The 57256-nt window shown below is 70.2% G+C and carries 47 protein-coding genes, 2 tRNA genes, 3 rRNA genes, 2 pseudogenes and 1 riboswitch (2 of these 55 cut by a window edge); of the genes and pseudogenes, 22 read left to right on the forward strand and 32 right to left on the reverse strand.

Annotated elements, in window-relative coordinates:
• Positions 1 to 968: the 3' end of a DEAD/DEAH box helicase gene (locus ACTWJ9_RS17335; RefSeq protein ID WP_443294395.1), read on the forward strand. It extends 1252 nt beyond the left edge of the window; 968 of the gene's 2220 nt are visible here — the last part of the coding sequence; its start codon lies beyond the left edge, outside the window; it ends in the stop codon at positions 966 to 968.
• Positions 969 to 1121: 153 nt separating this feature from the next.
• A tRNA-Lys gene (locus ACTWJ9_RS17340) sits at positions 1122 to 1194 on the forward strand.
• 142 nt (positions 1195 to 1336) lie between these two features.
• On the opposite strand, the gene ACTWJ9_RS17345 is transcribed toward ACTWJ9_RS17340, so the two are convergent.
• From ACTWJ9_RS17345 to ACTWJ9_RS17365, 5 genes are all read right to left on the reverse strand, one after another.
• Positions 1337 to 1702: a hypothetical protein gene (locus ACTWJ9_RS17345; protein WP_279335144.1), complete on the reverse strand. Its 366-nt coding sequence runs from the start codon at positions 1700 to 1702 to the stop codon at positions 1337 to 1339.
• Between the two features lies 1 nt (position 1703).
• A complete protein-coding gene (locus ACTWJ9_RS17350; RefSeq protein ID WP_279335145.1) occupies positions 1704 to 2192 on the reverse strand; it encodes a TetR/AcrR family transcriptional regulator in 489 nt (162 codons plus the stop codon).
• An 86-nt stretch (positions 2193 to 2278) separates the two neighbouring features.
• Positions 2279 to 2704, reverse strand: coding sequence for a hypothetical protein (locus ACTWJ9_RS17355; RefSeq protein WP_443294396.1), 426 nt, complete (start codon positions 2702 to 2704; stop codon positions 2279 to 2281).
• A 140-nt stretch (positions 2705 to 2844) separates the two neighbouring features.
• Positions 2845 to 4062 carry a cation:proton antiporter gene (locus ACTWJ9_RS17360; protein ID WP_279335146.1) on the reverse strand — a complete coding sequence of 406 codons (1218 nt, stop codon included), beginning with the start codon at positions 4060 to 4062 and terminating at the stop codon, positions 2845 to 2847.
• 623 nt (positions 4063 to 4685) lie between these two features.
• Positions 4686 to 4976, reverse strand: a complete 291-nt coding sequence (locus ACTWJ9_RS17365; protein ID WP_279335147.1) for a DUF3040 domain-containing protein — start codon at positions 4974 to 4976, stop codon at positions 4686 to 4688.
• Between the two features lie 498 nt (positions 4977 to 5474).
• Between ACTWJ9_RS17365 and ACTWJ9_RS17370 the strand changes: the two genes are divergently transcribed.
• On the forward strand, positions 5475 to 6476 hold the full coding sequence (locus tag ACTWJ9_RS17370) for a HAMP domain-containing sensor histidine kinase (protein WP_279335148.1): 1002 nt from the start codon (positions 5475 to 5477) through the stop codon (positions 6474 to 6476).
• A 2-nt stretch (positions 6477 to 6478) separates the two neighbouring features.
• Positions 6479 to 7177: a response regulator transcription factor gene (locus tag ACTWJ9_RS17375; protein WP_279335149.1), complete on the forward strand. Its 699-nt coding sequence runs from the start codon at positions 6479 to 6481 to the stop codon at positions 7175 to 7177.
• 257 nt (positions 7178 to 7434) lie between these two features.
• Here the strand turns inward: ACTWJ9_RS17375 and ACTWJ9_RS17380 are convergent.
• Positions 7435 to 7603 (reverse strand): annotated as a pseudogene (locus ACTWJ9_RS17380) (cation:proton antiporter); the annotation flags it as partial.
• 286 nt (positions 7604 to 7889) lie between these two features.
• Between ACTWJ9_RS17380 and ACTWJ9_RS17385 the strand changes: the two are divergent.
• The 3 genes from ACTWJ9_RS17385 to ACTWJ9_RS17395 all read left to right on the forward strand — a co-directional run bounded on the left by ACTWJ9_RS17385 (position 7890) and on the right by ACTWJ9_RS17395 (position 10696).
• Positions 7890 to 9023, forward strand: coding sequence for a dihydrofolate reductase family protein (locus tag ACTWJ9_RS17385; protein ID WP_279335150.1), 1134 nt, complete (start codon positions 7890 to 7892; stop codon positions 9021 to 9023).
• A gap of 65 nt (positions 9024 to 9088) precedes the next feature.
• Positions 9089 to 9162, forward strand: a tRNA-Met gene (locus ACTWJ9_RS17390).
• Between the two features lie 327 nt (positions 9163 to 9489).
• A riboswitch (cyclic di-AMP (ydaO/yuaA leader) is annotated at positions 9490 to 9647 on the forward strand.
• Positions 9648 to 9658: 11 nt separating this feature from the next.
• A complete protein-coding gene (locus ACTWJ9_RS17395; protein WP_279335151.1) occupies positions 9659 to 10696 on the forward strand; it encodes a M23 family metallopeptidase in 1038 nt (345 codons plus the stop codon).
• An 80-nt stretch (positions 10697 to 10776) separates the two neighbouring features.
• Here the strand turns inward: ACTWJ9_RS17395 and ACTWJ9_RS17400 are convergent, their stop codons facing one another.
• The 4 genes from ACTWJ9_RS17400 to ACTWJ9_RS17415 all read right to left on the reverse strand — a co-directional run bounded on the left by ACTWJ9_RS17400 (position 10777) and on the right by ACTWJ9_RS17415 (position 15909).
• Complete coding sequence (locus tag ACTWJ9_RS17400; protein WP_388708686.1) at positions 10777 to 12165, reverse strand: PrsW family intramembrane metalloprotease; 1389 nt, start codon at positions 12163 to 12165, stop codon at positions 10777 to 10779.
• 52 nt (positions 12166 to 12217) lie between these two features.
• Complete coding sequence (trmB, locus tag ACTWJ9_RS17405; protein ID WP_279335152.1) at positions 12218 to 13075, reverse strand: tRNA (guanosine(46)-N7)-methyltransferase TrmB; 858 nt, start codon at positions 13073 to 13075, stop codon at positions 12218 to 12220.
• A 37-nt stretch (positions 13076 to 13112) separates the two neighbouring features.
• A complete protein-coding gene (gene lhgO / locus ACTWJ9_RS17410; RefSeq protein ID WP_443294397.1) occupies positions 13113 to 14396 on the reverse strand; it encodes an L-2-hydroxyglutarate oxidase in 1284 nt (427 codons plus the stop codon).
• Positions 14397 to 14484: 88 nt separating this feature from the next.
• Positions 14485 to 15909: an MFS transporter gene (locus tag ACTWJ9_RS17415; protein WP_279335153.1), complete on the reverse strand. Its 1425-nt coding sequence runs from the start codon at positions 15907 to 15909 to the stop codon at positions 14485 to 14487.
• Positions 15910 to 16624: 715 nt separating this feature from the next.
• Here ACTWJ9_RS17415 and ACTWJ9_RS17420 point away from each other — a divergent pair.
• Positions 16625 to 18748 carry an asparagine synthase-related protein gene (locus ACTWJ9_RS17420; protein WP_388708682.1) on the forward strand — a complete coding sequence of 708 codons (2124 nt, stop codon included), beginning with the start codon at positions 16625 to 16627 and terminating at the stop codon, positions 18746 to 18748.
• A gap of 376 nt (positions 18749 to 19124) precedes the next feature.
• On the opposite strand, the gene ACTWJ9_RS17425 is transcribed toward ACTWJ9_RS17420, so the two are convergent.
• Positions 19125 to 19883: a TetR/AcrR family transcriptional regulator gene (locus tag ACTWJ9_RS17425; RefSeq protein WP_279335155.1), complete on the reverse strand. Its 759-nt coding sequence runs from the start codon at positions 19881 to 19883 to the stop codon at positions 19125 to 19127.
• A gap of 376 nt (positions 19884 to 20259) precedes the next feature.
• Between ACTWJ9_RS17425 and ACTWJ9_RS17430 the strand changes: the two genes are divergently transcribed.
• A complete protein-coding gene (locus ACTWJ9_RS17430) occupies positions 20260 to 21639 on the forward strand; it encodes an NAD(P)/FAD-dependent oxidoreductase (protein ID WP_443294398.1) in 1380 nt (459 codons plus the stop codon).
• A gap of 173 nt (positions 21640 to 21812) precedes the next feature.
• A complete protein-coding gene (locus tag ACTWJ9_RS17435; RefSeq protein WP_279335157.1) occupies positions 21813 to 23504 on the forward strand; it encodes an ATP-binding SpoIIE family protein phosphatase in 1692 nt (563 codons plus the stop codon).
• 52 nt (positions 23505 to 23556) lie between these two features.
• Here ACTWJ9_RS17435 and ACTWJ9_RS17440 read toward each other — a convergent pair whose 3' ends face one another.
• The gene (locus ACTWJ9_RS17440) at positions 23557 to 24834 is read right to left on the reverse strand and encodes an MFS transporter (RefSeq protein ID WP_279338001.1); all 1278 of its coding nucleotides are present in this window, start codon (positions 24832 to 24834) and stop codon (positions 23557 to 23559) included.
• Positions 24835 to 24969: 135 nt separating this feature from the next.
• Between ACTWJ9_RS17440 and ACTWJ9_RS17445 the strand changes: the two genes are divergently transcribed.
• The 4 genes from ACTWJ9_RS17445 to rrf all read left to right on the forward strand — a co-directional run bounded on the left by ACTWJ9_RS17445 (position 24970) and on the right by rrf (position 31361).
• Positions 24970 to 25527, forward strand: coding sequence for a MarR family winged helix-turn-helix transcriptional regulator (locus ACTWJ9_RS17445; protein ID WP_279335158.1), 558 nt, complete (start codon positions 24970 to 24972; stop codon positions 25525 to 25527).
• A gap of 663 nt (positions 25528 to 26190) precedes the next feature.
• Positions 26191 to 27719, forward strand: a 16S ribosomal RNA gene (locus ACTWJ9_RS17450).
• 314 nt (positions 27720 to 28033) lie between these two features.
• A 23S ribosomal RNA gene (locus tag ACTWJ9_RS17455) occupies positions 28034 to 31156 on the forward strand.
• An 88-nt stretch (positions 31157 to 31244) separates the two neighbouring features.
• Positions 31245 to 31361 (forward strand): 5S ribosomal RNA (gene rrf, locus ACTWJ9_RS17460).
• Together the 16S, 23S and 5S rRNA genes form the textbook arrangement of a ribosomal RNA operon.
• Positions 31362 to 31420: 59 nt before the next feature.
• On the opposite strand, the gene ACTWJ9_RS17465 is transcribed toward rrf, so the two are convergent.
• The 4 genes and pseudogenes from ACTWJ9_RS17465 to ACTWJ9_RS17480 all read right to left on the reverse strand — a co-directional run.
• A complete protein-coding gene (locus ACTWJ9_RS17465) occupies positions 31421 to 32104 on the reverse strand; it encodes a response regulator transcription factor (RefSeq protein WP_279335159.1) in 684 nt (227 codons plus the stop codon).
• Entirely contained in the window at positions 32101 to 33399 is a 1299-nt protein-coding gene (locus ACTWJ9_RS17470; protein WP_279335160.1) for a sensor histidine kinase, read from the reverse strand. Before ACTWJ9_RS17470 ends, ACTWJ9_RS17465 begins: the two co-directional genes overlap by 4 nt.
• Positions 33400 to 33446: 47 nt before the next feature.
• The gene (locus tag ACTWJ9_RS17475; RefSeq protein ID WP_279335161.1) at positions 33447 to 33656 is read right to left on the reverse strand and encodes a hypothetical protein; all 210 of its coding nucleotides are present in this window, start codon (positions 33654 to 33656) and stop codon (positions 33447 to 33449) included.
• 14 nt (positions 33657 to 33670) lie between these two features.
• A pseudogene (locus ACTWJ9_RS17480) lies at positions 33671 to 33883 on the reverse strand (ATP-binding cassette domain-containing protein); the annotation flags it as partial.
• A gap of 94 nt (positions 33884 to 33977) precedes the next feature.
• On the opposite strand from ACTWJ9_RS17480, the gene ACTWJ9_RS17485 reads away from it, so the two are divergent.
• Positions 33978 to 34562: a GNAT family N-acetyltransferase gene (locus tag ACTWJ9_RS17485; RefSeq protein WP_443294399.1), complete on the forward strand. Its 585-nt coding sequence runs from the start codon at positions 33978 to 33980 to the stop codon at positions 34560 to 34562.
• A gap of 10 nt (positions 34563 to 34572) precedes the next feature.
• On the opposite strand, the gene ACTWJ9_RS17490 is transcribed toward ACTWJ9_RS17485, so the two are convergent.
• From ACTWJ9_RS17490 to ACTWJ9_RS17525, 8 genes are all read right to left on the reverse strand, one after another.
• A complete protein-coding gene (locus ACTWJ9_RS17490) occupies positions 34573 to 36069 on the reverse strand; it encodes a type VI secretion protein (RefSeq protein WP_443294400.1) in 1497 nt (498 codons plus the stop codon).
• Positions 36070 to 36125: 56 nt separating this feature from the next.
• Entirely contained in the window at positions 36126 to 37535 is a 1410-nt protein-coding gene (locus tag ACTWJ9_RS17495) for an ATP-binding protein (RefSeq protein ID WP_279335163.1), read from the reverse strand.
• 12 nt (positions 37536 to 37547) lie between these two features.
• Positions 37548 to 39107, reverse strand: a complete 1560-nt coding sequence (locus tag ACTWJ9_RS17500; protein ID WP_387035831.1) for an SCO6880 family protein — start codon at positions 39105 to 39107, stop codon at positions 37548 to 37550.
• Positions 39104 to 40456 carry a hypothetical protein gene (locus ACTWJ9_RS17505; RefSeq protein WP_443294401.1) on the reverse strand — a complete coding sequence of 451 codons (1353 nt, stop codon included), beginning with the start codon at positions 40454 to 40456 and terminating at the stop codon, positions 39104 to 39106. The genes ACTWJ9_RS17500 and ACTWJ9_RS17505 overlap by 4 nt, the downstream gene beginning before the upstream one ends.
• Complete coding sequence (locus ACTWJ9_RS17510) at positions 40446 to 41273, reverse strand: hypothetical protein (RefSeq protein WP_443294402.1); 828 nt, start codon at positions 41271 to 41273, stop codon at positions 40446 to 40448. Before ACTWJ9_RS17510 ends, ACTWJ9_RS17505 begins: the two co-directional genes overlap by 11 nt.
• 200 nt (positions 41274 to 41473) lie before the next feature.
• Positions 41474 to 41782: a hypothetical protein gene (locus tag ACTWJ9_RS17515; protein WP_042174769.1), complete on the reverse strand. Its 309-nt coding sequence runs from the start codon at positions 41780 to 41782 to the stop codon at positions 41474 to 41476.
• A gap of 208 nt (positions 41783 to 41990) precedes the next feature.
• Positions 41991 to 42347 carry a DUF397 domain-containing protein gene (locus ACTWJ9_RS17520; RefSeq protein WP_387035825.1) on the reverse strand — a complete coding sequence of 119 codons (357 nt, stop codon included), beginning with the start codon at positions 42345 to 42347 and terminating at the stop codon, positions 41991 to 41993.
• Between the two features lie 15 nt (positions 42348 to 42362).
• Positions 42363 to 43214, reverse strand: a complete 852-nt coding sequence (locus ACTWJ9_RS17525; RefSeq protein ID WP_279335168.1) for a helix-turn-helix domain-containing protein — start codon at positions 43212 to 43214, stop codon at positions 42363 to 42365.
• Between the two features lie 203 nt (positions 43215 to 43417).
• Between ACTWJ9_RS17525 and ACTWJ9_RS17530 the strand changes: the two genes are divergently transcribed.
• The 5 genes from ACTWJ9_RS17530 to ACTWJ9_RS17550 all read left to right on the forward strand — a co-directional run bounded on the left by ACTWJ9_RS17530 (position 43418) and on the right by ACTWJ9_RS17550 (position 47370).
• The gene (locus ACTWJ9_RS17530; RefSeq protein ID WP_387035822.1) at positions 43418 to 43825 is read left to right on the forward strand and encodes an ATP-binding protein; all 408 of its coding nucleotides are present in this window, start codon (positions 43418 to 43420) and stop codon (positions 43823 to 43825) included.
• Between the two features lie 129 nt (positions 43826 to 43954).
• Positions 43955 to 44965, forward strand: a complete 1011-nt coding sequence (locus ACTWJ9_RS17535; protein ID WP_279338002.1) for a C40 family peptidase — start codon at positions 43955 to 43957, stop codon at positions 44963 to 44965.
• A gap of 212 nt (positions 44966 to 45177) precedes the next feature.
• Positions 45178 to 45870 (forward strand): phosphatase PAP2 family protein, encoded by a 693-nt coding sequence (locus tag ACTWJ9_RS17540; protein WP_443294403.1) that lies wholly within the window; start codon positions 45178 to 45180, stop codon positions 45868 to 45870.
• Between the two features lie 339 nt (positions 45871 to 46209).
• Positions 46210 to 47064, forward strand: coding sequence for a hypothetical protein (locus ACTWJ9_RS17545; protein ID WP_279335171.1), 855 nt, complete (start codon positions 46210 to 46212; stop codon positions 47062 to 47064).
• A 90-nt stretch (positions 47065 to 47154) separates the two neighbouring features.
• Positions 47155 to 47370: a hypothetical protein gene (locus ACTWJ9_RS17550; protein ID WP_443295895.1), complete on the forward strand. Its 216-nt coding sequence runs from the start codon at positions 47155 to 47157 to the stop codon at positions 47368 to 47370.
• On the opposite strand, the gene ACTWJ9_RS17555 is transcribed toward ACTWJ9_RS17550, so the two are convergent.
• Positions 47359 to 47808: a metal-sensitive transcriptional regulator gene (locus ACTWJ9_RS17555; RefSeq protein WP_443294404.1), complete on the reverse strand. Its 450-nt coding sequence runs from the start codon at positions 47806 to 47808 to the stop codon at positions 47359 to 47361. The genes ACTWJ9_RS17550 and ACTWJ9_RS17555 overlap by 12 nt on opposite strands.
• A gap of 242 nt (positions 47809 to 48050) precedes the next feature.
• On the opposite strand from ACTWJ9_RS17555, the gene ACTWJ9_RS17560 reads away from it, so the two are divergent.
• Both ACTWJ9_RS17560 and ACTWJ9_RS17565 read left to right on the forward strand, forming a co-directional pair.
• The gene (locus tag ACTWJ9_RS17560) at positions 48051 to 48671 is read left to right on the forward strand and encodes a DUF47 domain-containing protein (RefSeq protein WP_279335173.1); all 621 of its coding nucleotides are present in this window, start codon (positions 48051 to 48053) and stop codon (positions 48669 to 48671) included.
• 8 nt (positions 48672 to 48679) lie between these two features.
• Positions 48680 to 49681 carry an inorganic phosphate transporter gene (locus tag ACTWJ9_RS17565; protein WP_279335174.1) on the forward strand — a complete coding sequence of 334 codons (1002 nt, stop codon included), beginning with the start codon at positions 48680 to 48682 and terminating at the stop codon, positions 49679 to 49681.
• 96 nt (positions 49682 to 49777) lie between these two features.
• On the opposite strand, the gene pstB is transcribed toward ACTWJ9_RS17565, so the two are convergent.
• From pstB to ACTWJ9_RS17600, 7 genes are all read right to left on the reverse strand, one after another.
• Positions 49778 to 50554, reverse strand: a complete 777-nt coding sequence (pstB, locus tag ACTWJ9_RS17570; RefSeq protein WP_384203996.1) for a phosphate ABC transporter ATP-binding protein PstB — start codon at positions 50552 to 50554, stop codon at positions 49778 to 49780.
• Between the two features lie 43 nt (positions 50555 to 50597).
• Positions 50598 to 51656: a phosphate ABC transporter permease PstA gene (gene pstA / locus ACTWJ9_RS17575; RefSeq protein WP_279335176.1), complete on the reverse strand. Its 1059-nt coding sequence runs from the start codon at positions 51654 to 51656 to the stop codon at positions 50598 to 50600.
• Positions 51653 to 52651: a phosphate ABC transporter permease subunit PstC gene (gene pstC, locus ACTWJ9_RS17580; protein ID WP_388708391.1), complete on the reverse strand. Its 999-nt coding sequence runs from the start codon at positions 52649 to 52651 to the stop codon at positions 51653 to 51655. The genes pstA and pstC overlap by 4 nt, the downstream gene beginning before the upstream one ends.
• 106 nt (positions 52652 to 52757) lie before the next feature.
• Positions 52758 to 53891: a phosphate ABC transporter substrate-binding protein PstS gene (gene pstS, locus ACTWJ9_RS17585; RefSeq protein ID WP_443294405.1), complete on the reverse strand. Its 1134-nt coding sequence runs from the start codon at positions 53889 to 53891 to the stop codon at positions 52758 to 52760.
• Positions 53892 to 54310: 419 nt separating this feature from the next.
• Positions 54311 to 54691 (reverse strand): NUDIX hydrolase, encoded by a 381-nt coding sequence (locus ACTWJ9_RS17590; RefSeq protein WP_443295896.1) that lies wholly within the window; start codon positions 54689 to 54691, stop codon positions 54311 to 54313.
• 119 nt (positions 54692 to 54810) lie between these two features.
• Positions 54811 to 56061, reverse strand: a complete 1251-nt coding sequence (locus ACTWJ9_RS17595) for a CHAD domain-containing protein (protein WP_387035817.1) — start codon at positions 56059 to 56061, stop codon at positions 54811 to 54813.
• Positions 56042 to 57256, reverse strand: partial view of an RNA degradosome polyphosphate kinase gene (locus tag ACTWJ9_RS17600; protein ID WP_279335181.1) — the 3' portion only. Its footprint extends 1023 nt past the window's final position; 1215 of the gene's 2238 nt are visible here — the last part of the coding sequence; the start codon falls outside the window, past its right edge; it ends in the stop codon at positions 56042 to 56044. Before ACTWJ9_RS17600 ends, ACTWJ9_RS17595 begins: the two co-directional genes overlap by 20 nt.

Raw genomic sequence — 57256 nt, forward strand, 5'->3', positions numbered from 1 at the left:
GCGTGGACGCCACGCGCCACATCATCCAGGGCGGCGCGGCCTTCGACCCGGAGCTCGCCGAGATCACCGGTGCCCGGTCGATGACCGAGGTCCAGGCGGAGTCGGCGGGCAAGGCGGCGCAGCAGGCCGAGCGCGAGGCCGCCCAGCTCACCAAGGAACTGGAGCGGGCGCAGCGCCGGGCCTCCGAACTGCGGGAGGAGGCGGACCGGCTGGTCGCCAGGGCCGCCCGCGAGCGGGGCGAGGACCCGGAGACGGCGGTGGCCGAGGCGGCCACCGAGACGGCGGTCCAGGCCCAGACCGAGGTCTCGCTGCCGGAGCAGCCGACCGCGCGTGACACGGAGCGCTTCGAGCGCCCCGAGCGCCGGGACGGTTTCCGCCGTGACGACCGGGGTGACCGCGGCGGCCGTTCCTTCGAACGCCGTGACGACCGCGGCGGGTTCAACCGTGACCGCGACAGGGACCGTGACCGCGATCGTGGCGGTTTCCGCCGTGACGACCGGGGTGACCGCGGCGACCGCGGCGAGCGCGGCGGCCGTTCCTTCGAACGCCGTGACGGCGACCGTGGCGGCTTCCGCCGTGACGACCGCGGTGACCGCAACGGTTTCCGTCGCGACGACCGGGGCGACCGCGGTGAGCGCGGTGACCGTGGCGGCTTCCGCCGTGACGACCGGGGCGAGCGCGGCGACCGTTCCTTCGACCGTGACCGCGGTGGCCGTTCCTTCGAACGCCGCGACGACCGTGGCGGGTTCAACCGCGACGGCGACCGTGACCGTGGCGGCTTCCGCCGTGACGAGCGTGGCGGCCACCGCGGCAGCGACCGTCCGTTCAACCGTGACCGCCAGGGCGACCGCCCCGGCTTCCGTTCCGGCGCCTCCCACGACCGCCCCTACGGCCGCCGTGACGACCACCGCGGCGGCGGCTCCGTCGGCCGTCGCGAGGACAAGCCGCGCTGGAAGCGCAACGGCTGACCCCGGCGCACCGGACCACCCGGGAGGGCCCGCACGACACCCGTCGTGCGGGCCCTCCCGCGTTTTCTCCGGGACACGTCCGGGTCCTCCTCACCGATACCCGATCAAAGACGCGCCCACATCCCGCTATGCTCGTGGGGGCAACATCGCCGAGGGCCCTTAGCTCAATTGGCAGAGCAGTGGACTTTTAATCCATTGGTTGTGGGTTCGAGTCCCACAGGGCCTACCGGTTGCAGGGGAGGGACCGCCCTCTTCGACCTGCTCTTCGGCGTCCGGGTCGGCTTCGGCCGACCCGGACGCCGTTTCGTTGTCCCGTGGCCGGGCCCCCTGCGCCCGCATCAGTGCGTCGTGGCGTGGTGCGGGTTCGTTCAGGCGCGGGAGATGGACTGTTCGATGAGGTCCACGGTGGCGCGGGGGTTCTCGACCTCGAGGACGAGCCGGTCGTAGTGCTCGGCGTCGGCGAGTTCGATGACGACTGCCTTCTCCGGGTTCTTCACGTCCCAGAACAGGCGTTCACCGTTGCGGCGGAAGCGGCCCGCGGTGATCAGTCCGGGGAAGTAGGAGCCGCCGACGCGGACGCCCTTGGGTTCGCGGGCCATACCGGGGTCGTGGGTGGCGCCGCGTACGTGGGCGAGGGGGATCTCCAGGCGGCTCTTGAGGGTCCAGAGCTTGTCGAGGCCCTGGAACTCGGCGGTCAGTATGCCGCGTTCGCGGTCGATGGAGATCAGGGCCATGTCAGTACTCCTTGGGAGTGGTGGTCGGCAGGGCGCGCAGGCGCAGGCGGGAACCGAGGACGGTGGAGGCGAGTTGGGGGGCGGCGTCACCGTGGGAGGGGCGCAGGGCCTCCTCCAGTGCCGTGATCCCCTCCGCCACCAGTGCGGCGACCTCCGGGTCGTGGGGGGCGCGTTCGGCGGCGGCGAGGAGGAGGAGCCCGGCGGCCGGACCGTTGTCGTACGAGGCGGTGGCGGTGGTCAGTGCCTGCGCCGGGTCGGTGAGGGTGGCGATGGCCGCGGTGACCGGGTGGATCTCGTGGTCGAGGTGCCGGCGGAGCGCGGTCAGGTGCAGGCTCCGTTTCGAGCCGAAGACCTTGTAGAGGCTGCCCCGGTGGATGCCGGTGGCGGTGACCAGGTCGTCCACCGAGGTGCCCTCGAAGCCGTGGGTGGCGAAGAGGGCGGCTGCGGTGCTGACGGCCTGGTCGGTGTCGAAGGCGCGTGGTCGTCCCATGGCCAAGACGGTACGGGGTATGAGAACGATCGGTCAAGAACAAGCGTTCTTGAATCGGTTCGCCTTGACCCGCAAGGCGCGGGCGGTCAGGCCGGGCGGCCGTCCTCGGGATCCGTCCGGAGGGTGAGGCGGTGGTAGGCCGCGCGGGCGTGGGTCAGCCGGGACGCGGTCGTGCCGACGAGGGCGGCGGTGAGCAGGCAGCCGAGCAAGAACGTGTCCCTGGGTCCGGCCCAGGTGAGGGTGCCGGTGGGCGGTGTCGCGAAGCCGTTGAGGAACAGCCAGCACAGGACGGCGGTACCGGGGGCCGCGGTGAACCGTGCGCACCCGCCGAGGACGGCGGCGAGCAGGGACAGGGCCGCCAGGAAGAGCCCGGGACGGTGCGGGCCCACGACCGTGTGGAGGAGGGCCATCAGGGCCAGTGCACCGCCGAAGGCGCCCGCCCATATCAGCGGAGTGGTGACGGGCCGGGGGACCGGCCGCGGGCCGGTGCCGACGGTGACCCACTCGATCATGCCGGAGCCTTGGTGGTCATGTTGCCGCTTCCGTGGAGTGCATCCCGAGCTTGCCGGGCTGATTTTCGCACCTCTGACGTCGCGAACGGGCCGTCCGTATCGGCCGCTGATCGTGACCCCGTCCGTACCGTCGTGTGTGGTCAGCCGCTCGCATGGGCCGGTTCCGTCTGGTCGACCGGCGCGGCGGTGCTCTGCCGCTCGTCCGGCTTGCGGCGGGTGAGGCGGCCGGCCAGCGGTTCGGTCCAGCGGGCGGTGAGGGGGCCGAGGACGACCAGGATCAGGACGTACGCCGTGGCCAGCGGGCCGATCCGCGGTTCCGTGCCGACGGCGAGACCGGCGATGACGATCGAGAACTCGCCGCGCGCCACCAACGTGCCCCCGGCCCGCCAGCGGCCCTTGGCCGGGATGCCCGCCCGCCGGGCGGCGAACCAGCCGGTGGCGATCTTCGTCAGCATGGTGACGACGGCCAGCGCGAGCGCCGGGAGCAGCACCGGCGGGATGTCCGCCGGGTCGGTGTGCAGCCCGAAGAAGACGAAGAACACCGCCGCGAACAGGTCCCGCAGCGGGGACAGCAGACCGTGCGCGCCCTCGGCGACCTCCTTGGACAGCGCGATGCCGACCAGGAACGCGCCCACCGCCGCCGACACCTGGAGGTGCTGGGCGACGCCCGCGACCAGCAGGGTCAGCCCCAGTACCACCAGCAGCAGCATCTCGGCGTTGTCGGAGGAGACCGCGCGGCTGACGACGCGTCCGTGACGCAGGGCGATGTAGAGGACGGCGCCGACGGTGCCCAGGGAGATCAGCAGCGTGACGCTGCCGCCCGCGAGGCTCACCCCGGCCAGCAGGGCGGTGAGGATCGGCAGGTAGACGGCCATGGCGAGGTCCTCCAGGACCAGTACGCCGAGCACGACCGGTGTTTCGCGGTTGCCCAGCCGCCCGAGGTCGCCGAGCACTTTGGCGATGACCCCGGAGGAGGAGATCCAGGTGACGCCGGCGAGGGCGACGGCGGCGACCGGGCCCCAGCCCAGCATCAGCGCGGCGACGGCGCCGGGGGCGGCGTTGAGGACGAAGTCGACCGCGCCCGACGGGTACTGGGTCTTGAGGGTGGTGACGAGGTCCGACGCGCTGTACTCCAGCCCGAGCATGAGCAGCAGCAGGATGACACCGATCTCGGCGCCGGTGGCGACGAACTCCTCGCTGGCCTGCAGCGGCAGGATCCCGCCATGGCCGAAGGCGAGCCCGGCGAGCAGGTAGAGCGGTATGGGGGAGAAGCCCACCCGTCCGGCGAGACGGCCCAGCAGCCCGAGAGCGAGGATGATCGCTCCGAGTTCGACGAGCAAGGCGGTGGTGTTGTGCACGGGCGGCTGACCTCCGTGGATCGGTTCGGTGGCGGCGTCTGTGCCTGAGGGCTGGGGCTCGCTGGGCGGGAGGGCGGACCCCAGGAGTCGGGAGCCGGGGAACCAGGTGCCGGGGTGTGGTGCTGCGGGAGTCGACTGTCGGGTGTCGGGTGTCGGGTGTTGTGTGGAGGGGGAGCGTCCGGTGTGTCCCCTGCGGGGCGGGTCGTCCCCTACGGGGTGAGGGGCCGGGGCCGCAGGCCCAGGGCAGGGTGAGCGGAGACGGCGTGGGACGGGCGCTAGGGCCAGAAGAGGGTGCCGCCGGTATCGGGAACGGCGTCGCGGGCGGCGTTGTCGACACGCACGGGGATCACTCGACCCATGTCACGCCCCCGTTCTTCTCTTCTCGTCGTCGGCCCAACCGGTCGTCAGCGCTCGGCGCTCGACGGGCGATGACGAGCAGCCGACGCTCAGCGCTCGACGTTCGACGGTCAACGCTCGACGAAGGAGCGGAACGCCGGTCAACGGAGCGTAAGCGCTTGGTAAAGATTTTAGCGCACCCCAAACCGGGGTGCGCTATGAGAAAAGCCGCTCAACGTGACGAAACGGCGGCCGTGAATCGTGTCTGAAGACGGGTTCGAGCCGTATCAGCGAGCCGAGTTCCGGTATCGGCTGCCCCTCCGGGGCGGGTAGGGGTCGAACAGCTGAACGCCGATTCCACTGAGGACCAGACCGGTCGCGATGAGCAGCCCGTGGGGCATGACCAGACCGATGAACAGCAGGACCACGCCGATGCCCAGTACCCACCAAGCGCGCGTGTACCGGTACTCGCGCGGCTTGGCAGGCCGGCCGCTGGACAGGGATCGCGCGAAGTGCGGGTCGTCCTGCTCGATTCGGGCCGCGAGATCGACGAGGCGCTGGTCGTCGGACTGGGGCACGTCTCCTCCTTCCCGAGCGGTGGCAGCACGGGGAGACCTCCGACCGCCACCTGAAAAACGCCTCCGGGCGTCGGTTCCATGACACCGACGCCGGGGGCGAGAAAGTGAGCCGTCGGCCCGTGAACGAGGGCCGACACAGGGGAGCTTGCCCGGGTGCCGAGGTCATCACCCGCCCGGTGCGGGCGGTTCGGCGGGGTCGGGCCCGCGTCCACTTCAAGGATCGCCCGCCGGGCGCCTCGGGACCATCGGGTCCGACCCTCATCTTTGTGGGGGGCGATGATGTAGGTGGGACTCCCGGGCACCCACGGACCCGTGAAAAAATGGGGGTCGGCACGGATGGCGCACAGCCGGAACAGCGTTCACGCTGGGTCGTGGCGCCCCACATGTCCGCGCCCCCGGCACCGACGGGCCGCCGGAACGCTCCCGCCGCACCGGGAGCCTACGGCAGACAGTACGGCAGACGGCGCACGGCGAGCAGGGGTGAGGAGGCGGTACTGAGTGCCACTGTTCTGGCGGATCTTCTTGCTGAACGCCGTCGTGCTGATCACGGCCACCGCCCTGCTGCTCGGACCGGTCACCGTCTCCACCCCGGTCCTGCTCACCGAGGCCGCCGTACTCACCGTGGGGCTGGCCGCCATGCTCTTCGCCAACGCGCTGCTGGTGCGCGTCGGCCTCGCCCCGCTGCAGCGCGTCACCCGCGCCATGTCCACCACCGACCTGCTCCGCCCGGGGCAGCGCCCCGAGGTCGCCGGGCGCGGGGAGATCGCCGAGCTGATCAGCACGTACAACACGATGCTCGACCGGCTGGAGGACGAACGCGCCACGAGCAGCGCCCGTGCCCTCTCCGCGCAGGAGGACGAACGCCGCCGCATCGCCCAGGAACTGCACGACGAGGTAGGCCAGAGCCTCACCGCCGTCCTGCTCCAGCTCAAGCGGGTCGCCGACCACGCCCCGGTGGAGCTGCGCGAGGAGCTGAGCCTGGTGCAGGAGACCACCCGGAGCAGCCTGGACGAGATCCGGCGCATCGCCCGCCGGCTGCGCCCCGGTGTCCTGGACGAACTCGGGCTCGCCAGCGCCCTCAAGGCCCTCACCACCGAGTTCGGCGCCTCCACCGGCCTGATGGTCCAGCACCGCCTCGACCCCGACCTGCCCGACCTGGGGCCGGAGGCCGAACTGGTTCTCTACCGGGTGGCCCAGGAAGGGCTCACCAACATAGCCCGGCACGCGCAGGCACGTCGCGCGGAGGTCTCCCTGCGCCGCACCCCCGCCGGAGTCGACCTCCAGGTCCGGGACGACGGCCACGGCATCGGTGCCGCGGCCGAGGGCGCCGGTATCCGGGGGATGCGTGAACGGGCCCTGCTCGTCGGCGCCGACCTCGATGTGGGTCCCGCTCCCGGCGGCGGGACCCGGGTGCGCCTCGCCGTACCCGTACCCGTACGGGGTCCCGCACCCGTGCGGGCCGTGCCGACCGTGACCGCCGCTCCCGACCGGAAACGCTGAACATGACCGACCCGGCCCCCGCCCGCACCCCCACCGGCCCCGCCGAGGGCCCGCCGCCCACCCGCATCCTCCTCGCCGACGACCACGCGCTGGTCCGCCGGGGCGTACGCCTCATCCTCGACGGCGAACCGGACCTGACGGTCGTCGCCGAGGCAGACAACGGGGCCGAAGCCATCGAGCAGGCCCGCGCCCACGAACCCGACCTGGCCATCCTCGACATCGCCATGCCCCGTCTGACCGGCCTCCAGGCGGCCCGTGAGCTCTCCCGCACCCTCCCGCAGACGCGGATCCTCATCCTGACCATGTACGACAACGAGCAGTTCTTCTTCGAGGCGCTCGGTGCCGGCGCCTCCGGATACGTCCTCAAGTCCGTCGCCGACCGAGACCTGGTGGAGGCCTGCCGGGCCACCATGCGGGGCGAGCCGTTCCTCTACCCGGGCGCCGTCAACGCCCTCATCCGCAACTACCTCGAACTCGCCCGGGACGGCCGGAGCCTGCCCGCCAAGGCCATCACGGACCGGGAGGAGGAGATCCTCAAACTGGTCGCCGAGGGGCACACCTCGCAGCAGATCGCCGACCTCCTCGTCATCAGTCCCAAGACCGTGGAGCGCCACCGCGCCAATCTGCTGGCCAAACTCGACCTGAAGGACCGGCTGGAACTCACCCGGTACGCCATCCGGGTCGGTCTGATCGAGCCCTGACCGCCACCGGCGTCGACACCCGGGTGCCCGGACCGCCACCGGCGTCGGCCCGGGCGCCCGGACCGGCCCTACCGCTCGGCCTCGGCCGGCAGGGGCTCCACCTCCCGGTCGCGCCCGGTGTCCAGGTCGGGTGCGGGCCCGTCCTCCGGAGCGCCGGGCGCGGGCCCGTGGCCCGGGGCGTCGGGTGGGGGCCCATGATCCGGGGCGTCGGGTGGGGGCCCGTGGTCGGAGCGCCGTGCCTGTACGGCACGCAGGGCGCGCGAGCAGGTCGGCCCGTCCGGCGAGCACCGGGCCGAGGACGGCGAGGGCGAGCACGTACCCGGCGATGAACGCGGTGAGCCGGCCGTCCAGCCCCGCGCCGGTGGCCATGGCGGCCAGGATCAGCGCGAACTCACCACGGGCGAGGAGTACGGTCGCGCTGTCGGCGTCGATGGGGGCTCTTCGCCAGACGGGGCTGCGGCCGGTGCGGCACGGGGCGGGGGGCCGGAATTTTCGTCGCCTCTGTCCCATCTTCTCGCGTTGTTTCCACGGTGCTTCCACGCTCACGGCCGCCCCCGCGCGACGACCGTCCGTGGTACCACCCACACAAGAGGGGGGGACGACCCTCATAGGGGTCCGCCCGGTCCCACGATCCGGTTGTCAGACTTGAATCAGTTCAGCGATCCGCAGTTCCCGCAGTTTCCGAATCCCCTGTCCTTCCAGGAGCGCGTCGATGCCCCACCCGTACGTCCTGCTGTCCGCCGCCGTCTCCCTGGACGGCTACCTCGACGACACCGGCCCCGAGCGGCTGCTGCTGTCCGGCCCGGCCGACTTCGACCGGGTCGACGAGGTACGGGCGTCGGTCGACGCGATCCTGATCGGCGCCGGCACGATCCGCGCCGACAACCCCCGCCTGCTGGTCAACTCGCCCGAGCGGCGGGCCGCCCGGGTCGCCGAGGGCCGGTCCGCGTACCCGCTGAAGGTCAGCGTCAGCGGCTCCGGCGACCTGGACCCGGCGGCGCGGTTCTGGCACACCGGCGGCGAGAAGGTCCTCTACACGACCGACGAGGGTGCCGAACGCGCCCGCGCGCACGGCCTCGCCACCGACGTCGTACCGCTCGGCGCCGCACTCGACTGGCGGCGGCTCCTCACGCACCTGTACGACGTGTACGGCGTCCGGCGGCTCATGGTGGAGGGCGGCGGCCTGATCCACACCCAGCTCCTCACCCAGGGCCTCGCCGACGAGCTCCAGTTGGTCCTCGCCCCGCTCTTCGTCGGCGACCCGGACGCCGCCCGCCTCTTCGGCCCCGGTGCCTACCAGGGCGGTCGGCTGCGGCTGCTGGAGACCCGCCAGGTCGGCGACGTCGTCCTCATGCGCTACGAGCCCACCGCCCCCGGCGCCGGCCCGCTCCCCGTCGCCGCCGACCACCACTGGCTGGCCCTCGCCTGTGAACTGGCGGCTCAGTGCCCGCCGTCGGAGACGGCCTTCAGCGTGGGCGCGGTGGTGGTCGCGGCCGACGGCACCGAACTGGCCCGCGGCCACTCCCGGGAGGGCGGCGACCCGCTGGTGCACGCCGAGGAGGCCGCCCTCGCCAAGACCGACCCCACGGATCCGCGGCTCACGACCGCCACCGTGTACTCCAGCCTGGAACCCTGTGCGCGCCGCGCCTCGCGTCCGGCGCCCTGTGCGCGGCTGATCCTGGACGCGGGGGTGCGGCGGGTGGTCACCGCCTGGCGGGAGCCGGACACCTTCGTGGCGGACGCCGACGGCAGCGGAGTGCTGGCCGCCGGGGGCGCCCAGGTCGTCGTACTGCCCGAGCACGAGGAGGCCGCCACGGCACCGAACGACCATCTGATCGGCCGGTGACGCGACGGCGACGACAAGGAGTGTGCGGAGTGTCCCCCGCATGCCGTATGCTGGTGACACAACGACGCGGGGTGGAGCAGCTCGGTAGCTCGCTGGGCTCATAACCCAGAGGTCGCAGGTTCAAATCCTGTCCCCGCTACTGAAGGCCGAGGGCCGGAATCCGAAAGGGTTCCGGCCCTCGGCCGTTCTCGGCTTCCGCCTCGCCGCTCCGGCTCCTCGTCCCGGCTTCCGCACCGTTGTCACGCCAGGTGATCGGGCCACCGCGCTGCGCATAACAACTGATAAACCGTCAAGTCCAATGTGACGCGTGAGGCAGAGTCAACTCGCCCGCTTTTGCCCGGCGGTAGCGCTTAAGTCCGTGTGGAAATCGTTAACGATCAAGAGGAACGGCTTGGAATCCGACCCCTACCTCTATTAACGTTCGATAACGCAGCGCGGTCGTCCCAGCCGTCACACGAGTCGGCTCCGTGCGCATGCGCCGAATCCCGCAAGGGAACCGGGGAACCAACATCTTGGGGTGAATCGCGTCGGTACCCCCGTGGAGACACGGAGGGTATACGCGCGTAGGAGACCTTCCTGCTCCGAACCCGTCAGCTAACCCGGTAGGCGAGAAGGAAGGAAAGGAGTACGCCCAGGTGGCGTCGAACCGGCCTGCTCCCGAGGCCCCCTTCATCCCGAGCCAGTACGACGGCGATCCCTTCGTCTACGGCGGTGCCCGCCCCGACGAGGGTCCCTTCGAGGAGTGGAATCCCACCGAGGAGTCCGTCCGCCCCGTGCGCGGTCGGCACCGCGTCGGCAAGCAGCGCGGCGGAGGCCTCGCCCGCAGCTCCACGGTTCTGGGTGTCGGTGTCATAGCGGCCGTCGCCGGTGGCGGCATGGCCAGCGCCCAGACCGGCAAGCCGCCGGTCTCGATCTCGATGCCGGACCTTCCCTCTGTCGGTTCCCTCATCTCCGAAGAGGAAACCCCCGCGGGTTCCGCCACCGCGCTCAGCGACATCGCTGCGGTCGCCGACGAGGTCACCGAGCAGGGCGGCTCCGGCTCCGACGCCGGCGAGGCGCTGCACGCCCGGATCATGGCCCAGGTCGAGCAGCAGCAGAGCCAGGCCGAGGACAAGGCCGCCGCCGAGGCCGTCGCCGCCGCGGAGAAGGAGGCCAAGGAGAAGGCCGCCGCCGCGAAGAAGGCGGCGGAGGAGAAGGCCGCCGAGGAGAAGCGGAAGGCGGAGGAGGAGGCCAAGCAGAAGGCCGAGGCCGAGCGCCTCGCCGAGCTGGCCCGGCAGTACGCGCTGCCCACCTCCTCGTACACCGTCTCCTCGACCTTCGGTCAGGCCGGCGCCTACTGGGCCTCCGGCCAGCACACCGGCCTGGACTTCGCCGCTCCCACGGGCACGCTGATCAAGGCGGTCCACACCGGCACGATCACCTCCGCCGGCTGGGACGGCTCCTACGGCTACAAGACCGTGCTGACGCTCGACGACGGCACCGAGATCTGGTACGCCCACCAGTCCTCCATCAGCGTCAGCGTCGGCCAGCAGGTCAACACCGGCGACGTGATCGGCCGCGTCGGCTCCACCGGCAACTCCACCGGCGCCCACCTCCACCTGGAGGTCCACACCGGCTCCGGCGCGGGCATCGACCCGATGGCCTGGCTCCAGTCGAAGGGCCTCACGGTCTGAGACGACCACAGCCCCGGCAGTCCTGACGACGACCCCCCGACGTCAGGACTGCCGGTCAGGCGTTTCAGGGGCGGTACGTCTCAGGGGCGGTACGGGTACGCGTACGGGTTCGGCCGGTACGCGGAATGCCCGAGGTGCCCGGGGTACGCGGGGTGCGGGGCATACGCGAGGCCCGTCGCGCCGTGCATGCCGTGCACGCCGTACACGCCGTACGCCGGCCAGGGCGGTACAGGCGGCGCGGTGGCGCGGGCCGCGTGCTCCAGGGCCGGGCGGGCCGCGTCGCGGCGGCGCCACAGTTCCCGCAGCAGCTCCCCCTCCCGCGCGGCGAAGTCCGTGCCCACGCGGCCGCGGCGTGCCCGGTGCCGCAGGAACGCCAGGGACGTCGCGTACGCCTCGTACCGGGCCACCGTCCGGGCCGCCGCCCGGCCCCCGTGCCGGCGCGCGTACCGCCGGGCGATGCGCCGGGCCCGCATCGAGCCGAGCGCGAACGGCTGGGCCGGGCTCAGCCAGCCGGCGGCGACGTACACGGGCAGTTCCGTGCGTACGGTCCGCAGCTCGCGCTGCCGCGTCCACACCACCAGCCAGGTCAGCAGGCCGAACGACGGCACCATGAACGCCCCGTACACGGCGAAGAAGCCGTACTCGCCGAGGACCGAGGAGCCGTTCCACAGCGCGTGCATGCCCATCGCGAGCAGCAGACCGCCCAGCGGCGGCAGGACGCGCCACAGGCGCCGGCGTTCGGTGGCGAGCGCGGCGACGCCGAAGCCGATGCCGGTGAGCACGGTGAAGAGCGGGTGCGCGAACGGCGACATGACGACACGGACGAAGAAGGTCGCCGCGGTGACGGAGGAGACACCGCTGCCGCCGGTGAGCTGGTCGGTGCCGAAGGCGTTGCCCAGGTAGAGGATGTTCTCGGTGAAGGCGAAGCCGGTGGCGGTGACCCCGGCTATCACCACGCCGTCGAGGATTCCGGTGAAGTCGCGTCTGCGGAAGAGGAAGACCAGCAGGACGGCGGCGGCCTTCGCCGACTCCTCCACGACGGGGGCTATGACGGTCGCGCCGAGGGTGTCGGCGCGGGACGGGTCCGCGGTCTCCGTCGCTATCCACTGGGTGGCGAAGCTGTTGGCGACGATCGCCATCAGCGCGGCGGCGCAGGCGCCCCACGCGAAGGAGAAGACGAGGTTGCGCCAGGGGCCCGGTGCGACCCGGTCCAGCCAGCGGAAGGCGGCGATGAGCAGCGGCACCGGGAGGACGGCGAGGCCGAGGCCGACCAGGAAGCCCTCCGTGCCGGTCTGCTCGCGGACCAGACCCAGGATGACCAGGCCGGAGAGTGCGAGGAGGGCGGTCAGCGCCCCATAGCGCACCCAGGGCCGCTGCCACCAGTGCACGTGCCCCGGGGCCCGCCCGGGCGGGCCGGCGGGGTGTGCCCCCGCGCTGGGTCGCGTCGGGTACGGACGGCTGGTGTCCACGGCATTGACCCTAACGAGGGAAGGGCGCTGCCCGCAGGTACGCCGGATGGGCTCAGGGGCCGGTGGGGGGTTGCCCGGTGGGTCGGTCACCGGGCCGGTCGTCGTGCGGTACACGACGGAAGAGCAGGTCGTTCACCACATGGCCCTTCTCCAGCCCCTGCCCCTCGAAACGGGTCAGCGGGCGGAACTCCGGGCGCGGCGCGAAACCGCCGTCCGCCGCGGTGTTCTCGAAGGCGGGATGCGCGGTCAGCACCTCGAGCATCTGCTGGGCGTACGGCTCCCAGTCGGTGGCGCAGTGCACGACCGCGCCCGGTGCCAGCCGGGTCGCGGCGAGGGTGAGGAAGTCGGGCTGGATCAGCCGGCGCTTGTGGTGCCGCTTCTTGGGCCAGGGGTCGGGGAAGAAGACGCGCAGCCCGCTCAGGGAGTCGGGGGTGAGCATCTCGCGGAGCAGGATGATCGCGTCTCCGTTGCCGACGCGCACGTTGTCCAGGCCGTGCTGCTCGGCGAGGTTGAGCAGATGGCCCTGACCGGGGGTGTGGACGTCCACGGCGAGGATGTTGGTGCCGGGGTCGGCGGCGGCCATGCGCACCGTGGCCTCACCCATGCCGAAGCCGATCTCGAGGACGACGGGGCGGTCGTTGCCGAAGAAGTCGGCGAGGTCGAGCCGGTGGCCGTCGACGTCGAAGCCCCACCGGTGCCACAGCCGCTGCAGCGCGTCCGCCTGCCCGGCGGTGACCCGGCTCCGGCGCGGCTGGAAGCTCCGGATCCGCCGCTCGAAGTGCGACCCGGCGGGATCGGCCTTCGGCCCGTCGGGGAAGCGGGGCTCCCCCTTGTCCCGGGTACGGCGGATCGACACACCGGGCGCGTGCTCGGTGTGCGGGGCTGCGGGGGTGTTCAAGGAGTCAGACACAGTGCTCTCGATTTTACGGCGGTCCGCACGGCGGCCCTCAGGGTGACTCCGCGGACGCGTCGGGGCCCTGCCGCACCGGGTCGGCCAGGGTGGCCAGCGCCCGGCGGGCGATCTCCCGGCCGATGGGCAGGGACGCCGTCGCGGCGGGGGAGGGGGCGTTGAGCACGTGGATCGCGCGGGGGGCCTCCCGGATCAGGAAGTCGTCGGCCAGGGTGCCGTCCCGCAGGACGGCCTGCGCCCGCACGCCGGCCGGGGCGGGGACCAGGTCGGCCTCCCGGACCGCGGGCAGGAGCCGGCGGACCGCCGCGGTGAAGGCCCGCCGGGACAGGGAGCGGTGCAGCTCACCCGCGCCGTGCCGCCAGTGGCGGCGGGCCAGGTGCCGGGAGCCCGGCCAGGCCAGGGTGGCGGCCAGCTCGCGCGGGCGGACCGTGCGCCGGTCATAGCCCTCGCGGGCCGGCGCCGGTACGGCGTTCGGGCCGACGTGGACGCCGCCGTGGACGCCGCGCGTGAGGTGGACGCCGAGGAACGGGAAGGCCGGGTCGGGCACCGGGTAGACCAGGCCGCGGACCAGCTCCGGCCGGGTCAGCCCGTAGTACTCGCCGCGGAACGGCACGATGCGCATGCCGGGATCGTCACCGGTGAGGCGGGCGATCTCGTCGCAGTACAGCCCGGCGCAGTTCACCAGGACCCGGCCGCGTACGACGTCCCCGGCGGCGGTCAGGACCGCGACGCCCCGCTCCGGGCGGCGGTCGACGCGGACGACCCGCGCGCCGTAGCGGATCTCCGCGCCGGACGCCTCCGCCAGGCGGCGGGCCACCGCCGCGAAGTCGCAGACGCCGGTGGCGCCGACGTGGAGGGCGGCCAGGCCCTCGACCTCCGGCTCGTACTCGGCGATCTGCGCCGCGCCCAGTTCGCGGACCGTCAGCCCGTTCTCCCGGCCGCGCTGGGCCAGGGCGTGCAGACGGGGCAGTTCGTCCCGGTCGGTGGCGACGATCAGCTTGCCCGTCACGGCGTGCGGGACGCCGTACTCCGCGCAGAACTTGACCATCTCCGCCGCGCCCCGCACCGCGTACCGCGCCTTGAGGGAGCCGGGGCGGTAGTAGATGCCGCTGTGGATGACGCCGCTGTTGCGGCCCGTCTGGTGCCGGGCGGGGCCGGGCTCCTTCTCCAGCACCGTGACCCGCGTGCCCGGCGCCGCGCGGGTGATCGCGTACGCCGTCGACAGGCCGACGATGCCGCCGCCGATCACCAGCACCTCGCAGTCGTACGACCGCCGCACCGCGCGCACCACTCGCACCACCTCCCGCTCCCGATAGTGCACCACGCCACTGACAACGCCCGTGAACCCCAAGGCGCCGGGGCCGCCGGGCCCGTCGAGGCGGGTCCGGCGGCCCCGGCGGGCGGGGTGCTCAGGCGGGTGTCATCAGCAGCGGCCGGGCCCGCTCGCGCAGCTCGACCACGCGGGGTTCGTCGCCGTAGGGCTCCAGGCGGTGCAGGAGGTCCTTGACGTACTCGGTGGTGCGGGCGGACGAGATGCGGCCGGCCACCTCCACCGCGCGCACACCCTGCTCACAGGCGGCGTCCAGGTTGCCCGACTCCAGTTCGGCGACCGCCGAGACGACGAGCCGCAGGCCGTGCGAGCGCACGAACTCCTCCGTCGGACGCGACAGTGCCTGCTCGGTGAAGCGGCGGACCTGGCGGGGTGCCTTCAGGTCGCGGTAGCACTCCGCGGCGTCGGCGGCGAACCGGTCGTAGGAGTAGAAGCCGAGCCAGCCCGGGTCGCTGTCGCCGGGGCGGGAACGTTCCAGCCAGCCCTCGGCGGACTTCAGGGCCGCGCCGGCCGCCGGGGCGTCACCCGCGCGTGCGTGCGCGCGGGCCTCCACGAGCCGGAAGAAGCTCATGGTGCGGGCCGTGGCCAGGCCGCGGTTGCGCTCCAGCGCGGCCTGGGCGAGATCGACGCCCTCGTCGCCGAAGCCGCGGTAGGTGGCCTGCAGGGACATGGAGGCCAGGACGTATCCCCCCAGGGGGACGTCGGCCGCCGCCCGGGCCAGCCGCAGGGCCTGGATGTAGTAGCGCTGGGCGGCCTCCTGCTGGCCGGTGTCGAAGGCCATCCAGCCGGCGAGCCGGGTGAGTTCGGCGGACGCGCCGAACAGGGCGCGGCCGACGTCGTCGGCGTAGGAGCCCAGCAGCAGCGGCGCCGCCTCCACCCGCAGGCACTCGGGGACCATCGAGGAACGCCAGTCGCCGCCGCCGTACTTGGAGTCCCAGCGCCGCGCGTCCTCGGCCGCCTCGCGCAGTTTGCGCACGTCGCTGTGGCCGACTCTGGCCGGTGCGGCCGAGCCCTCGGCGGGGCTCACCTCGCGCGCGACCGAACTGTCGGCCGGGGTTATCAGCCAGCGTGAGGCGGGCGTGGCGTACGCGCTCACCGCGAACGATCCGGCGAGCGACTGCCAGATGCCGCCGGACCCCGCTCTGCGGCCGGCCAGGTCCAGCCGGTACAGCTCGGTGGCGGACTTCACCGCCTGCCCGACGTCCCGGGGGAAGGCGAGCCCCACTTCGGGCGCGGGATCCGCGTCCGCCAGGCCGATCTCGTGGAGCGGCACCGGACGGCCGAGTTTCTGGCCGATGGCGGCGGCGATCAGGTGCGGCGCCGTGCCCTGTGGCACCATCCCCTTCGACACCCAGCGCGCCACCGACGTCTTGTCGTAGCGCAAGGTCAATCCGCGTTGGGCGCCAAGGTCGTTGACGCGCCGCGCGAGGCCCGCGTTGGAGATTCCCGCGAGGGCGAGAACGGTGCCGAGTTTTTCGTTCGGCCCGCGTTGCTCCCTGGACATGCGCCACCCCTCGACACAGACGCTGCCGCTCTGGCATAACCCGGCGGCATTCGTAAACCCAGCGTAGTTCGCCGCATCCCAAGCGTTAAGGGGCATTCTTCCGGATGGCGGGATTGTGGTCCGTACTGAAGTGCGGGTCCGATACGCGCGGTTGCGGCATGCTCCCGGCGTGTGGCCGTGCGCCCGTGTGTGCGCTCTCCTGTGGCCATGGCGGGAACGGTTCCATGGTCGGGCGTGGGTCGGCCCGCTGTACTGGATCCAGCGGGCTGGGGGACACCGCCGCCTTCATCCCCGCGGGCGGCGGAGACGGTCCGGGAGGCGTGCTCCGCCTCCCGGACCGTGCGCCCGCCCAACGGTGCGCAGAGCCTGTACGGAGCGTGTTCGAGGTTGTCCTCGCATCTCCGAATTGGCCGAAAATCGACCCCCTCGTTCGAGGGCTGTCACCGTGTCTATCCTGGCAGTTGAGGGCGCGTTGGAGGTTTTTGGGGCGCGCTGGGGGGCGCATTCGCGTCGCACCGACGGGGGTGGGTACGCGGCCGCAGTCGGGTGATCTCCTTGCGTCGGGCGGATGTTCGGAGCGGGGTGGGTGTATCCGCCGGGGCGCATTCGACGGAGCACATGCGGCACCGGCACCCCTCTCGAGCGCCTCCTTCATGGCAGCATGGACAACCGGTGCGCACGGCGCACCGGTTGTCCACAGCCTGTGGAGGCGTCGATGCGGTGGTTGGTGGGATGGAGCAGCACCGCCGCGGGTGCCCCGGCGTTCGGCTCCGCCGGCGCCACCGGGTCCGACGGCGAGACCGTGCAGCCGGTGGGTTCGCAACCGCTGTGGGGCGACCCCGATCCGCTGTGGGCGGTCGGCGACTGGCGCCCCGACGAGGTGCGGGTGGTGTCCGCCGACGCCGAGACCCGGATCGCCGTCCTCGGCACCTGCGGCGCCACCGACGAGCAGCTGCGCGTCGCCCTGTTCGCCGCGCGCGGCGGCGCGCTCCGCCATCTGACCGCCTGGCCGGGCAGCTACACCGCCGTCGTGCGGGTGGGCCGCCGGATCACCGTCTGCGGCGACCTCGCGGGCGCCCGGCCGGTGTTCCACACCCCCTGGGAGGGCGGCACGGCGTTCGCGACCGCCGCGCTCCCGCTCGCCGACCTCGTCGAGGCCAACCTCGACTTCGGTCACCTCGCCGCGCTCCTCGCCGCCCCCGACGTACCGGCCGCGCTGTACGACTCCACTCCGTACGACGGCGTGAAACGCGTTCCGCCGGGGCATGCGCTGATCCTGCGCGCCGGGGCGCGTGAGATCGCCGGGTACGAGCCCGTCGCCTCGCTCGCCGTCGCCGCGCCTCCCGCCGACCCCGACAGCGCGGTGGACGCCGTCCGGGACGCGCTGGTCGAGGCGGTACGCACCCGGCTCGCCGCGCCCCGCCACGTACCCGGCGCCGACATCGACCCCGGCCCGGTCCCGGGCATGGGGCCCGCCGAACGCCGCGCGGCGCGCGGGATGCCGGTGCCCGGCATCGGGGCCGACCTGTCGGGCGGGCCCGCGTCCGGGACGCTGGCGCTGCTCGCCGCCGGGCTGCCGGGCATGCCGGGAACCGTGCTGGGGCACGGCACGGGCGCGGGGGAACGACTGCTCGCCGTCACCTTCAACGATCTCGCGGGGGGTTCCGCGAGCGGTCCGGCCGGTGGTCCGCTCGGCGGGCGGGAGGACGAACTGGCGCGGGCCGGGGCGCTGGCCGCCAACCCCCGGCTGCACCACGTGGTGGTCGCGGGCGGCGAGGACACCCTGCCGTACGCGGATCTGGACGGGCCGCTGACGGACGAGCCGGGACCCTCCCTCGTGATCGCGGCCCGGCACCGGGCACGACTGGCGGCGGGCAGCGCGGACCACTTCACCGGGTACGGGGCCCGGCAGGTGCTCGACGCGCATCCCGCCCGGCTCGCCGACCTGCTGGTGGACCGCAAGCGCCGCCATCTCGTACGGCCCGTCGCCGCGCTGGCCAAGGCGGACGGGTCCGTGATGGTGCCCGCCCGGGTGTACGCCGCGGCCCGGCGCCTCGCCCGTACGCCCTACCGCACGGGGCTGGAGAACCTCGCGGGACAGCTGCTGCGCCACCAGTTGGGCGACGAGGCCCCCGGAGGCGCGGCGGACGCCTCGCTGGCCGCCCTCACCTGGGGAAGACCCGGGCCGGCGGCGCGCTGGCTGACCGGTGAGGCGCTCGCTGAAGTATCGGTTCGCCTCCAGGCCTCGACGAGCCGGTCCGAGGTGGGGCCGGGGCAGCGGCCCGGCGACTTCCGCGCGCGTGCGGCACTGGCCCGGCACGCGGCGGACCTGCGGGTGCTGGAGCAGGCCGCCGAGATCCGCTTCCAGCGGCTGCACACGCCGTTCCTCGACAACCAGGTCGTCCGCGCGTGCCGGGCGCTGCCCGAGGCGCTGCGGGTGCGGCCGGGGGCGCGCGCCGCGATCCTGCGGACCGTGCTGGAAGGCGCGGGCGTAAGGGAGTTGCCCGCCGGATGGGGCGCGCCGACCCAGGCGACCACGGCGGCCGCGGCGCGGACCGGGCTGCGGGTGGCCGCGGACACGCTGATGGCACTGTTCGACACCCCGCTGCTGGCGGAAGCGGGACTGGTCGAGGCCCGGGTGGTGCGCAAGGCGCTGCGGGCGGCGGCGGAAGGGGAGCCGCTGCCCCTGGACGGGCTGGCGGACCTGGTCTCCCTGGAACTGTGGCTGCGGCGGCTGTTGGCCCGGCGGGGAACCTGTTGGACGGGCACGCCCGGCCGGCAGCGCGCGGTCCCCGAGGGCATCGCACCACAACGAGGAGCACTGGCCCGCGGGGTGTGAACGGGGCCCCGCAAGCGGACCCCCCCACGAGCGGGTCCCCCATGGACAGCGCTCCCCCTATGAGCGGGCCCTTACGAGCGGGGCTGCACGGGCAGGCCCCCCCCACGAGCGGTCCCCTACGGGCGGGGTTCCACGGGCGGGCCCCCTACGAGCAGGGTTCCACGAGCGAGTCCCCCACAGGCAGGGCTCCACCCACGAGCGGACCCCCTACGGGCAGGGCTCCACGAGCAGGCCCCCCCACGAGCAGGCCCCGCAAGCAGGAGCGCTCCCCCATCCCCGCTCACCTGCGATGCAGAGGCGCGCCCGGTTTCCCACGACCCGCCCCGCCGGACAGACCCTGCCCCGACCTCCGCCCGGGCAGGGAGCCTTGCGCGTCTCACGCCGGGCGTGAGCGCAGCCCCTCCAGCAGGATGTCCAGCAGACGTGCCGAGGCAGCCGCCTGCTGTGCCGCGTCCGGCAGCGAGGGTGCGGCCGTGGCGATCACCAGGAGCACGTCCGACACCGACACGTCCGGTCGGAGCGCGCCCGCCTCGCGGGCCCGCTCCACCAGCCGGCCGACGACGTCGAGGAGCTGCGCCGCGCCGGCGTCGTCCTCCGCGCTGCCGGACGACGCTTCCCCGGGCACCAGCCGCAGCTCACCCGCCGCGTACTGCGCCCGCTGCCGCGGCACCCGCGCGTGGTCCGTCACGCCGTGCTCGTCCGCCACACCCACCCGCAGCACCTGCGGCGGCAGCAGCCGCCCGGCGCCCGAGTCGACCGACGTGCGCAGGAAGCGGGAGAGCGCCGACCACGGCTCGTCCTCCTGACCGAGCGCCGCACGCGCCTGGTCGGTCAGCCGGGAGATCTCCTCCTCGGCTATCCGCCGCACCAGGACGTCCTTGCTCGGGAAGCGCCGGTACACCGTGCCCACACCGACCCGCGCCCGGCGTGCCACGTCCTCCATCGGCGCGCCGTATCCCAGCTCGCCGAAGACCTCACGGGCCGCACGCAGCACGTGCTCCAGATTGCGCTGGGCGTCCACCCGCAGCGGTGCCGTGCGCGGCCCGCCCGCGCGTCCGCGATCCGACGGTGCGCTCAGCGCGGTGCCGGGCGCGACAGCGGACGCGGAAGACCAATGAGAATCCTGAACATGCATACGCTTTCCCCCGGTAATGATGACGTCTCCCCCCGGAGACTCCCCGCCATAGATGGCTGGGGTTCGAGGAACATGCCCGGTGGCCGGCTCCGCCCGTCGCGGACCCGAAGAGCGCATCCCCCTACACCCCGTCGACGTACGAACATAGTTGAGTGAGGGTCAATTCAGAAGAGGCAGGTTCCGCACGGAGCGCCCCCCGATCGGAGTACGGGGCGCATTGATCCCGAATGTGCCCCCGAGACGACACCGGGAAACCATCGGTGACCTGCGCACACGCCGTTCGGTCGGTTCGTCGGGCCCCTCCGGCCCCCCACGGCCTCCGGTCACACAATTCGTCGGGGCTGTGGACAAACGCGCGCGTCGGGTGCGTCATGGGATGGTGAAGGAACGTGCGCGCATTCTCGTTGTCGGCGGCGGTTACGTCGGGATGTACACGGCCCTGCGCCTGCAGCGGAAGCTGAAACGGGAACTCGCCCGGGGCGCCGTCGAGATCACCGTGGTCACACCGGACCCGTACATGACGTACCAGCCCTTTCTCCCGGAAGCGGCCGCCGGTGCCATTTCTCCTCGGCATGTCGTCGTACCGCTGCGTCGTGTCCTGGACCGGTGCCACATCGTCATCGGCGAGGCCACCGCCCTCGACCACGCCGCCCGCACCGCCACCGTCGCCACGCTCGCCGACAAGGAGGAGGGCAGCGGCGGCAGGCCGATGGCGTACGACGAACTCGTCCTCGCGCCCGGCTCCGTCTCGCGCACCCTGCCGATCCCCGGTCTCGCCGACCACGCCATCGGCTTCAAGACCCTCGAGGAGGCCATCGGACTGCGCAACCACGTCCTCGAGCAGATGGACATCGCCTCCTCCACCCGCGACCTCGACATCCGCGACGCGGCCCTCACCTTCGTCTTCGTCGGCGGCGGCTACGCGGGCGTCGAGGCACTCGGCGAACTGGAGGACATGGCCCGCTACGCCACGCGGTACTACCACAACCTCCGCCCCGAGGACATGAAGTGGATCCTCGTCGAGGCCTCGCACCGCATCCTGCCCGAGGTCGGCGAGGCGATGGGCCGGTACACGGTCAGCGAACTGCGCCGCCGCAACATCGACGTACGGCTCGAGACCCGCCTCGAGTCCTGCGCCGACCGCGTCGCCGTGCTCAGCGACGGCGCCCGCTTCCCCACCCGTACCGTCGTGTGGACCGCCGGGGTCAAACCGCACCCCGTTCTCGCCGCCACCGACCTGGCGCGCGACGAGCGCGGACGGCTGAAGTGCACCGCCGAACTCGCGGTGGAGGGCACCACGCACGCGTGGGCCGCGGGCGACGCCGCCGCCGTCCCCGACGTCACCTCGAAGAAGCCCGGCCGGGAGTGCGCCCCCAACGCGCAGCACGCGCTCCGCCAGGCCAGGCTCCTCGCCGACAACGTCGCGCACTCCCTGCGCGGCGAACCCCTGGAGAAATACGCCCACTCCTACGCCGGATCGGTCGCCTCCCTGGGACTGCACAAGGGCGTCGCCCACGTCTACGGGCGCAAACTCAAGGGCTACCCGGCCTGGTTCATGCACCGCACCTACCACCTGAGCCGCGTCCCCACCTTCAACCGCAAGGCGCGCGTGGCCGCCGAATGGACCCTCGCCGGGCTCTTCAAACGGGAGATCGTCTCCCTGGGTTCACTCGAACACCCGCGGGCCGAGTTCGAACTGGCGGCCGGTGGAAAGCCTCCTCAGGACCCCCCGCACAACCCGAAGGGGTCCTCCTGACCGGACCCAGGAACTTCACCGGCCGGCCCGACGTCTGACGGATGTCGGCCCGGTCGGCAGCCTGCCAGACTGGTCCACCACCGGGGGCGGGCGGCCGTCCGTCCCCGGTGCGGCCCCGGGGCCCCGGCCCATCCCGGTTTCCGGCCGCCGACGACTACACGAGGCAAGGTTTCGTGAACTTCACGCGCTGGAGCGCCCGGCTCCCCGGAACACAGCGCCGCGCCGCAGCGCGCAGCGCGTACACGGTCTCCCCGGACCGGCGGGGAGAGGGCTCCGTGCCCGCCGCCCGCGCCGGACAACCCGCCGACCAGCCGCCGTCCGTGCCCGTGGTCGACGACCTCAGGGTGCGCGAGGTCCTCGACCACGTCCCCTCCCTCGTCGCCCTGGTGCACGGCCCCGACCACCGCATCGCCTACGTCAACGACGCCTACACGGCCGCCTTCGGCCCCCGCCCGGTCGGCGCCCCCGCGCGAGGAGCGCTCCCGGAGCTCGACGAACTCGGCCTGCTCCCCCTCCTCGACCAGGTCCTGCGCAGCGGCAAGCCCCGCACGGTCAAGTCCCGCAAGGCCCCCGACGGCCGCTCCTACACCTTCACCTGCACCCCGGTCAGCGACGGCCACGCCGACGGGGCCGCGGGCGGCGGGCGCGGCCGGGGCGGCCGCGGGCGCGGTGTGCTGGTCTTCGCCACCGACGTCACCGACCACGCCGAGGCCGCGGAACGGCTGCGCGCGAGCGAACGCCGCCAGCGCGAGACCGCCGTCACCCTCCAGCGCTCCCTCCTCCCGCAGGAACTCGAGGAGCCCGACGACCTGCGGGTCGCCGCCACCTACCACCCCGGCGGCACCGAGGCCGCGGTCGGCGGTGACTGGTACGACGTGATCACCCTCGGTGGTGGGCGCACCGCCCTGGTCATCGGCGACGTCATGGGACGGGGCGTCCGCGCCGCGGCCGTCATGGGCCAGCTCCGTACGGCGGTGCGCGCCTACGCCCGCCTCGACCTCCCCCCGCACGAGGTCCTCCAGCTGCTCGACGGCCTTGCCATGGAGATCGACGCCAACCAGATCGCCACGTGCGCGTACGCCATCCACGACCCCAACGAGGGCACCCTCGTCCACGCCTCCGCCGGCCACCTGCCCATCCTGGTCCGCGACGAGCAGGGCACCGTCCGGCGCGCCGACGAGCCGACCGGACCCCCGCTCGGCACCGGCGGCTGGATGCACTCCTCCGGCTCGATCCCGCTGGGCCCCGGCTCCACCGCCGTCCTCTACACGGACGGCCTGGTCGAGCGCCGCGACGAGGACCTCGACGAGGGCATCGCGGCCCTGGAGCGCGCCCTGGCCGGCGCGACCGGCACCCCCCAGGTGGTCTGCGACCGCCTGGTCCGCTCGGCGGGGGTGACCCCGGACCACGACGACGACGTCGCCGTGCTGGTACTTCAGCACCCCGCCCGCAAGGGCCCGGAGAGCGAGCTCTTCCGTAACGCGGCCCTGGAGCTGCTGGGCGGCGTCGAAGCGGCCCCCCGCGCGCGTGCCTTCGCCTCCGGTGTGCTGACCAGCTGGCGGTTCCCCGCCGACCTGCACGACCTGGGCGTCCTGGCCGCCAGCGAACTCGTCGCCAACTCCCTCCAGCACGGCACCCCGCCCATGCGGCTGCGGCTGCGCCGCACCGACCGCCGGCTGATCGTCGAGGTCACCGACGGCGACGACCACCTCCCGAGGCGCCGCCGCGCGGAACCCGCCGACGAGTCCGGCCGGGGCATCGCCATCGTCGCGACGATCGCCTCCAGCTGGGGAAGCAGGCGTACCCCGGGCGGCGGCAAGGCCGTCTGGTGCGAGTTCACCCTGCCGAAGCCGACGGGTTCGTAGGGCGGACTCGTAGAGCGGGCTGGTGGACGAGCCCTCTGACGAGCCGGATGCGTCAGGCGGGTGCCGGAGCCTGCTCCGCCGCGGCGCCGCCGCCCTGCGTCACCACCAGGCTCCGCGCCACCGACGGCTGGTTCTGCACGTCCGTGAGCTGTCGGCCCAACCGCAGCGCGAGCACGGTGATCCCTAGTGAGACCAGCACGAAGACCACGATGTACGGCGCGTGCAACGAGGCACCCATCGGCCCGCCCACAGCCGGACCGATGGCCAGCGCGAGCTGCTTCACCAGGGCGAAGGCCGCGTTGTACTGCCCCGCGAGACCGGTCGGCGCGAGATCCGCGACCAGCGGGGCGAGCGTCGGCGACAGCAACGACTCCCCCAGCCCGAACAGCGCGTACGTCGAGATGAAGGCGGCGGTGGCCATCGCCTGGCTGCCGTTGCCGAGGCCCGCGTACCCGGCCACGGCCCACGCCACGGCCCAGAGCAGTCCCACCGACGCGATCACGCGCGTGCGCCTGCGGCGCTCCACGAACCGCAGCACCAGGAACTGCGCGATCACGATGGCCAGCGTGTTCGCCGCCAGCGCCGTCCCCAGGGTCGACGTCGAGAGGCCGGCCGCCTCGACCCCGTACGCGCTCAGCCCCGACTCGAACTGCCCGTAGCAGGCGAAGAACACCACGAAGCCCAGGACGCACAGCTGCACCATGGCCCGGTTGCCCGTCAGCTGCTTCCAGTTGCCCTTCGCCGATGCCGTCGGAGCGCCCGCGACCCGCGGCGAGTGAGGCATCCGCACCGTGGCCATCACCCCGACCAGCAGCAGGAACATCACCGCCTCGATCGAGAACAGCAGGGTGAAGGAGCCGGGTCTCGTGGTGTCGACGAGGTGTCCGCCGATGAGACCGCCGATCCCGAGCCCGAGATTCTGCAGGAAGAACTGCATGGCGAACGCCCGCGACCGGGTCTCCGCGGTGGAGCAGTCCACGATCATCGTCGCCAGCGCCGGCTGCATCACGGCCTGCCCGGCCCCGAGCAGCGCCGCCGACAGCAGCACGCTCGGCGCGCCGCCCGACAGACCCAGGCTCAGCGCGCCGACGGCAGCCGTGAACAGGGCGACGAGCAACACCGGCAGCGGGCCCCGCCGGACGATGGTCCGTCCGGCGAACGGCAGCACGATCAGTGCGGCCACGGCGAAGACGGCGAGCACCAGCCCCGCCGTCACGGGCCCGAGCCCCCGCACCTGCGCCACGTAGACGTACAGGTAGGGGACGGTGAAGCCGAGCCCGAACGCACTGAGTGCGTTGCCCACGTGGATCCGGCGCATCGCAGCGCCCATCGCCCTGGTCACGTTCACCTCTCTCGCAAGTTAACTGTGAAGACTTAGAAGCTAAAGTTCAAAGGTGAAGAGTACACATTGAACGGCTTCAGCGCGAAGGGCTTCAAGGTGAAGGTGACGTGTCATACTGCGGCCATGGGCGACACTCCCGGCCGCGAGGGGCCGACAGAGCCGACACTCGAAGAGCAGCTCGCCGCGTACCAGCGCGAGTTCCAGGACCTCGACCCCCAGGTCGAGAAGATCGTCTCGGCGTTGTCCCGCCTCAACCGCCGTATGAACGTGGCCTTCGGCCGCCAGACCGCCGAGCTCGGCATCACCAACGCCGACTGGGAGGTCCTCAAGGCCCTCGTCCTCTCCGGCGCCCCCTACCGCATGGGACCCGGCGACCTCGCCAAGCGGCTGGGCCTGACGCCGGCGGCCATGACCCACCGGATCGACCGCATGGTCGCCGAAGGACTCGTCAGCCGGGACCGGGACGAGACGAACCGGGTGCGGGTCATCGTCGAGGTCACGGACGCCGGCCGCGAGAAGTGGATGGAGGTGATGCGCATGTCGACGGTCTTCGAGGGGGACCTCCTCCAGGACCTCTCCACGGACGAGCGGACCGCCCTGGACGAGATGCTCACCCGTCTCCTGCGCAGGGTGGAGGACGCCCAGCCCGACGCCGGCGGACGCCTCACGGACCTGGACTGACCGACTGAAAAGATCTTGACAGGGCTCGCTTGACACTCCCCTGCCCGACCCGTAGTGTTCTTCGAGTTGCCATCAGGCCGTAACGGTTCTGCGGCAGCACCTCCGCCGCGACAGCGGCACTCACACCAACAGCATGACCTCCCCAGCGGACTGATTTCGGCGTGCCTGAATTCAATTCGCACGGGACTCCGCGACTCGGTTCGGATCCGAACGGCTCCGATTTGAGAAGCGGCGAGAGAGTCCGCTAAGGTTTGAGACGTCGGAACGGCCCAACAGCCGGAAAGACAAACCCCGCTGACTGGGGGTCAGGTTGAAGAAAAGGACCTGATAGAGTCGGAGCCGCCGGAAAGGGAAACGCGAAAAGCGCAGACCCGGAAGGCGAAACCCCGAGGAAATCGGACCGGAAAGATCTGATAGAGTCGGAAACGCAAGACCGAAGGGAAGCGCCCGGAGGAAAACCCGCCAGGGTGAGTACAAAGGAAGCGTCCGTTCCTTGAGAACTCAACAGCGTGCCAAAAATCAACGCCAGATATGTTGATACCCCGTCTCCGGCCTCCGGCCGGGACGCGGTTCCTTTGAAACACACAGCGAGGACGCTGTGAACCGCCGGATCATTCCTCCGGCGGTTCCGCTCCCGTGGTGTCCCCGGAACGCCGGGAAGCATTCACGGAGAGTTTGATCCTGGCTCAGGACGAACGCTGGCGGCGTGCTTAACACATGCAAGTCGAACGATGAAGCCCCTCGGGGCGGATTAGTGGCGAACGGGTGAGTAACACGTGGGCAATCTGCCCTGCACTTCGGGACAAGCCCTGGAAACGGGGTCTAATACCGGATACCCGTTTCCGCAGGCATCTGCGGAAACGGAAAGCTCCGGCGGTGCAGGATGAGCCCGCGGCCTATCAGCTGGTTGGTGAGGTAACGGCTCACCAAGGCGACGACGGGTAGCCGGCCTGAGAGGGCGACCGGCCACACTGGGACTGAGACACGGCCCAGACTCCTACGGGAGGCAGCAGTGGGGAATATTGCACAATGGGCGCAAGCCTGATGCAGCGACGCCGCGTGAGGGACGACGGCCTTCGGGTTGTAAACCTCTTTCAGCAGGGAAGAAGCGCAAGTGACGGTACCTGCAGAAGAAGCGCCGGCTAACTACGTGCCAGCAGCCGCGGTAATACGTAGGGCGCGAGCGTTGTCCGGAATTATTGGGCGTAAAGAGCTCGTAGGCGGCCTGTCGCGTCAATTGTGAAAGCCCGGGGCTCAACCCCGGGTCTGCAGTCGATACGGGCAGGCTAGAGTTCGGTAGGGGAGATCGGAATTCCTGGTGTAGCGGTGAAATGCGCAGATATCAGGAGGAACACCGGTGGCGAAGGCGGATCTCTGGGCCGACACTGACGCTGAGGAGCGAAAGCGTGGGGAGCGAACAGGATTAGATACCCTGGTAGTCCACGCCGTAAACGGTGGGCACTAGGTGTGGGCGACATTCCACGTCGTCCGCGCCGCAGCTAACGCATTAAGTGCCCCGCCTGGGGAGTACGGCCGCAAGGCTAAAACTCAAAGGAATTGACGGGGGCCCGCACAAGCAGCGGAGCATGTGGCTTAATTCGACGCAACGCGAAGAACCTTACCAAGGCTTGACATACACCGGAAACACCTGGAGACAGGTGCCCCCTTGTGGTCGGTGTACAGGTGGTGCATGGCTGTCGTCAGCTCGTGTCGTGAGATGTTGGGTTAAGTCCCGCAACGAGCGCAACCCTTGTCCCGTGTTGCCAGCACGTCCCTTCGGGGGTGGTGGGGACTCACGGGAGACCGCCGGGGTCAACTCGGAGGAAGGTGGGGACGACGTCAAGTCATCATGCCCCTTATGTCTTGGGCTGCACACGTGCTACAATGGCCGGTACAATGAGCTGCGATACCGCGAGGTGGAGCGAATCTCAAAAAGCCGGTCTCAGTTCGGATTGGGGTCTGCAACTCGACCCCATGAAGTCGGAGTTGCTAGTAATCGCAGATCAGCATCGCTGCGGTGAATACGTTCCCGGGCCTTGTACACACCGCCCGTCACGTCACGAAAGTCGGTAACACCCGAAGCCGGTGGCCCAACCCCTTGCGGGAGGGAGCCGTCGAAGGTGGGACTGGCGATTGGGACGAAGTCGTAACAAGGTAGCCGTACCGGAAGGTGCGGCTGGATCACCTCCTTTCTAAGGAGCACTTCTCACCGGCCTCCGGGCCGGTCAGGGGCCAGTACACCGGCGTACGTCCGGTGCTGGTTGCTCATGGGTGGAACGTTGATTAGTCGGCACTCTTGATCGTCTTCTCCGTCCAGTACGGCCCGTCAGGGCATGGAACGCCGGGGGAAGCGGCAGGGGTGCCGGGCACGCTGTTGGGTGTCTGAGGGTACGGCCGCGAGGCCGGGAAGCCTTCGACGCCGACCCCGGTACAGCACCGCCCCTGGCGGTGTGTGACGGGTGGTTGGTCGTTGTTTGAGAACTGCACAGTGGACGCGAGCATCTGTGGCCAAGTTTTTAAGGGCGCACGGTGGATGCCTTGGCACCAGGAACCGATGAAGGACGTGGGAGGCCACGATAGTCCCCGGGGAGCCGTCAACCAGGCTGTGATCCGGGGGTTTCCGAATGGGGAAACCCGGCAGTCGTCATGGGCTGTCACCCTTGCCTGAACACATAGGGCAAGCGGAGGGAACGCGGGGAAGTGAAACATCTCAGTACCCGCAGGAAGAGAAAACAACCGTGATTCCGGGAGTAGTGGCGAGCGAAACCGGACGAGGCCAAACCTACGACGTGTGAGACCCGGCAGGGGTTGCGTCGTGGGGGTTGTGGGATCTCTCTTCCACGGTCTGCCGGCCGTGGGACGAGTCAGAAACCGCTGAGGTAGACGAAGGACATGCGAAAGGTCCGGCGCAGAGGGTAAGACCCCCGTAGTCGAAACGTCAGCGGCTCGTTGGAGAGACACCCAAGTAGCACGGGGCCCGAGAAATCCCGTGTGAATCCGGCGGGACCACCCGTCAAGCCTAAATATTCCCTGGTGACCGATAGCGGACAGTACCGTGAGGGAATGGTGAAAAGTACCGCGGGAGCGGAGTGAAATAGTACCTGAAACCGTGTGCCTACAAGCCGTGGGAGCGTCGCATGCAGGCTTGCCTGCATGTCGTGACTGCGTGCCTTTTGAAGAATGAGCCTGCGAGTTTGCGGTGTGTTGCGAGGTTAACCCGGGTGGGGAAGCCGTAGCGAAAGCGAGTCCGAACAGGGCGCCGAAGTAGCACGCTCAAGACCCGAAGCGGAGTGATCTAGCCATGGGCAGGTTGAAGCGGAGGTAAGACTTCGTGGAGGACCGAACCCACCAGGGTTGAAAACCTGGGGGATGACCTGTGGTTAGGGGTGAAAGGCCAATCAAACTCCGTGATAGCTGGTTCTCCCCGAAATGCATTTAGGTGCAGCGTCGCGTGTTTCTTGCCGGAGGTAGAGCACTGGATAGGCGATGGGCCCTACCGGGTTACTGACCTTAGCCAAACTCCGAATGCCGGTAAGTGAGAGCGCGGCAGTGAGACCGTGGGGGATAAGCTCCATGGTCGAGAGGGAAACAGCCCAGAGCATCGACTAAGGCCCCCAAGCGTACGCTAAGTGGGAAAGGATGTGGAGTCGCACAGACAACCAGGAGGTTGGCTTAGAAGCAGCCATCCTTGAAAGAGTGCGTAATAGCTCACTGGTCTAGTGATTCCGCGCCGACAATGTAGCGGGGCTCAAGCGTACCGCCGAAGTCGTGTCATTGCGATATCAACCCCCAACGGGGATCGTGATGGGTAGGGGAGCGTCGTGTGCCGGGTGAAGCAGCCGCGGAAGCGAGTTGTGGACGGTTCACGAGTGAGAATGCAGGCATGAGTAGCGATACACACGTGAGAAACGTGTGCGCCGATTGACCAAGGGTTCCTGGGTCAAGCTGATCTGCCCAGGGTAAGTCGGGACCTAAGGCGAGGCCGACAGGCGTAGTCGATGGACAACCGGTTGATATTCCGGTACCCGCTGTGAAGCGCAAGACATCGAACCAGGCGATGCTAAGTCCGTGAAGCCGCCCCGATCTCTTCGGAGTTGAGGGGAGTGGTGGAGCCGACGGACCAGACCTGCAGTAGGTGAGTGATGGGGTGACGCAGGAAGGCAGTCCAGCCCGGGCGGTGGTTGTCCCGGGGTAAGGGTGTAGCCCGAGTGGTAGGCAAATCCGCCACTCATCCAGGGTGAGACCCGATGCCGAGCCGATTGTGGCGAAGTGGATGATCCTATGCTGTCGAGAAAAGCCTCTAGCGAGTTTCATGGCGGCCCGTACCCTAAACCGACTCAGGTGGTCAGGTAGAGAATACCGAGGCGTTCGGGTGAACTATGGTTAAGGAACTCGGCAAAATGCCCCCGTAACTTCGGGAGAAGGGGGGCCATCACCGGTGAGCACTCTTGCAGTGTGAGCTGGGGGTGGCCGCAGAGACCAGCGAGAAGCGACTGTTTACTAAAAACACAGGTCCGTGCGAAGCCGTAAGGCGAGGTATACGGACTGACGCCTGCCCGGTGCTGGAACGTTAAGGGGACCGGTCAGCTCCATTTCGGTGGGGCGAAGCTGAGAACTTAAGCGCCAGTAAACGGCGGTGGTAACTATAACCATCCTAAGGTAGCGAAATTCCTTGTCGGGTAAGTTCCGACCTGCACGAATGGCGTAACGACTTCTCGACTGTCTCAACCATAGGCCCGGTGAAATTGCACTACGAGTAAAGATGCTCGTTTCGCGCAGCAGGACGGAAAGACCCCGGGACCTTTACTACAGTTTGATATTGGTGTTCGGTTCGGCTTGTGTAGGATAGCTGGGAGACTGTGAGCCCGCCACGCCAGTGGTGGGGGAGTCGTCGTTGAAATACCAGTCTGGTCGTGCTGGATGTCTAACCTGGGTCCGTGATCCGGATCAGGGACAGTGTCTGATGGGTAGTTTAACTGGGGCGGTTGCCTCCTAAAGAGTAACGGAGGCGCCCAAAGGTTCCCTCAGCCTGGTTGGCAATCAGGTGGTGAGTGTAAGTGCACAAGGGAGCTTGACTGTGAGACCGACGGGTCGAGCAGGGACGAAAGTCGGGACTAGTGATCCGGCGGTGGCTTGTGGAAGCGCCGTCGCTCAACGGATAAAAGGTACCCCGGGGATAACAGGCTGATCTTCCCCAAGAGTCCATATCGACGGGATGGTTTGGCACCTCGATGTCGGCTCGTCGCATCCTGGGGCTGGAGTCGGTCCCAAGGGTTGGGCTGTTCGCCCATTAAAGCGGTACGCGAGCTGGGTTTAGAACGTCGTGAGACAGTTCGGTCCCTATCCGCTGCGCGCGCAGGAGTCTTGAGAAGGGCTGTCCCTAGTACGAGAGGACCGGGACGGACGAACCTCTGGTGTGCCAGTTGTCCTGCCAAGGGCATGGCTGGTTGGCTACGTTCGGGAGGGATAACCGCTGAAAGCATCTAAGCGGGAAGCCTGCTTCGAGATGAGGGCTCCCACCCACTTGATGGGGTAAGGCTCCCAGTAGACGACTGGGTTGATAGGCCGGATATGGAAGCGCCGTAAGGTGTGGAGTTGACCGGTACTAATAGGCCGAGGGCTTGTCCTCAGTTGCTCGCGTCCACTGTGTTGGTTCTGAAACCACGAACGACCCCATGCCGGGCCACGGCGTGGTGCGGTTGAGTGTTTCATAGTGTTTCGGTGGTCATAGCGTAGGGGAAACGCCCGGTTACATTCCGAACCCGGAAGCTAAGCCTTATAGCGCCGATGGTACTGCAGGGGGGACCCTGTGGGAGAGTAGGACGCCGCCGAACAAATTGTGGGAGAGCCCCGCACCGATATGGTGCGGGGCTTTCTGCATTTCCCGTTGGGTTTATGACGGCTCCACCAGTTTTGTGTCGTACGCCAGGATCACTGCCTGGATGCGGTCCCTCGAGCCCGTCTTTGCGAGAATGCGGCCCACGTGTGTTTTCACCGTTGATTCGGCGAGGTGGAGGCGGGTGGCGATCTCCGTGTTGGTCCAGCCCTGACCGATAACCGTGAGGATCTCGCGTTCGCGCTCGGTGAGAGCGCCCAGGCGGGGGTCGGTGTGCGGGGTTGTGGGCGGGGACGTGCCCTGGCGAGTCGGTGTCGGCAAGTGGTGGACGTAGGCGTCCAGGAGACGGCGGGTCAGGCCGGGCGCGACGACCGCGTCCCCGGTGGCGACGGAGCGGATGCCGGAGAGGAGCTCCTCCGGCTGGGCGTCCTTGACCAGGAAGCCGGAGGCGCCGGCACGGAGTCCTGCGTAGGCGTACTCGTCGAGGTCGAACGTCGTGAGGATGAGGACACGGGTGCGGTCGCCGGCGGCGACGATGCGGCGGGTGGCCTCGATGCCGTCCATGCCGGGCATGCGGATGTCCATCAGGACGACGTCGGGGTGCAGTTCGGCCGTCAGACGGATTGCTTCGCTGCCTCCCGATGCCTCGCCGAGGACTGTCATGTCGTCCTGGCTCTCCAGCAGCATGCGGAAGCCGAATCGCTGAAGGGGCTGGTCGTCGGCGATGAGGACGGTGGTCACTGCGGGGGTTCCTCCGGAAGGTGCAGGTGGACGCGCCAGCCCTGTTCGGGGCGGGGCCGTGGGCCGGCTTCAAGTGTGCCGCCGTACAGGGCGGTTCGCTCACGCATTCCGGGGAGGCCGCGCCCGTCGGCGGGAGTGTCCGTTCCGGTGGTCCCCGTGTTTCCGGCCGTTCCGGTGTCGGTGATCGTGGCCGTGACGGAGCCCTGGTCGCCGTAGGCGAGGGTGATCTCGGCGGTGGTGTTCGGGCCGGCGTGCTTGAGTGTGTTGGTGAGGGCTTCCTGGATGACACGGTAGACGGTGAGCTGGCGGCCTGGGGGAAGGCCAGCCCGGCCGTCGACGGTGGTGTGGACGGGGAGGCCCGCGGCGCGGACGCCGTTGATGAGCTGCTCGAGGTCGGTGAGGGTGGGCTGGGGAGTCAGCTCGGCGGGGTGGTGGCTGCTCTCGTCGTCCCGCAGGACGTCCAGGAGGCGACGGAGTTCGCTCATCGCCTGGCGGCTGGTGGTGCCGATGGCGTCCAGTGCCTGAGCGGTGCGTTCCGGGGACTTGGTGGCCGCGTACTTGCCGCCGTCGGCCAAGCCCGTGATGACGGAGAGGTTGTGGCCGATGATGTCGTGCATCTCGCGGGCGATGCGGGCGCGTTCGGCTGCGGTGGCGAGCTGGGCCTGCTGGTCGCGTTCGATCTCGAGGCGGCGGGCCCGGTCCTCCAGGGCCTCGGTGTAGTTCCGGCGGGTGCGGACCGTGACGCCGATGAGGGCCGCCACGATGACGGACGTCAGCTGCGAGCCGATCTGCTGACTCCAGTCGCCCTCCCCGTGGCGGGCCGTGGAGACCGCGACCGGTGTGAGGACGAGGGCGGTCGTCCACCACAGGTATCGCAAGGGGAGGCGCAGGGCGATGTGGTGGACGGCGACGAGTTGTAGCAGGGCTGCCTGGAGGACAGCGCCTGACCAGGCGTTGACCAGGGCGAACGGCGCCATGGCGAGCAGGACCGCCGCGGGGTGGGTGCGGCGCCACAGGAGAGGGAGGGACAGGCCCAGACTCAGGACGAGCAGGAGAGGGCCGGGGGTGTCCGGGTTGTGGGTGACGGTGCGCCATCCGCCGCCGGCGTAGTCGATGAGGGCGGCCGTCGTCCAGAAGCCGGTGAAGTGCAGGTCCCACAGCAGCGGGTGGCGCCGGTCGAACGCGCGCACCCGCTGGTTGAGGCGTTGCACGTACTGGGTGAGAGGTTCCGTGGGCCGTTCCGATGGCCGTTCTGCCGTGGGTGTCTCCCGGTCGTCGTTCGCCACGAGGCTCATGGTGGCCGGTCCGGCCGTCGGGCGGAACACGGTGGGCGCCACGGCGGTCAGACGTCCCGGCGGCGCAGGGTCACTGCCGCTGCCGGGAGGGAGGTCGCCGCCCACAGGGTCAGGGCGAGCAGCGCGGCGTCAGGAGCCGCCGCACCCGGGCCGTGCTGGGCGGCGGTGAGGGACTCCAGGGCCTTGGCGGGGAAGTGGCGGACGGCGTCCTCGACGACGGAACGGGGGAGCATCCGCAGGACCTCGAGGACGATCATGACGAGACCGATGCAGGCGCCGGGTGGGCGGCGTGGGAGCGGCCGGTGACGGTGGCGTGGCCGTGGGTGGGGGCGTCCAGGCCGAGGATCATGCGCAGGGTGGTGGACTTGCCGGCGCCGTTCGGGCCGAGGAAGCCGGTGATGGTGCCGGGGCGGACGGTGAAGGACAGGTCGGTGACGACGGTCCGGTCGCCGTGGTGTTCGGTGAGTTCCTGTGCCGTAACCATGGTTCGATGCTCGTCCGCGCGAGGGTGGCGGGCGTCGGACCGCGGGCAGTATTTCGGGTGAGGGCGGTGGTACCCCGGTACTACGGTGGCCGGTATGACTACTACGCGTTCCGGGACGGGGATCGGCACCGCTTTCGGGGACTATGTGATCCGGCAGGTGCGGGCCGAGGAGTGGGCCGCGGTGAAGGGGTTGCGGCTCATCGCGCTGCGGGACCCGGTCGCGGACATCGCCTTTCTGGAGACGTACGAGACGGCGGTGACGCGGCCCGACACGTACTGGCAGGAGCGGACGGCGCGGGCGGCCGAGGGTGCGGACGGGATGCGGCAGTTCATCGCCGAGACGGCGGACGGTACCTGGGTGGGGTCGGTCGCCCTGCTGGTCGAGGAGCCCGGTACGAAGGACTTGGCCGGGTTTCGCGTCGAGCGGCGGCAGGGGCATCTTGTCGGGGTGTTCGTACGGCCCGAGTATCGGGGGAACGGGCTCACCAAGGCGTTGTTCGAGGCTGCGTTGGAGTGGGCGTGGGGGGTGGGATTGGAGCGGGTGCGGCTCATCGTGCACCCGGACAATGTGCGTGCCCTCGGTTTCTACCGCAAGGCGGGCTTCGTGGAGAGCGGGGTGAGCCTGCCGTTGGCGGGGAGGCCGGACGAGTACGAGTTGGAGATGGTTGTCGAGCGGTGACCTGCGGTGCCTACACCGGCAGTTCGTCGTGGGGCCAGCGGGTGCGGGCCTGTTCGCGGGAGCGGAGGAGGGCCAGGGTGGGCAGGCCCCGGTCCGCGCCGGTGGTCAGGAGCTCCGGGAGCCGGGGGAGGGGGGCCACGGCCGCCACGTCGTCCAGGACCAGGGTGAATGGTGGGTCGAGCCGACCGGAGGATGACCGTTCGGCCATGCGCCGGCCGTGCTCGACCACGCTTGCGGTGAGGGCCGTCAGCAACGGCATCGCACCTGGCTGGGTGCGGGGATCCTCGATGGATTCACCCACCACATAAAGCGTGCCCGTTTCGTGGACGAAGGAATCCAGGGCGAGGGCATCAGTTCGGTTCGGAGTGCAGGCTTCGCGGATGTTGACCGTGAGCAGGGCGGAGAGCGCACGCGTCGTCAGTTGCTGGGCCATGTCCCGGCGTTCCGGGTAGGCGGTGAGGGCGGCCTCGAGTTCGCCCGCGGCGCCCGGGGCGGCCTGGGGGTGGGTCCGCAGCACGCGGACCGCGTCCTGGACCTGGGTGCCCTGCGCCCAGCGGTGGACGTGGCGGACGGTGCGGCCGTCGAGGGCGGCGGCGTGCAGGTAGCTGCGCAGGAGGGTCTGGGCGGTGTCGCTGACGGCCTGGTCGAGCCGGGAGGCGGGGCGGACCGGGGCCAGCAGGGCGGCGGCGCGGGCGACGGCCGTCTCCTTGTCCTCGCAGCCGGCTGTGGGGGACCAGTGGAGGCGGGCCGGGGTGTCGCAGCGGTGGGTCGGGTCGTAGAGGTGGGTGGGGCCGAGCTTCGCCCGTGCGTCCTTGGTCTCCGCCCAGAGGGAGGGGTCGGAGGTGACGACGAGGGCGGGGCCCTCCGCGTCCCGTACGGCCGAGGCGGCGATGGTGTGCCGGGTGGCCGGGGAGCCGTAGAACACCGGGTGGGTCGAGAGCGCCGGAGGTGCTGCCGAGTGCGCTGGGCCTGCCGGGTCCGCTGAGGGGGTGGCTTCCTGTGGTGGCACTGTTTCCCGTTCCCGTTCCCGTGCGGGCTCGGGTGCTGCTCTCGGTGTCGGTACCTCGTGCCGGATCGGTTCAGGTTTTGGTTCCGGCGCCGCGGTCGCGCCCGCGGTGGCCCGCTCCGCCTTCCGCCGGGCCCGTACCGCCCGCCAGCGGGTCACCGTGCCCAGGACGAAGAGGGTGAGGACGAGCAGCAGCATCAGCTGGCCGATGAACAGGCCCCAGAACAGCCCGTACCCCGAGAGGGTGGAGGCGGGGGCGTCCGGCCAGGCGCTCGGGATGTCGTGGGGCTCGGCGACGAGGTGCCGTATGGCGACCGGGGTGCGGGTGAAGGTGACGCCGGACGGCCAGGAGCCGCGGGCGACGAGGCCCGCGAGGCCGGTGGCCGTCCAGACCAGCAGGGTGATGCCGAGCAGGAACGCGAGCAGTCCGACCAGCAGTCCGTCCGGGATGCCGCCCTGGCCGTTCCGTCCGTGGCCGTTGCCGTGGCCGTCAGGTCTCATGCGTGGTGCCTTTCCCTGTCGCCCCGGAACCCCGAAGTGCCGAAGCCCCGACGCTCTTACGCCACCGTCGACCGGGAGTCGCCGACGTGCTGTTCCACGAAGGCCGCGGCCCGCTCCTCCGCCTCCAGTTCGGCGGCGAGCAGGGCGTCGTGGGGCAGGTCGGCGGAGGACTCGGTCATCGCGCGGTCGGTGAAGACCAGCGGGCGCTCGGTCTCGGTGATCAGGTGTTTGACCACCTGCACATTGCCGTTGACGTCCCAGACCGCGATGCCCGGGGTGAGCGAGGGGATGATCTCCACCGCCCACCGGGGCAGGCCCAGCACTCTGCCCGTCGCCCGTGCCTCGTCGGCCTTCTGGGCGTAGATGGTCCGGGTCGACGCCATCTTCAGGATGGCCGCCGCCTCCTTGGCCGCCGCCCCGTCCACCACGTCGGACAGGTGGTGGACGACCGCGACGAAGGACAGGCCGAGCCGGCGGCCGAACTTCAGCAGCCGCTGGAACAGCTGGGCGACGAACGGGCTGTTGATGATGTGCCAGGCCTCCTCGACCAGGAAGATGCGCTTCTTCCGGTCGGGGCGGATCCAGGTGTGCTCCAGCCAGACGCCGACGATCGCCATCAGGATCGGCATGGCGATGGAGTTGCGGTCGATGTGGGACAGGTCGAAGACGATCAGCGGCGCGTCCAGGTCGATGCCGACCGTCGTCGGGCCGTCGAACATGCCGCGCAGGTCACCGTCGACGAGCCGGTCGAGGACCAGGGCGACGTCCAGGCCCCAGGCCCGTACGTCGTCTATGGCCACGTTCATCGCCTCCGCCGACTCCGGTTCGGGGTGGCGCAGCCGCTCGACGATGTCGGTGAGGACCGGCTGGCGTTCGACGATGCTCTCGGTGACGTAGGCGTGCGCGACCTTGAGCGCGAAGCCGGAGCGCTCGTCGAGGCCGCGGCCCATCGCGACCTCGATGATGGTGCGCAGCAGCGCGAGCTGGCCCGTCGTGGTGATGGTCGGGTCGAGCGGGTTGAGCCGGATGCCGTGGTTCAGGGCGGCCGTCGGGTCCAGCCGGATGGGGGTGATGCCCAGTTCCTGCGCGATGAGGTTCCACTCGCCGACCCCGTCCTCGCCCTGGGCGTCCAGGACGACGACCTGGCGGTCGCGGAAGCGCAGCTGGCGCAGGACGTACGTCTTCTCCAGGGCCGACTTGCCGTTGCCGGACTCGCCGAGGACCAGCCAGTGCGGCGCGGGCAGCTGCTGGCCGTAGAGCTGGAACGGGTCGTAGATGTAGCCCTTGCCGGAGTAGACCTCGCGGCCGATGATGACGCCGGAGTCGCCGAGGCCGGGGGCGGCCGTCGGCAGGTAGACGGCCTGCGCCTGGCCGGTGGACGTGCGCACCGGCAGCCGTGTCGTCTCGACCTTCCCGAACAGGAAGGACGTGAAGGCGTCGGTGACGACGGACAGCGGATCCCGCATCGGACTCAGCCCCTACCTTCGAATGCCGGTGGCGAACGGGAGTGTGTTCACGAAGGCGCGGTGGTGCTCGCGGTCGCACCACTCCAGCTTCAGGTACGACTTTCCGGCCGAGGCCCGGATGGTCCGCTTGTCGCGGGCCAGCGCCTCGGGATTGCGGGAGGAGACGGTGATGTAGCCGACGAGGTTGACGCCGGCCGCGCCGCTGGCGAGGTCCTCGCCGCGCTGGTCGAGCCGGCCGTGCGCGGCGATGTCGCGCGGGTCGACCGTGCGGTTCATCTTCGCGGCGCGGGACGCGTCGGCCTCGTCGTTGGTCTTCTCCGTCAGCATGCGCTCGATGGCGACCTCGGTGGGTTCCAGGTCCATCGTGACGGCGACGGTACGGATCACGTCCGGGGTGTGGACGAGGAGCGGCGCGAGGAAGTTGACGCCCACCGGGGTCATCGGCCACTCCTTGATCCAGGCCGTGGCGTGGCACCAGGGGGCGCGGGTGGAGGACTCGCGGGTCTTGGCCTGGAGGTAGGTGGGCTCCATGGCGTCCAGCTCGGCCGGCCAGGCGTTGCGCTTGGTCATCGCCTGGATGTGGTCGATGGGGTGGTCCGGGTCGTACATGGAGTGGATCAGCGAGGACAGCCTGCTCTGGCCGAGCGGCTGCCGTACGCGGATGTCGGCCTCCTGGAGCCGGGAGCAGATGTCGGTCAGCTCACGGGCCATGACGACGGCCAGCCCGGCGTCCCGGTCCACCTTGCGGCGGCTCTGGGTGCGCATCGCGCGGGCCATCGCGTTGGCCTCGGAGGCCAGATCACGCGTGTAGTGCATGCAGGCGACGAGATAGGCACGGTGCTGTTCGCTGCTGGTCGACACCATCGACTGCAGCTGGTCGTACGACTGCTGGAGCCACGGCGGCGCCTTCTCGTCCCCGCGCAGGGAGACGTCCTTGGCGTGCGCGTCGGGGTCGGCGGGCAGGGTGCGGGCGAGCATCTGGATGCGGGTGACGAAGCCGTCGCCGTTCGCCACGTGCTTGAGCAGCGTGCCGAAGCGGTCGACGAGCGCCTCCTGGTCCTCGGAGTCGCGCAGGCCCACGCCGGGGCCCTCGATCTCGATGGCCGCGGTGACCGTCTTGCGGTCCGCGTGCAGCTGTACGGCGATCTCGTCGGGCCCGAAGGGGGCGGCGAGCCAGGTGATCCGCCCGATCCCGGGCGGCGGCCCGACCTCGACCTCCCGGCCGTCCAGCCGGGTGCCCGCTTCCACGACACCCGAGCGGTACGTCGTGCCCTGGCGCACGCTCCGCCGGTAGCTCCGGTTGATCTCGAACCACTTGTAGAACGTGCGGCCCCGGTACGGCACGTACACGGCGGCCAGCGCGATCATCGGGAGGCCCGCGAGCAGCACGATCCGCACGGACAGCACGGGGACGAGGAGACCGGCCATCATGCCGAAGAACGCGCCCAGGACGATCAGCGCGATCTCCCCGGTCTCCCGATTGCGGCCGACGATCGCGTTCGGCCGGGCCCGGCCGATCAGATACGTACGGCGGGGCGTGACCGGATGGGACAGGTGGGAATCGGTCGTCAACGCCCTTCACCTCCCGTGCTGTTGGTACTGCTGCTGTTGCTCCGGCCGGCGTGCGGTGTGGCCACCGGGCTGCCCGAGCGGGGTGCGGGTGCGGCAGGTGCGGCGGAGGGGACAGATCCGCCGCCACCGTTCGAGGGGCGCGAGCTGTGCGCGGCGACTCCGCCGGAGGCGGGGTTGGAGGGGCGCGCGCCGCCGGACGACGAGGACTGGCCGCCCCCGTGGCTGTCGGCGCGGGTGCTGTGGGTCTTGATGCCCTGCGCGACCATGGTCGCGGGGGAGCTCATGACCGCGGCGGCCTTGCTCTCGGCGCCCTGCATGATGCGGTTGTTGCGGGAGTTGGCGATCTCGTCGCCGAAGCCCGGCACGAAGCGGTAGATCATCGCGCTGGCGAAGATGGCCAGCAGGATGATGGCGAGGCCCGACACCACGGCGGAGAAGGCGTTGGGCCCGTCGTCGGAGGACAGCGCGCCCGCCAGGCCCAGCACGATGACGATGACCGGTTTCACCAGGATCACCGCGATCATGATGCCCGCCCAGCGCCGGACGTGCCCCCACAGGTTCTTGTCGACCAGCCCCGCGTACACGACGGTGCCGAGCAGCGCGCCCACGTAGAGCAGGGCCGCGCGGATGACCAGCTCCAGCCACAGGACGCCGGCCGCGAGGATCGACACCAGCGAGACGATGATCAGCATGATCGGGCCGCCGCCGATGTCCTCGCCCTTCTCCAGGGCGCCCGCGAACGTGCCGAAGAACGTGTCCGTCTGGTTGCCCGTCGCCGTCGCCAGGACGTCGGTCACGCTGTCCGTGGCCGACACGACGGTGTAGAGGATCAGCGGGGTGAACGCCGAGGCCAGCACCGTGAGCCAGAGGAAGCCGATGGCCTCCGAGAGGGCGGTCGTGAGGGGGACGCCTCGTACGGCCCGCTTGGCGACGGCCAGCAGCCACAGCAGGAGCGTCAGGATCGTCGAGGCGGCGAAGACGACGGCGTACTGCTGGCGGAACGTCGGGTTGGTGAAGTCCACGGCGGCCGTCTCGTCGACGGCGTCGCTGAGCTTCTTGATGGTCCAGGAGGCGGCGTCGGCGCAGCCCCTTGCCAGGGCGGCGAGGGGGTCGAGGGCGGTGGTGGGGTCGCTGAGGCTGCCGGCTCCGCCGGACCCGCCGGATCCTCCGCCCTCGCCGCGTTCGCAGTAGTCCTTGGCAGGCCCGACGATGAGGTCGCAGTTGTTGTCCGACGGGGTCGGTGACGGAGTGGGGGCCGCGACGGCCCGGGTGGCCAGCAGCAGGACTGCGGCTTGAGCGGCTGTGACGATGGCGGCGACTTTGAGTACGCGGCGTTGGCTACCGGGCATAGGTGAAGCCTCCGTACTCCTTGACGGCTTTGGCCATCTCCTCGGCGGTGGACGCCTTGTCGTCTCCCGGAACGGGCGCGGGGCCGTCCTTCTGAGAGAAGCTGTCGATCTTCCAGTCGCCATCCGCCCAGTGCAACTGGAGGGTCATGGTGAACCAGTCGCTGGTGACCGGGTTGGTCGTGCTCTCACCGGTGGTGCCGAACACGCCGGAGCACCAGACCTCGACGGCGGTGGCTGCGTCCGAGTAGTTCGTGACCTTCGTTCCGACCGGCATGGTGCGCGAGACGTAGGTGCTGCCCGGGGCCGCTTCGCCCTTCTCGTCGAGACCGATGTTGCTCAGGAACTCCTTGCTGTACGCCTTGTTGAACCGGTCCTCCAGGGAGGCCTGTTTGTCGGCGACGAAGAGCTGCTGGACGATCCTGCTCCGCTGAGCGGGCTTGAGGATGTCGGCCGAAACCAGCGTCACCGCGTAGTTCGCCGCCGCGCTCTCCGCGCCCTGGCGGTTGTGGGCGAAGCCTGAGGGGATGCCTGCCGTTTTCGACTGGACCGGCTTCTCCCCGGAGGGGGCCGTCGCGGCCGCCTTCGGGGAGTCGTCGGTCTCGTCCGATGGCACATCGTCTCCTCCACGGTTCGCGAAGGCGATCGCGGCGATCAGGAGCACCACCACGCCGACCACCGTGACCAGGCTGCGCGACGACGTACGGCCACCTCTGCGCCCACCGGCGTACGGGCTGACGTCCGCCTCCGGCAGGCGGGTGTGGGTCTGGCCCGTACCGCCGTACCCGCCGGAGCTCCCGTGTTCGTCTCCGAGACTCATGCCGCGTACGCCCCCTCAGCGTCGTGCGGAAACACCTCGTACTCCGCGTACTCCTTGTACGACGGTAGCCGTGCTGGTCCCCGCGCGGGCGCGGTGTTATGAGTCGACATCAGGGAAACGCAACCTCAGCCGGTGGGCGCGACGGGCGGGTGGGGTGGAAGGAGAGGCCGGACGGGCCCGGTCGGAGGCATGGGGGTCCCCTACACGGCCATTCCGTACACGATGGTGAACACCGTGCCCAGAGAGCCGATGATGAAGACCCCTGTCAGGCCCGCGATGATCAGGCCCTTGCCCTGCTCCGCGCTGAAGGTGTCGCGCAGCGCCGTCGCGCCGATGCGCTGCTTCGCCGCTCCCCAGATGGCGATGCCCAGGCAGATCAGGATGGCGAGCGCCATGACCACTTCGATCATGACCTTGGCCTCGTTGCCCAAGCTGCCGAAGGGGCCCCAGTCGGGAGCGATCCCGCCGATGATGGTGTTGATGTCTCCCTCGTCGGCCGCAAAGAACATGTAAGTCACCGCCCCTGTCGGGTCGTTCCGTGCCCCCTGCGGGCATGCAGAGGTCAGGCCTCATTGTCGCCGACGATGACGCCGTCGGACGTCGACTCGGCGTCATTAGTTGGCGGGTTTCGTATGAAGAAAGCTTCTCACCGGCGCGCGCCGGTCCCCGGGAGGGGAGCGAGCCGATGAGTGATGAGTCGTATCGTCACTCTGTGTATCACGGTTGGGCCACGAAATGGTCGAACTCACCCGCGCGTACGCCGAGGACGAAGGTGTCCCACCGGTGTCGGTCCGTGGTGACGGTGGTCCCGGGGGTCGCGCCGGCGTGGATGCGGACGGTGAGGTCGTCTTCGACGGTCACGTCGATGGCGGTGGACCGGTGGGCGGTCACCTCCCCTTCCCCCTTGAGCACCTGAAGGAGCCTCAGGAAGTCGTCCGGCGTGGCGGTGAGTATCGCTCCGCTGGGATCGGCGGACTCGGTCATGTGGATGGCCGCCCGGGGAGCGGTGGTGGCTGCGACGTGTATGCAGGATTCGCCTTCGCCGCAGTACGAGGACTTCTGCCAGTGGGGCATGGGAGTGACTGCCTCTCAGATGGACTGGATGATGCGGTGGATGAGGGCCCGGGACTCGATCTCGATCAGGCTGAGGGCCAGCAGACGATCGAGGACCTTGCGGTACTTCTCCAGCTGGGCGTCGGCATCCAGCAGGGCGATGCCGTGGGACTGGTCGAGTTGGACGGTGTCGAGCGGCGGCACGGGGCCGTGCACGTAGTAGATCGGCTGTCCGGCTCCGGGAAAGCCGCCCGCGTCGAAGGGGATGACGTGGATCGAGATGTTGGGGTGCTCGCTCATCTTGAGCAGGTGCTTGAGCTGCCGCTTGGCCACGTCCCGCCCGCCGAACCTCATCTGCAGGGCCGCCTCGTGAATGATCGCCTGGTAGGGGACCGGCTGCTGGCGGAAGATGACGGCTTGGCGCTTGATGCGGAACGAGGTCCGGTGTTCCACATCAGGGGGTGACAGGTCGGGGACGACCTGAAGGAACACCTCGCGGGCGTGGTCCATCGTCTGCAAGAGGCCCGGAATGCCGGAGGTGTGGGCAGTGCGCAGGGCGGTGCCGTGGTGTTCCAGCTCGGCCAGATCCAGCAGACCCGACGGCAGGATGTCCCGGTACTCCTCCCACCAGCCGCGTCGGCGCTCGCCGGTCATCGCGGCGAGGCCTTCGACGAGGTCCTTGTCGGGGCAGTCGTATTGGCAGGCCAGAGTGCGCACGCGATCGGCGCTGACTGGCTGTCGTCCTGACTCCATGTTGCTGACCTGGGCTTGCTTGGTCCCTAGGAGTTGTGCGGCCTCCGTCGAGGTCAGGCCGGCGCGCTCGCGCAGTTTGCGCAGCTCAACACCGAAGCGGCGCTGCCGGGCAGTGGGGTTGGTTCTCGCGGGCATGCCCGTCGCTCCTCCGTACCACTCGTCACCCACACAGGTGGAAAGAGTAGTTATAGCTCCGATCGGGACGAAGAAAATAGTCCCTGACTGCTAGCTTCCTTCGTGGCGCCCCACCCCAGAAGTGCACTGGTCGACGGATCGGCATGCCACTGGGGAGCAACCGTACGCAATCCTCCAACTTCCCACGGTGATCGGAGACTTCCATGCCCACCGTAAACCCGCCCTGGTCGTACGTTCTTCAACTCCCGCACGATCCCCGTGCTCCGCGCATCGCGCGGGTCACCCTGCGGACCGTGCTGGGGGCGCACGGCCTCGCCGAGCTCGTGCCCACCGCGGAGCTGGTGGCCGCCGAACTCCTCGCCAACGCCCATGTGCACACCACCGGCCCCTACGCCCTGCGGCTGCGCGCCGCCGAGGACGGGCGGCTGCGGATCGGGGTGTGGGACACCGACCCGCGGGTGCCTCCCGGGTTCGGTGAGGGGGCACCGCTCGACGTGCCGCCGGACGAGGCGGAGAACGGGCGGGGGCTGTCGCTGGTGCGGGCCTGCGCGTCCTCGTGGGGTGTGGGGGCGCTGACCGGGGGGAAGGTCCTGTGGGCGGAGTGCGGCTGATGCCGTGCGTCCTGTCCCACGCGGCACAGGTGTTCCCGTCCCTCCCGTGATCACCCCGGAGAGGGGCGGGCGCCTCTATGCTGACGTGACGCTGACGTGGGCAGCGGACTCCGGGACGGCGAGGGGCGGTTGACGGTGCGTAAGGCCTGGATCGCGGCAGGCGTCGCTGTGGGTTCCGCGCTCGCCTTCGTCATGGTGCTCGCCGTCGGCGTCTTCGTCGTCGCGGGGAACCTCGCGGGCGGGGCCGGCGGAAGTGCCGCCAAGACGCTGGCGAAGGGGACCGTGCCGGCCGCGTACCAGGCCCTCGTGCAGAAGTGGGGCAATCTCTGTCCGGCCATCAACCCGGCGCTGCTCGCCGCGCAGTTGTACCAGGAGAGCGGGTTCAACCCGAGGGCGCAGAGCCACGCGGCGGCGCAGGGCATCGCCCAGTTCATCCCCGGCACCTGGGCCACCCACGGTGTCGACGGGGACGGTGACGGCGACCGGGACGTATGGGACCCGAACGACGCGATTCCCTCGGCGGCGACGTACGACTGCGCCCTCGCGGGCTATGTGAAGGACGTGCCGGGGAATCTGACCGAAAACATGCTGGCCTCGTACAACGCCGGGGCGTACGCGGTCATCAAGTACAGCGGTGTGCCGCCGTACAAGGAGACGCAGAACTACGTCAAGCGCATCCTCTCGCTGGAGGAGAGCTTCGCCGCGCCGGTCGGTCGGGTCGACCCCTCCAGGCAGGCCGCCGGAGCCATCGACTACGCGCAGAAGAAGCTCGGCACGCTCTACCTCTGGGGCGGTAACGGCACCGCTGACCAGGGAGGACGCTTCGACTGCTCGGGGCTGACCAAGGCCGCGTACGAGAGCGTGGGGATCACGCTCCCGCGGGTGGCGAACGATCAGTACAACGCGGGACCGCACCCCGCGCGGGACGAACTGCTCCCCGGCGATCTGGTCTTCTTCTCGGACGATCTCACCGATTCCCGGGCCATCCGGCATGTGGGCATTTACGTCGGCGGTGGGTACATGATCGACGCGCCGCGTCCGGGTGCCGTGATCCGATTCGACCCGATCGACACACCTGACTACTTTGGTGCCACCCGCGTCACCGAAGATGGCGCGAAAGCACTCCCCACGACGGTCTGAGCGGTGCCTGAACCAGCCCCCTGAGCTGCGACGACGCATCTCTCTTCGATAACGTCTGAGTGATCATTCGATAGAGGGCGGAACGTATCGGCCAGGGCCGTGCGTTCCTGTTGTCGTAGCCGAACAGGCCAGCGGTTCTACACCACGGGGGTGGGGTAGCGGCGTACGCACGGTGCGCCGGAGGAAAGAGATGACGAAGGGGCCTCAGCACCATGGCTGGACTCGCAGATTCCGGGTCGAACCCCGACGTCGACCTGCTCTATGACATCAACGGCCTGGCGAAGGCCGCACCGCCGTGGTTCGACCACCTCATGGAGTTCGTGGGCGAGTTCGGCCTGCTGTTCGCCTTGTTGGGGATGCTGGTGTGGTGCTGGTGGGGCGTCAGGAAGCGGGGCGGCGAGGACGCGGCCCCGACCGTGGCCGCCCTGGTGTGGGCCCCGCTCGCGGCGGGCGTCGCGGTCCTGGTGAACGTGCCGATACGTGAGTTCGTGGAGCGGCGCCGGCCCTTCCTGGACCACGAGGGGCTCGAGGTCCTGGTCGACGGCAAGTCCGACTACTCGTTCGTCAGCGACCACGCGACGCTCTGCATGGCGCTGGCGGTGGGGCTGTTCCTGGCCAATCGGCGGCTCGGGCTCATCGGCCTGGTGTTCGGGGTGCTGGGCGGGTTCATCCGGGTCTACATGGGGGTGCACTACCCGACGGACGTCGTGGGCGGACTCGCGCTCGGCACGGCTGTCGCGCTGCTGCTGTCGCCGCCCGCCATGGCGCTGCTGACCCCGCTGATGCGGGCGATCGAGCAGTCGCGGCGGGGGGCGTGGCTGATCAAAGGGGACGGGGCCGGGGCGCGGGTGAACCCCGGAGAGGCCCGGCAGTCCGGGCCGGGGGAGCGCGACCTGGCGGCGTAGCCCGCCGTCCCGTGTGATGTGTGACGTGTGTCACGAGGTGGAGTGGCCCCGGGGTGGTTCCCCGGTCAGGGTCACTCCACCGAGTGTTTCTGGGCGTCCGTACGGGCCTGGCTTCTGGCTCTCCTCGCGGGGCCGCGCCAGCCGCAGAGGCAGCGGGCGACGCAGAAGCGCCCCTGCTCGGAGGTGGTTGTCCTGTGTTCCTGGAGGCTTACCGGGGCTCCCTGCTGTTCCACGCGACAAAGGTACCGCTCCGGGTGTGTCTGCGTGACGGGGTCCCCCACCTGTCGTTAACCGGGAGGACAGGCGGCCCGTGTCGGACGTAGCGGGGGTAGGCGGAGCATGGCAGGACGGGAACTGCGGCGTGGGCGGGCCGGTGGTGCGGTCGTGGCCCTCGGGGCTGTCGGCTGTCTGCTGCTCGGCGGTCTCGCGGGGTGCGGCGGCAGGAGCGGGGCGGCGACCGGCGACTCGTCCGGGGGTTCGGCGGCGGTGGCGGTGGTGCGGGAAGCCGCGGACGCGCTGGTGGAGGCGGGCAGCTCCAAGGCGCGCACCTCGATGGAGATGGCCACCGGCGGTACCCGGGTGACCATCCGCGGGGAGGGCGTGTACGACTACCGGAAGCGGCTGGGGCGGCTGAAGGTGCTGTTGCCGCAGGATCCGTCCGGTACGTCGGTGCGCCGGCCCATCACCGAGCTGCTCGCTCCGGGCGCGCTGTTCATGAAGAACCGGGGCGCCGGGGTGCCCGCCGACAAGTGGGTGCGGGTGGACACCCGGACGCTGTCCGACGGGAACCTCGTCACCGGTGGCGTCACCGACCCGTTCGCCGCGGCAGAACTGCTGCGCGGGACGCGGTCCGCCACCTTCGTGGGCAGGATGGAGCTCGCCGGGGCCGAGGTGCGGCACTACCGGGGCACGGCGGACCTGCGCGAGGCCGCGCGCGTCGCCTCCGAGGCGAACAAGGGGCCGCTGGGCGCGGCGGCGACCGGCTTCGCCACCGCCGAGGTCCCCTTCGACGTCTACCTGGACGGCGAGGGACGCATCCGGAAGGTCCGCCACCGGTTCAGCTTCATGAACGGGGAGCGGGAGGAGCCGGTCGCGGTCGCCTCCACCACCCTCCTCTACGACTTCGGCGCCCCCGCCGACGTCCGCCTCCCGGAGCCCGCCGACATCTACGCGGGCCGGATCGCCGAGGAATGACCGGCGTGAACTAGCCCTTACGTGCCATGCGCGGGGCGCGGGGTGCTGCCTACGCTAGGGAGCCTCTGCCCGTATGACGGTATGGATGAGGTGACGGGTGTGGCCCCGCTCGGTGGTGGGTTGGTTCGGGACTATGTGGCCCTCGCCGAGATCGAGTTGTGCGGAGAGCTGATCATCGCCGCCTCCGCCGCCCAGGGCCGGCTCAGCCTGGAGAGCATAGACAAGGTGCTGAAGGTGGCCGAGGTGTGCACGGAGCCGGGGGTCGGTCCGGCCGGTCCGGCCGGACCGCGCGGCTCACGTCCGTAGCATGCGGGCGATCGCCTGGGTCGCTTCCTTCACCTTGGCGTCGATCTCGTCGCCGCCCTTGAGGGCCGCGTCGGCGACGCAGTGGCGCAGGTGCTCCTCCAGCAGTTGCAGGGCGAAGGACTGCAGCGCCTTGGTGGAGGCGGACACCTGGGTGAGTATGTCGATGCAGTAGACGTCCTCGTCGACCATGCGCTGCAGGCCCCGGATCTGGCCCTCGATGCGGCGCAGGCGCTTGAGGTGTTCCTGCTTCTGGTGGTGGTAGCCGTGGATGCCCCGGTCGTGGTCGGTGACGAGGGCCGTGGGGTCGGCCGCCTCGGTCGCGTCCGTGGTGTCCGTCGCGACCGTCGCGTCGGCGGTGTCCGTCACGTCCGTCACATCCGTCACGTCCGTGGTGTCCGTGGAAGAGGGCGCGCCGGCGCCGGTCCCGGTGGTCGTCATCGCGTCCTCCTGGTGCGGTGGCGGGCGAGATATACCCCTGGCGGGTATATGGTAGCGAACTTTGTTGGGTATAGGCACTGTGGCTGATGTCCACGGGCAGCAGCCGCGCCGCGGCCCCCGGACCGCCCCCGTGCCTGTTGCCCGAGACCGAATGGGTGACACTGGTGGACGGCCCGACAGTTGTGGCTGGATGGTGCGCCCGGCACCAGCCTCACCGAACCGATGCATCACGAGGACCCCACGTGCGCTTTCGTCTGACCCCCAGGGAGACGAGCTTCTACGACATGTTCGCCGCCTCCGCGGGCAACATCGTCACGGGCTCGAAACTCCTGATGGAACTGCTCGGGGCGGACGGCCCCGCCCGGGTCGAGATCGCAGAGCGTATGCGAGCCGCGGAACACGCGGGTGACGACGCCACGCACGCGATCTTCCACCAGCTGAACTCCTCGTTCATCACGCCCTTCGACCGCGAGGACATCTACTCCCTGGCCTCGTCCCTCGACGACATCATGGACTTCATGGAGGAGGCCGTCGATCTGGTCGTCCTCTACAACGTCGAGGAACTGCCCAAGGGCGTCGACCAGCAGATCGAGGTGCTGGCGCGGGCCGCCGAGCTCACGGCCGAGGCCATGCCGAACCTGCGGACCATGGACAACCTCACCGAGTACTGGATCGAGGTCAACCGCCTGGAGAACCAGGCCGACCAGATCCACCGGAAACTGCTGGCCCATCTCTTCAGCGGCAAGTACGACGCCATCGAGGTGCTCAAGCTGAAGCAGATCGTGGATGTCCTGGAGGAGGCGGCCGACGCTTTCGAGCACGTGGCGAACACAGTCGAGACCATCGCCGTCAAGGAGTCCTGAGCCCCTTCATGGACACCTTCGCTCTGGTCGTGACCATCGGGGTCGCGCTCTTCTTCACCTATACGAACGGCTTCCACGACTCGGCGAACGCCATCGCCACCTCGGTCTCGACCCGTGCGCTCACCCCGCGGGTGGCCCTCGCGATGGCCGCCATCATGAACATGGCCGGCGCCTTCCTGGGGTCCGGGGTGGCCAAGACGGTCAGTGAGGGGCTGATCCAGACCCCCGAGGGCGCGACCGGCATGGGGATCCTGTTCGCCGCGCTCGTCGGCGCGATCACCTGGAACCTCGTCACCTGGTACTTCGGACTGCCGTCCTCCTCCTCGCACGCCCTGTTCGGCGGCATGGTGGGGGCGGCGCTGGCCGGCGGGACGACCGTGTACTGGGACGGGGTGCTGGACAGCGTCGTCATCCCGATGTTCGTGTCGCCGATCGTCGGTCTGCTCGTCGGCTACCTGGTCATGACCGCGATCATGTGGATCTTCCGGCGGTCCAACCCGCACAAGGCCAAGCGCGGTTTCCGTATCGCGCAGACGGTCTCCGCGGCGGCCATGGCGCTCGGGCACGGTCTCCAGGACGCGCAGAAGACGATGGGCATCGTGGTGATGGCCCTGGTCATCGCGGACGTCGAGGAGTACGGCGATCCCATCCCGGTCTGGGTGAAGATCGCCTGTGCGGTGATGCTGTCGGCCGGTACGTACGCGGGCGGCTGGCGGATCATGCGGACGCTGGGCCGGAAGATCATCGAGCTGGACCCGCCGCAGGGGTTCGCGGCCGAGGCGACCGGCGCGTCGATCATGTTCGCCACGGCGTACCTGTTCAAGGTGCCGGTCTCCACCACGCATGTGATCACGTCGGCGATCATGGGTGTCGGGGCGACGAAGCGCATCAACGCGGTGCGGTGGGGCGTCGCCAAGAACATCATCCTGGGGTGGTTCATCACCATGCCCGCGGCGGCGCTGGTGGCGGCGGCCTCGTACGGGCTGGTCCATCTGGTGACCCTCCGGTAGCGCCGGAAAACGCTCGGGCCCGCCCCCACTACCGGGGGGCGGGCCCTTCGCGTCCTCACGGTGGCACCGCCATGCAGCACCGTGAGGGGTCTGTGATCAGCCGAAGCGGCCGGAGATGTAGTCCTCCGTGGCCTGGACCGACGGGTTGGAGAAGATGCGCTCCGTGTCGTCGAGCTCGATCAGCTTGCCCGGCTGGCCGACGGCCGCCAGGTTGAAGAACGCGGTGCGGTCGGAGACGCGCGCCGCCTGCTGCATGTTGTGCGTCACGATGACGATCGTGAACTGCTCCTTGAGGTCACCGATCAGGTCCTCGATGGCGAGGGTGGAGATCGGGTCCAGGGCGGAGCAGGGCTCGTCCATCAGGAGCACCTTCGGCTCGACCGCGATCGCGCGGGCGATGCACAGCCGCTGCTGCTGGCCACCGGAGAGGCCCGAGCCGGGCTTGTTCAGGCGGTCCTTGACCTCGTTCCAGAGGTTGGCGCCCCTCAGGGACTTCTCGACGATGCCGTCCAGCTCGGACTTCCGGTACTTGCCGTTCAGGCGCAGGCCGGCCGCCACGTTCTCGTAGACCGACATGGTGGGGAACGGGTTGGGGCGCTGGAAGACCATGCCGACCTCGCGCCGCACGGCGACCGGGTCGATGCCGGCGCCGTAGAGGTTCTCGTCGTCGAGCATGACCTTGCCCTCGACCCTGCCGCCGGGCGTGACCTCGTGCATGCGGTTGAGGGTGCGGAGGAAGGTCGACTTGCCGCAGCCGGACGGGCCGATGAAGGCCGTCACGGAGCGGGGCTCGACGGTCATCGAGATGTCCTCGATGGCGAGGAAGGAGCCGTAGTAGGCGTTGAGGCCGCTGATGTCGATGCGCTTGGCCATGTGGATCACTGCTTCTTTCGGGTCCGTGTCGCTGATGGCCGCGTCAGCGACCGGTCTTCGGGGCCTTCCAGCGGGCGATGCCGCGGGCCGCGAGGTTGAGGATCATGATGAACGCGATGAGCGTCAGGGCCGCCGCCCAGGCACGGTCGTAGGCCGGCTCGGAGCCGTTGTTGTACTGCAGATAGATGTACATCGGCAGTGACGCCTGAGGGCCGTCGAAGGGGTTGGCGTTGATGGTGGCCGTACCCCAGACCAGCAGCAGCACGGGAGCGGTCTCACCGGTGATGCGGGCGATGGCCAGCATGACGCCGTTGACGATCCCGCCGATGGACGTCGGCAGGACGACCTTCAGGATGGTGCGCCATTTGGGGATGCCGAGCGCGAGGGAGGCCTCGCGCAGCTCGTTCGGGACGAGCTTGAGCATCTCCTCGGTGGACCGGACGACGATCGGGATCATCAGGATGCACAGGGCGAGCGAACCGGCGAAGCCGGAGTAGCCCATGTCCAGCATGATGATCCACAGGCTGAGGATGAACAGGCCGGCGACGATCGACGGGATGCCCGTCATGACGTCGACGAAGTAGGTGACGGCCTGGGCGAGCTTGCCCCGCCCGTACTCGACCAGGTAGATCGCGGTCAGGATGCCGAGCGGGACCGAGATCAGGGTGGCGATGCCGACCTGCTCCAGGGTGCCGAGGATGGCGTGGTAGATACCGCCGCCGGGCTCCTGGTCGGCGACGACACCCATGGAGTGGGTGAGGAAGAAGCCGTCGAGGACCTTCACGCCCTTCTTGACCGTCTCCCAGATCAGGGAGGCCAGCGGGATGACGGCGATGATGAAGGAGACCCAGACCAGGCTGGTCGCGGTGCGGTCCTTCGCCTGACGCTTGCCCTCGACCACGGCCGACAGGGCGTAGGAGCCGAAGATGAAGAGGAGCGCGGCGATCAGCGCCCACTGGATGCTGCTGTGCAGGCCGGCCACGGTGCTGATGCCGAGGCCCAGCGCGATCGAGCCGGCGGCGACGGCGGCGGCGTACCACTTGGGGAGCCGGGCGCCGTGCAGGGAGCTCGCGGACTTGGGGGTGATGGTTGCGTGGCTCATGCGTTGGCCCCCGAGTACTCCTTGCGGCGGGCGATGATCAGGCGGGCGCCGCCGTTGACCACCAGGGTGATCACGAAGAGCACCAGACCGGACGCGATCAGCGCGTCCCGGCCCAGCGGGTTGGCCTCGTTGAACTTGCTGGCGATGTTCTGCGCGAACGTGCCGCCGCCCGTGTCGAGCAGGCTGAAGTTGATGTCGAAGGACGACGAGAGCACCATGGCCACGGCCATCGTCTCGCCGAGCGCGCGGCCGAGGCCCAGCATCGAGGCGGAGATCACGCCGGAACGGCCGAAGGGGATCACCGACATGCGGATGACCTCCCAGCGGGTGGCGCCCAGTGCGAGGGCGGCCTCCTGGTGCATCTGCGGCGCCTGCCGGAAGACCTCACGGCTGACGCTGGTGATGATCGGCAGGATCATCAGGGCGAGCAGGACGCCCACCGTGAACAGCGAGCGCGCGACGCCGCCGTTCCACTCGAAGAGGCCGGTCCAGCCGAGGTAGTCGTCCAGCCAGCCGTAGAGACCGCCCAGGTGCGGTACCAGCACGAGGGCTCCCCACAGGCCGTAGACGATGGACGGCACGGCGGCGAGCAGGTCGATCACGTATCCGATGAGGCCGCTGAGCCTGCGCGGGGCGTAGTGCGTGATGAACAGCGCGATGCCCACCGAGACCGGGACCGCGATGACCATGGCGATGACCGACGACACGACGGTGCCGTAGGCCAGTACCGCGATGCCGAACTCCGGCGGGTTGCCGCTGGGGTTCCATTCGAACGAGGTGAAGAAGTTGGCCTCGTTGCTGCCGAGCGCGATCACCGTGCGGTACGTGAGGAAGGCCGCGATCGCGGCCATGAGCACCAGCACGAAAATGCCGGACCCCCGGGAGAGCCCGAGGAAGATCCGGTCACCGGGGCGGGTGGCGCCGCGGGCGGCGCGCTTCTGCTCGGCCGGCGGGGGGACGGGGGGTGGGGCGGTCTGTGTTGTGGATATGTCCATCAGGGTTCTCCGGTCTGCGGGGCCTCTCACTGTTCGAGGCCCCATGGCGGCGGTGCACCGGACGGTGCGGTCCGGCCCCTGGTGGGGAGCCGGACCGCACTCGGGGTCAGCTCAGGCTCGAGATGGTGTCGCGAACCTTGGTGATGATCTCCTCGGGCATCGGGGCGTAGCCGGCGTCCGCCAGCAGGGCCTGACCGTCCTCGGAGGCCATGTAGTTCAGGAAGGACTTCGTGGCGGGCAGGGTGTCCGCCTTGTTGCCCTTGTCGCAGGCGATCTCGTAGGTCACCAGGACGAGCGGGTAGGCACCCTCGGCCTCGGGGGTGTAGTCCAGCTCCAGCGCGAGGTCCTTGCCGGTGCCGACGACCTTGGCGGCGCCGATGGCGGCCGTGGCGTTCTCGATCGTGGCCTTGACCGGCTCGGCGGCCTCGGTCTTCACGTCGACGGTCTTGATGCCCTCCTTGGCGTAGGAGAGCTCGAAGTACGAGATCGCACCCTCGACCTGCTTCACCTGCTGCGCCACACCGGAGGAGCCCTGGGCGGACTGGCCGCCCTTGGCCTCCCACGACTTGCCCGGCTCGTAGGGCCAGGCCTTCGGCGCGGCGGCCTTCAGGTACTTGGTGAAGTTGTCCGTGGTGCCGGACTCGTCGGAGCGGTGGAAGGCCTGGATCTTCAGGTCGGGGAGCTTCGCGTCGGGGTTGAGCTTCGCGATCTTCTCGTCGTTCCAGTTGTCGATCTTGCTGTCGAAGATCGCCGAGATGGTCGCGGCGTCCAGGACGAGCTCGTCGACGCCCGGGACGTTGTAGCCGATCGCGATCGGGCCGCCGACCATCGGCAGGTCGATGGCCTGACCGTCGGTGCAGATCTTCTTGGAGTCCTCGATCTCCTCCGGCTTGAGCGCCGAGTCGGAGCCGGCGAACGCGGTCTGACCCTGGAGGAAGGCGGTGATGCCGGCGCCGGAACCGTCAGGACGGTAGTTGACCTGCACGTCCTTGCAGGCGGCCGTGTAGTTCTTGACCCAGGCGTCGATCGCGTTCTTCTGCGCGGAGGAGCCGGAGGCCTGAAGCTGACCCTTGGCGTCGTCGCACTGGATGTTGCCGGTCTGCGCGCTGGCGGAGGAGTCACCGCTGCCGCCGTTGCCGCCGCTGGTGTCGTCCGACCCGCACGCCGTGAGGGCCAGGGCGCCGGAGACGGCGAGAGCGCCGAGAGCGAGGGCTCGCCGGTTCTTGCGCTGAAGCTTCACTTGAGTTCCTTCCAGGTGCCGCCGGCCTGAGTGCGGCGGCGTGCGAAGTCTGAAGTCAGAAGTCTGGGCGATGCCGGCGCCCGATCGGCGGGCGGTTCGCATCGCGTAAGGCCGAAATTAGGCAGAAGAGGTGACGTCGCCGATGGGCGTAAATGAACGAGAGGTGAACCCCTGAGGACGGTGTGGTGAGGTCACGGAACGCTTACGCCAAGGACACGGGGGGATACCGGGCCGGAACGGGGCACTCCCGTACGACGGAGGACCGCGGCCGGGGTGTCGTCCGGGCGTTTCCGGATGGCTGTTTGCGCGTTGCCTGGAGGTGGTGCGGGTGGTGCGGGTGGTGCGGGTGGTGCGGGCGGCATGCGTGGTGCGGGTGGTGTGCGTGGTGACGGAGGGGCTGCCGCAGGGGCGGGCGGGTGCTAGCGGGCCGAGCGGAAGGTGGCGAGCAGGGCGTCCACCAGGTCCGCGTCCCTCGGCTCGGTGAGCCGGCGGCGGGCCCTGTGCGGGGGGAGCCAGAGGATGCGGTCCACCTCGTCGTTGGGGGTGAACGTGCCGCCGACGGCCTCGGCGGCCCAGTACCGGACCCGCTTCGGCCGGCCGTTCGCCAGGTAGTGCGCCGACGGGAGTTCCACGGCGGGCACCGCCCAGTGGCCCGTCTCCTCCGCGACCTCGCGCAGCGCTCCGGCGAGTGGGTCCTCGCCGTGCTTCAGCTTGCCCTTGGGCCAGGACCAGTCGTCGTACTTGGGACGGTGCACGAGACACAGTTCGAGCGTCCCCCCTACCGGGGAGTGCCGCCACAGGACACAGCCGGCCGCCTGAACGGTGAGCGTGAGGGCGGCCGGGGCCGGGGTCGGCTCCGGGGTCGGGTCCGGGGCCGCGGGCCGGCGGGAGCTGTCGGACGGGCTCACCGGGTGCCTCCCTACAACGAGCCGACGACGTCCGTCTGCCAGCAGTGCTGGAACGCGTACCGCGCCGCCTCCACGTCGTGCCGCTGGTCCGCGTGGAGCACGCCGAGCGCGTACGCCGTGGCCGGGGCGATCCGCGGGGTACGGGCGGCGTGCGCCGCGGCCGCCGACGCCTCGGAGGCGTCCCGGTGCCGGTCCAGGGCCTCGCCCGCGGCGACGAGGCCGACGTTCGGGGGCGGGGCGGCACTGCCGGTGTTTCCCGCGGGGCCGCCGGTGCGGGCGGTGCGGTCCGCGGGGCCTTCGGTGCCGGTGGGGGCCGGGACGGCGGCGTACAGGACCTCACGGGCGTACCGGTGCAGGCGCAGCAGCAGACGGACCTGGTGCCAGGGAACGTCCTGCGGATGCGGGGCCGGATCCGGCGACAGCCCGTGCAGCAGCGCCTCCGCGTTGTACGGGCTGCCCGCGGTGACCAGGGGCAGCGCGGCGACGGCGTCGACGAGCCGCTCCCGCGCGGTCTCGGCCAGCGGGCGCAGGTCGGCGGAGCCGGCGGCCGGGGTCAGCGGAACCTCGCTGGCCAGCACGGCGACCTTGTCGGCGACCGCGTGGAAACGGGAGGAACCGAGGGCCTGCAGCGCCGTGGAGTGCGCCCGGGTCCGGGCCAGGGTGAGCTGCCGGTCCAGCAGGGCACCGGCCCTCGCGGCACCCACGGTGAGCTTGCCGCGTTCGGACACCGCGGTGGCGGCCGTCGGCTCGGCGGGACCGGAGGCGGTCGCCGTACGCGTACCGGTACGCGCGCTCGCCCCGGGGGCGGCGGGGGCCGGGGCGGCCGACCGGGCCGTCCCGGTTCTGCTCCCGGCGTCCGCCTGGGCCGGGAACGCCGTGCCCGACAGCCGGTGCAGGGCCAGGAGCAGCCGCTCCAGCCGCGCCGAGCAGGCGTGTTCCAGGGCCAGCGTGCCGGAGACCCAGGCCAGTTCCGGGCGCATCGCCTCGGACCAGTCGGGGTCCAGGACCGCCTGGAAGGTGTGCAGGCTGCCGCTGATCCGGCGGGCCGAACGGCGCAGCGCGAGCGCCGCCTCGGCGGAACCCTCCGAGGACGCCGTGCCCGCCCCCGCCTCCCGGTGGAGGCGCAGCGCGCGCAGGAACTCGGTGGCCTGGGCCCGCAGATAACCGGCGAGGGCCGCCGCGGGCACCGGGCCGGTCACCGGGCTGAGCACCGGGCCGGCCAGGCGGGTCGGATCCGTCGGTTCAAGGTGTTGCTGTGCCACGCCGGCGCCTCCGGGCGTCAATGAGCATCTCCTGGACGTGCCGCAGGGGCCGGCCGTCCGCGTCCACCGCGTGTCGGGTCCACGTTCCGTCCGAGCCGAGGTGCCAGGACGAGGTGGCGTCGGACATGCCGGTCTCCAGCAGCCGGTTCAGCGCCGCCCGGTGGGCGGGGTCGGTGACCCTGACCAGGGCCTCGATACGGCGGTCCAGATTGCGGTGCATCATGTCCGCGCTGCCGAACCACACCTCGGGCTCACCGCCGTTGCCGAAGCAGAAGACACGGGAGTGTTCGAGGAAGCGGCCGAGGATGGAACGGACCCGGATGTTCTCCGACAGGCCCTCGACGTCCGGCCGGATCGCGCAGATGCCGCGCACCCACACGTCCACCGGCACCCCCGCCTGCGACGCCCGGTAGAGGGCGTCGATGATCGCCTCGTCCACCATCGAGTTGACCTTGATGCGGACGTAGGCGGGGCGTCCGGCCCGGTGGTGCTGGGCCTCCTTGTCGATCCGCGAGATCAGACCGTCGCGCAGCGACTTCGGCGCGACCAGCAGCCGCCGGTACGTCTCACGGCGGGAGTAGCCGGAGAGGCGGTTGAACAGGTCGGAGAGGTCCGCGCCGACCTGCGGGTCGGCGGTGAGCAGGCCGAGGTCCTCGTAGAGCCGGGCCGTCTTGGGGTGGTAGTTGCCGGTGCCGACGTGGCAGTAACGCCGTAGCGTCTCGCCCTCCTGGCGGACCACGAGGGACAGCTTGCAGTGGGTCTTCAGGCCGACCAGGCCGTAGACGACGTGGCAGCCGGCCTCCTCCAGCTTGCGCGCCCAGTTGATGTTGGCGTGCTCGTCGAAGCGGGCCTTGATCTCGACCAGGACGAGGACCTGCTTGCCGGCCTCGGCGGCCTCGATCAGCGCGTCGACGATCGGGGAGTCACCGGAGGTCCGGTACAGGGTCTGCTTGATGGCGAGGACGTCCGGGTCGGCGGCGGCCTGCTCCAGGAAGGCCTGCACGGACGTGGAGAACGAGTCGTACGGGTGGTGCAGGAGCACGTCCCGGCTGCGGAGCGCGGCGAAGATGTCGGGCGCCGACGCCGACTCGACCTCGGCGAGGTCGCGGTGGGTGCCGGCGATGAACGCGCGGTACTTCAGCTCGGGCCGGTCCAGGCCGTGGATCCGGAAGAGACCGGTGAGGTCGAGCGGCCC

The organism is Streptomyces sp. GDS52, assembly GCF_052246875.1.
Classification (GTDB): Bacteria; Actinomycetota; Actinomycetes; order Streptomycetales; family Streptomycetaceae; genus Streptomyces; species Streptomyces cathayae.

Coding starts and splice junctions, on each gene's coding strand:
- ACTWJ9_RS17490 (WP_443294400.1), bottom strand. CDS start 36,069: ATGAGACCTGACGGCCACGGCAACGGCCACGGACGGAACGGCCAGGGC.
- ACTWJ9_RS17565 (WP_279335174.1), top strand. CDS start 48,680: ATGGACACCTTCGCTCTGGTCGTGACCATCGGGGTCGCGCTCTTCTTC.
- ACTWJ9_RS17540 (WP_443294403.1), top strand. CDS start 45,178: ATGGCTGGACTCGCAGATTCCGGGTCGAACCCCGACGTCGACCTGCTC.
- ACTWJ9_RS17430 (WP_443294398.1), top strand. CDS start 20,260: ATGGTGAAGGAACGTGCGCGCATTCTCGTTGTCGGCGGCGGTTACGTC.
- ACTWJ9_RS17525 (WP_279335168.1), bottom strand. CDS start 43,214: ATGCCCGCGAGAACCAACCCCACTGCCCGGCAGCGCCGCTTCGGTGTT.
- pstB (WP_384203996.1), bottom strand. CDS start 50,554: ATGGCCAAGCGCATCGACATCAGCGGCCTCAACGCCTACTACGGCTCC.
- ACTWJ9_RS17350 (WP_279335145.1), bottom strand. CDS start 2,192: ATGGGACGACCACGCGCCTTCGACACCGACCAGGCCGTCAGCACCGCA.
- ACTWJ9_RS17345 (WP_279335144.1), bottom strand. CDS start 1,702: ATGGCCCTGATCTCCATCGACCGCGAACGCGGCATACTGACCGCCGAG.
- ACTWJ9_RS17545 (WP_279335171.1), top strand. CDS start 46,210: ATGGCAGGACGGGAACTGCGGCGTGGGCGGGCCGGTGGTGCGGTCGTG.
- ACTWJ9_RS17510 (WP_443294402.1), bottom strand. CDS start 41,273: ATGAGTCTCGGAGACGAACACGGGAGCTCCGGCGGGTACGGCGGTACG.
- ACTWJ9_RS17375 (WP_279335149.1), top strand. CDS start 6,479: ATGACCGACCCGGCCCCCGCCCGCACCCCCACCGGCCCCGCCGAGGGC.
- ACTWJ9_RS17445 (WP_279335158.1), top strand. CDS start 24,970: ATGGGCGACACTCCCGGCCGCGAGGGGCCGACAGAGCCGACACTCGAA.
- pstA (WP_279335176.1), bottom strand. CDS start 51,656: ATGAGCCACGCAACCATCACCCCCAAGTCCGCGAGCTCCCTGCACGGC.
- ACTWJ9_RS17485 (WP_443294399.1), top strand. CDS start 33,978: ATGACTACTACGCGTTCCGGGACGGGGATCGGCACCGCTTTCGGGGAC.
- ACTWJ9_RS17425 (WP_279335155.1), bottom strand. CDS start 19,883: ATGCATGTTCAGGATTCTCATTGGTCTTCCGCGTCCGCTGTCGCGCCC.
- ACTWJ9_RS17530 (WP_387035822.1), top strand. CDS start 43,418: ATGCCCACCGTAAACCCGCCCTGGTCGTACGTTCTTCAACTCCCGCAC.
- ACTWJ9_RS17495 (WP_279335163.1), bottom strand. CDS start 37,535: ATGCGGGATCCGCTGTCCGTCGTCACCGACGCCTTCACGTCCTTCCTG.
- ACTWJ9_RS17355 (WP_443294396.1), bottom strand. CDS start 2,704: ATGATCGAGTGGGTCACCGTCGGCACCGGCCCGCGGCCGGTCCCCCGG.
- ACTWJ9_RS17420 (WP_388708682.1), top strand. CDS start 16,625: ATGCGGTGGTTGGTGGGATGGAGCAGCACCGCCGCGGGTGCCCCGGCG.
- ACTWJ9_RS17475 (WP_279335161.1), bottom strand. CDS start 33,656: ATGATCGTCCTCGAGGTCCTGCGGATGCTCCCCCGTTCCGTCGTCGAG.
- ACTWJ9_RS17555 (WP_443294404.1), bottom strand. CDS start 47,808: ATGACGACCACCGGGACCGGCGCCGGCGCGCCCTCTTCCACGGACACC.
- pstC (WP_388708391.1), bottom strand. CDS start 52,651: ATGGACATATCCACAACACAGACCGCCCCACCCCCCGTCCCCCCGCCG.
- ACTWJ9_RS17470 (WP_279335160.1), bottom strand. CDS start 33,399: ATGAGCCTCGTGGCGAACGACGACCGGGAGACACCCACGGCAGAACGG.
- ACTWJ9_RS17505 (WP_443294401.1), bottom strand. CDS start 40,456: ATGCCCGGTAGCCAACGCCGCGTACTCAAAGTCGCCGCCATCGTCACA.
- ACTWJ9_RS17415 (WP_279335153.1), bottom strand. CDS start 15,909: ATGTCCAGGGAGCAACGCGGGCCGAACGAAAAACTCGGCACCGTTCTC.
- ACTWJ9_RS17385 (WP_279335150.1), top strand. CDS start 7,890: ATGCCCCACCCGTACGTCCTGCTGTCCGCCGCCGTCTCCCTGGACGGC.
- ACTWJ9_RS17520 (WP_387035825.1), bottom strand. CDS start 42,347: ATGCCCCACTGGCAGAAGTCCTCGTACTGCGGCGAAGGCGAATCCTGC.
- ACTWJ9_RS17440 (WP_279338001.1), bottom strand. CDS start 24,834: ATGGGCGCTGCGATGCGCCGGATCCACGTGGGCAACGCACTCAGTGCG.
- ACTWJ9_RS17515 (WP_042174769.1), bottom strand. CDS start 41,782: ATGTTCTTTGCGGCCGACGAGGGAGACATCAACACCATCATCGGCGGG.